The following is a 56746-nucleotide window of genomic DNA, read 5'->3' as shown; positions in this document are numbered from 1 at the left end:
GCTGCCGACCTGCCGGGGGCTTTTGATGCCGTCGATGGTAAACCAGGACTCATCATCCGGCGTGAAGGAGATATCAAGGCTCCCGAGCCGGGCGACGACCTGGCTGTTGGCTGTCAGAACCTCGGGCGTGAGGGGCATCAGCACGGCTCCTTTCAGGTCACTTCGCGCATTTTGTCGCACCCCGGAAAAGATGGGTTCATGTGGGCGAATTTGCAGGGAAATCGCGGCGTTAGCTGCTTCGCACATGCAACTTGCGGCTGATTGTCGAGGCCTGCGTAAGAAAGAATTAAAAGCCGATCACTAGCGTTGCGTACATCATTGGAAACAATCCGGGCCCCGACCCGGCCAAAAACCTATTCTATCCCCTGGGGAAACAGATGTCGCGCGCATTGATTGAAATTAGTAGTTGCAATGTGGATCTCGAGCTGCGGCCGATCGAGCCGTCCTGGATCATCGAGGGCAATCCGGTGTCGCGCTCGCACATCCTGTCCACCAGTGCGGACGGTACCGCCTCGACCATCATCTGGTCCTGCACCGAAGGGCGCTTCAACTGGTACTACGACATCGACGAGACGATCATGATCATGGAAGGATCGATCGTGCTCGAAAGCGACGGCATGCCGCCGAAGCGCTACGGTCCCGGCGACGTCATCTTCTTCCGCGACGGCGCGCATGCCAAATGGCATGTCGAAGGCCACGTCAAGAAGATCGCTTTCTGCCGCAAGACCAATCCGGTGATGATCGGTTTCCTGATCCGCGTCGTCAACAAGCTCAAGCGGATGTTCGTCTCCACCGGCGAGCGCCGTCCCGCCTCGCTGATGGGCGCCGGCTAGCGCACGCCCGGACCAAGACTTTTCGAGGACGCTTCCCAGCGGCTACGACGGAAGAGGGGTCGGGACCAACATCCCGGCCCCTCTCTCGTCATGACGGAAGTGGAGCCGGTAGGTATCGGTCGCGGTCTGCGAGAACAGTGCCGTCTTCTCGGCCTCGCCCAGTGGCGCCGCGATACGCTTGAAGGCGTTGAAGATCACCTGATAGCTGCACTGGCCCTTGTCCGGCGGGAAATTGCTCTCGAACATCGCGCGCCTTGCGCCGAACGCCTCGATGCAGGTCTCGATATAGGGCCGCCAGGCCGCGGCAAGCTCCTCGGAGGACGGTGGGCTCTCGCGCAGATGGAAATCGTAGCCCAGCAGGCACATCGCGAGGCCGCCGAGCTTCACCACCACGTTCTCGCATTTGGCGATCTCGCGGATCGAGGCGCGCCATTGCGGAAACACCTCCTCGCGCCGCCCGGCAAAGCGGCCGACGCCGGCCGGACCGCCGCAATGGTCGAGCACGATCCTGGTGTCGGGGAAGGCGCGCGCGAGCTCGGTCAGCTCGCCGATCTGCGGATGGAACAGCCAGGCATCGAAGCTGAGGTTCAGCGGCGCCAGGCAGGCAAAGCCTTTGCGGAAGGTCGGATCCTGCAACAGTCCCTTCGGCCGGTTGGCGTACATGCCCGCGACGACAGGATCTTGGTCCCAGGCCGAGGAATGCCGGATGCCGCGGAAACGGCCGTTGCCCGCCGCGATCTCGGCTTCCAGCACCGGCTTGGCGGCGTCGCCCAGCAGCAGGTTCACATGGCTGACGATGCCGGCGCAGATCGCGGCCGTGCCGTAAGCACCGCTTGCGCTCATTGCGGCGACGCCGTTGGCGAACTCGACTTCGCCGACCGGCCGGAACGCCTCGGGCCCGTGCGCCCGATACATCGAGCGGCAGTCGACATAGACGGTGGCGACGATGTTGTGGCCGGAGCCGATATCCGCCGCCATCTCCTCGATCAGGTAGCGGTGCCCGCGATTCCACAGGTGATGATGGGGATCGACGATCGGCCGCGAGGGATCGATGATCTCCTCCTGATGCAGCGCGAGCCAGTCCTCGCGCGGCTCGACGAATAGCCCGCTCGTGTTGGCGGGTAGACCGCTTGCAGCCATCGGCGTTCGCTCCCTCTATGTTTTTTGTGGCGGGAGCCTACCACTTTTCTTGGAACGTGAGTCGTGATTCAAGGTCGGGATGATACCCGAAGCAAGAGAAGTCCACCTTTCGAGGAAAGATCGCAAGGTGCTTGAGGCGTGCTGTCGCTCACCGGTGACGTTGCAGCGCGATTTGAAGCGGGCGCGGATAGTTCTGTTGGCGGCGGATGGGCGCAGCACCCGGTCGATCGCCAAGGAAGTTGGGGTCCAGCCGCGGATTGTCAGCCTTTGGCGGCATCGCTATGCCGACCATGGCCTTGAAGGGCTGCAAGACAAGCCGCGGCCTGGCAAGCAGCCGATCTATACGAAGACGACCGACAAGCGGATTCTGAAGCTGCTGGATAAGCCGCCACCGCAAGGGTTTGCGCGCTGGACCGGCCCCCTGCTGGCCGAGGCGCTGGGCGATGTCGATGTCCAATATGTCTGGCGGTTCCTGCGCAGCCACAAGATTGACCTGGTGGCTCGCAAGTCCTGGTGCGAGAGCAACGACCCGAACTTTACGGCCAAAGCCGCCGATGTTGTCGGCCTCTATGTCGCGCCGCCGGCGAAGGCCATTGTGCTGTGCGTGGACGAGAAGCCCTCGATCCAGGCTTTGGAGCGAGCGCAGGGTTATCTGAAGTTGCCCAATGGCCGCGCCTTGACCGGCCAAAGCCACGATTACAAGCGGCATGGCACCACAACATTGTTTGCGGCGCTCGAAGTCGCCACCGGAAAGATCATCGCGACCCATTCAAAACGCCGGCGCCGCGTCGAGTTTCTCGATTTCATGAACAGCGTCACCGCGGCTTTTCCGAACCGCAAGCTTCACGTCATCCTCGACAACCTCAACACCCATAAAAAGAACGAGGACTGGCTCAAGGCCCACCCCAACGTGCAATTTCATTTCACGCCGACAAGTGCGTCATGGCTCAATCAGGTCGAAGTATGGTTTTCCATCTTGCAGGGGCAGTCGCTCAGCGGCACCTCCTTCACGAGCCTCAAGCAGCTTCAGGAACACATCGATGCCTACGTCAACGCATACAACGACAGAGCCGAGCCCTTCGTCTGGACCAAGAAAAAGGTCCGTCAACGCCGTTTCAAAGGCCGCCGTATCACTCAGCTCTGATTCCGGGTACTAGCATCTCGTCCTTGCGCCCGGCAGCGCGCGTTGCTCAGAGCACCATAGCAACGGCGGAGGAGGTGCGCTCCCTCTCCCGCTTGCGGGGGAGGGTTGGGGTGGGGGTGTCTCCACAGAGAGATTCCCAGTGTGGAGAGAGCCCCCACCCGCGCCTTCGGCGCGACCTCCCCCGCAAGCGGGAGAGGTTGCAGCGAACCCGTGGCCCGATCGATTCAGTCAAAATCCATTCGACTTAACCCTTGCGTCGCCTCGCCCTCACATCGACCACAAGTCGCCAATCGGCTGCGGGAGCCGGCTTGACCTCGCCGAGCCAATGGAAGGAGTCGTCCGCGATCTCCGTAAAGCTCCAGCGCGTCAGGTCGCCCGCGTCGGTCTTGCCTTCCTGCACGATGTCATCGCCGCGCGGACGGCCGATCTGCTGACGGAACACGCTGCGGCCGGGATCGAACCAGGAGATCCGCCACGCATCGATGGTCGGATCGTAGACCCGCAGCGTCGTGCCGTACCAGTTGCCGGCGATCGGAAAGGCGGGGCTGCCGCTGGGACGGGGAATGATCCAGACGTCCTGGACGGCGCGTCCCTCCAGCACCCAGCCGAAATGGATTTCGCCGGGCGCGGTGTGTTTCGTTCCATCAGGGCCGCGGGCGGAGATCTCGGCATCCCAGTCGCCGACGAAGCGGCCGTAAAGCCGGAGCGCCGCGGCGTGCTCCAAGTTCGGTCCATCCGCGTGCAACAATCTTGCAAAGTCCGTCATGTCGATCTCCTGTTGCGGGGAGATCAGCACCAATGGGCGGCAGCCGGCTTGGAGAAAATTGCGCCTCAGACGCCGTCGAGGATGATCACCGTCGGCTTCGACGGCAGCGCATCGCGCGACATGCGGAAGGAGCGCTCGAGGCGCCGGTCGATCTCGAACTGCTGGCCGATCCGGCGCATGAAGTCGTCGAGCGGGGTGGCGAAACGGTGCATCGGCAACACCACGGAGGCGCGCAGCCGCCTGGTGATCTCGGAGATGCCGTCCAGCGACATGGTGTAGGTGCCGTCGATCGGCACCATCACGATGTCGAGCCGCCCGATCTGGGCGAAATGGCTGTCGTCGAGCTTGTGGTGAAGGTGGCCGAGATGGCCGATGCAGAGGCCGGCGACCTCGAAGATGAAGATCGAATTGCCGTCGCGGATCATGTCGGTGCCGGCATCGTCGCCGAAATAGCGGCGGATGTCGGTCGTGACGTTGCGGACGAAGGTGTCGCCGATGCGCTCCGACACGATGGCAGGCTTGCCGTCCTCGCCCCAGCCGTGCAGCACATGGGGAATGCGCTTGTCCGGGTATAAGGAGTAATGCGTGCTGTGCGCCCGGTTCATGGTGACGACGTCGGGCAACCGTCCGACCTGATAGGCGCCGCTATAGTCGGTGGCGATGCGCAAGCCGCCGGGCGTGTCGATGAAATAGGTGGAATGGCCGGCATAGGTGATCTCGACCTCGGCCGCGGCTGTCGCCTGCCGGAAGGCGACCGGCATGGCGCGGGGCGCGGTGTTGGCCATCGCCAAGCATTCGCTGCGCTGGGGCTGCTGCTGAGCGAGGGCAGGCGAGAGGAGCGCGCCGAACAGCGCCAGAGCGGCCGAAACAAGTCGCCACATATCCGTCCCCGATGACTTCAGGGGAAAGTCTAGCGTGCAATGCAGCGCGGGGCCAATGGGCTTCGATCAACAGCGCGTCAGTATCGCAGCTGTCATCCGCGCCGCTTATTCGCGTCTTGGGCTGAATTTCCAGGTAATGCCGACGAGGCTCGCGGTGATCAGGCCGCTGACGACGCCGGCGAGGGGGAGGGCGAGCAGCAGCGCGGCGGTGGCGGCCCAGCCGATCGAGGAGAAGGCCTCGGCAAAGGTCGCAAGCCGCGAGGAGGTCTGGCGGCGGCGGAATTGGCTGCGCCGGGCCTGCACCCGGAACCAGAGCTGGATCGCGGTCGCGGAGGCCGCACTGATGATGATCGCACCGGCACTGACCGCGGCCTGGATCGGCGAGGCAAACGCCAGCGCCGCGACCAGCGGGCAGAAGATGACCGCGATCGCGATCAGCACCACCTCGATCTTGGCGCGGATGACGCTGGACGGCGTCAGCGGCGCGGTCGCGACGAGGTCGGGAGCGTCCTCGCCCGAGATCGTCAGCCAGGCCAGTCCGCCGGCAAGCTGTCCCGCCGCCATCACGATCACGGGTGTGATCAGCGTCAGTGCGGCAGAACTGTCGGCAAAGCTGCGCCAGAGCAGCAGCGCCGGCGGCACCAGATAGAGCAGCTGCATCAGGGTCTGCGAGATCAGCCAGGGATCGCGCCAGAGCAGCGAAAATTCCTTGCGGCGCAGCGCCTGCTGCCGCGATCCGCCGCGGAACGGGCGTTGCTTCGCGCCTCGGCGGCCGGATGTGCCGTACGCCGCGGCATCGATCGCGGTGTCGGCAAAGCGGCCCGAGAAGATCGCCATGACGCCGCCGAGCAGCACCAGCCCGAGCGCGAGAAGCAGCAACAGCGCCTCGCTGTCGCCCAGGGCCGCCCGCGCCGGCCACCACCAGATGCTGTCGACGTCGGGGGCGTGTTCGGCAAAGGTGCCGGAGGTCAGGATGGTGATGCGCGACAGCGTGCCGTAGGACATGATCGCGGCGACCTGGAGCGCGATCACGAAGCCGGCACCGATGATGGCGGCGAGGACCTGGGCCACGAAGCGCGTCCGCGCCGGACCGATCAGGCGGAACAGCAGGATGGTGACGGCAATCGCGATCGCCGCGGCCGACAGGCCCATCGCGACCACGACGCCGAACGCCGCAAGCCAGCGCGGTCCGCCGCCGATCACCAGCACGTCGATGAAGGGTGTCGAGAACAACAGCGCCAGCACCGTGACGGCGAGCGCGATCGCGGCAATGCGCACCGAGAACAGATTGGCCAGCGTCGCCGGCGAGGACATGATCAGATCGAGATCGGCGCGGGCATAAAATACCCGCGTCACCGATTCGATCGCCTGCGACAGCATCAAGGTCCAGGCCAGAAAGATCGTCGCGGTGATCACGATCAGCGAGGATTTGTCGAGCGGCAGTTGCAGGTCGGCGACGCGGCCGATCACGGCCCAGGCCGGCACGTGCAGGAGCGCTGCGAACAGAAGCAGGCCGATGACGGCGACGCGCGTCCGCTTGCGCCGGCCGCCGGTCATCATGGCGAGCCATTCGCGCCAGGCGAGCCGGAGCTCGTGGCGGGCAAACCAGGTCAGCGCGGTCGCCGAGCTCATGCGGCTTCCTGGAGCGTCACCAGCGCGATGAAGAGATCTTCCAGGCTGGTGTCGGCATGGCCGTTCTGCTGGCGCAGCTCAGTGAGCGTGCCTTCGGCGACCAGGCGGCCCGAGGCGATCACGCCGATGCGGTCGGCCATGCGCTCGGCGACCTCGAGGATGTGCGTGGTCATGATCACGGTGCAGCCGGCGCGGACGCGCTCGCTCAACAGCCCCTTCACATGGCGGGCGGAGACGGCGTCCAGCCCCGTCAGCGGCTCGTCGAGGATGATGAGGCGGGGATCGTGCACCAGCGCGCCGGCCAGCGCCACCTTCTGGCGCATGCCCTTGGAAAAGCCCTCGCAGCGCTCGTGCCGGTGCGGCTCGAGCCCGAGCGAGCTGAGCAGCCCCTCGGCGACCGGTTCCGAGGCGGAAGGCGCGATGCCCCAGAGCCCGGCGACGAATTCGAGGTACTCCAGCGGCGTCAGCTTGTCGTAGATCATGGGCTCGTCGGAGACCCACGCCATCACCTGCTTGGCGGCGACCGAATTTTGGAGCGCATCGATGCCGAAGATCGAGACCGCGCCGGCGTCGGGCCGCAAGAGGCCCGCAACCATGCGCAAAGTGGTGGTCTTGCCAGCGCCGTTGGGGCCGACCAGGGCGTAGAATTCACCGGCGTGAACTGTGAGGTCGAGGCCGTCGACCGCCGGACGGTCAAAACGCTTCGTTAACCCTCGGACTTCGAGCGCCGAGCTGTCCGGCTTCATGACGGCCTCACCATCCGGTTTTGCATCGCCCGCGACCATGACCCGAAGATGTTTCGGCGCGGTGAATCGCACTGCCGCAAATTCCGTCATCCGTCTTGGACTAAAGGCAAGTCACCGTTTGTTGACAGCGCTTGGCGGTTCAGGCTGAATTGGCACCGGGACAAATGGCGCTGACGCAGCGAAACGACTGCGTAGCGACTGGACACAAGATGCGACGAGGCGATCGAAGAACCGCCGGTTGCGTCAGGAGGAAGCGCGGCGATGCTGGATTTCGTTCAGCAGCTGGTCAGCGGTGTTGCGCTCGGCTGCGTCTACGGCCTGATCGCGCTCGGCTTCGTGCTGGTCTACAAGGCGACCGAGGTCGTCAACTTCGCCCAGGGCGACCTGATGATGCTGGGCGGCTTCTTCGCCTTCACCTTCATCGGCATGATGGGCCTGAACTACTGGATCGGCTTTGCCGGTGCGGTGGCCGCGATGGCGCTGTTCGGCATGCTGGCCGAACGCGTGGTGGTGCGGCCGATCCTCGGCTATCCGCAATTCTCCATCATCATGGCGACCATTGGGCTCGGCTACTTCCTGCGCTCGATCGCCGGCATGATCTGGGGCACCGATGATCTGAAGATCGAGACGCCGTTCAGCCAGGGCGTGCTGCGGATCGGCTCGCTGGTGCTCGCCTACGACAAGCTCTCGGTGATCGCGGCGACGATGATCCTGTGCACGCTGCTCTGGCTCTTCTTCAACAAGACCACGCTCGGCACCGCGATGCGCGCCAGTTCCGAGAACATGCTGGCGGCCTATTACATGGGCATCCCGGTCAAGCGCGTGGTGTCGATCGTCTGGGCGATCAGCGCGGCGGTCGCGACCTGCGCCGGCGTGCTGCTGGCGCCGATCACCTTCATTCACTCCAATGTCGGCCTCGTGCTCGGCCTCAAGGCATTCCCCGCCGCGGTCCTCGGCGGCTTCGGCTCGATCCCCGGCGCGGTGGTCGGCGGCGTCCTGATCGGCGTGATCGAGAGCATGGCCGGCTTCTATCTGGCCGAGGGCTGGAAGGACGTCGCGCCCTACGTCGTGCTGCTCGCCGTGCTGCTGCTCAAGCCCGAAGGCCTGTTCGGCCTTCACGTCCGCAAGAAGGTCTGAACGCCATGCGCTTCCTGTTCAAGACCGACTACGAAGACGACATCAAGCTGTTCCCGCATTCGGGCTATTTCGTCTCCTACGGCATCCTGCTCGCGCTGCTGCTGATCGCGCCTTACGTGCTCTCCAGCTATCTGATGAGCCAGCTCGTCTTCGTCTGCATCTATGCAACCGTCGGCGTGGCGCTGCTGATCCTGACCGGCTTTACGGGGCAGGCCTCGCTCGGGCATGCCGCGTTCCTCGCGATCGGCGCCTACACGGCGGCCTATTTGCAGAAATACAACGTGCCGTTCCCGGTCTACTTCCTCGCCGCGGGCCTTCTGACCGGCATCATCGGCGCGATGGTCGGCTTTCCCGCGCTGCGGCTCCAGGGCATCTATCTCGTCATCGCCACCATCTCCTTTGCCCTGATCGTCGAGGAGATCCTGGCGCGCTGGGAGAGCGTCACCAACGGCAACGAGGGCATGCGGGTCAAGACGCTGTCGCTGCTCGGCGTCGCGGTGCCGCGCGACAGCCCGACCTTCTATTTCCTGTGTCTCGCCGTGCTGGTGCTGACCATCGTCGGCACGCTCAATCTGCTGCGCTCGCCGACGGGCCGCGCCTTCGTCGCGATCCGCGACAGCGAGACCGCGGCGCGCAGCATGGGCGTCAACGTCGCGCTCTACAAGGTGAAGTCCTTTGCGATCTCGGCGGCGATCACCGGCTTTGCCGGCGTGCTGTTCGCGCACAAGCTCTCGTTCATCTCGCCGGAGATGTTCACGCTCCAGCTCTCGATCGAGTTCATCATCGTGATCCTGATCGGCGGCAGCTTCAGCCTGCACGGCGCCGTGCTGGGCGCGATCTTCATCGTGATGATCGACCCGTTCCTGACCTATTTGAAGGACGACATGCCCGGCATCATCGCCGGCATTGCCGCCGCTTTCGGCGCCGGCACCCAGGGAGCGGCCGACGTCCAGTCCAAGGTCGCGGCCTTCGCGTCGCTCAACGGTCTGAAGGGCGCGATCTACGGCATCATCATCGTGCTGTTCGTGCTGTTCGAGCCGCTCGGGCTCTACGGCCGCTGGCTCAAGATCAAGCTCTTCTTCCAGCTCTTCCCGCTCTACAAGCGCGCCACCTTCAAGCGGCAGAAGATCTACGTGAAGTCGGAGCGCAACCGATGAGCTACTTTCGCGCCGAGAACCTCTCGCTGCATTTCGGAGGCCTCAAGGCCGTCGATGCGGTGTCGTTCGCGGTGGAGAAGGGCGAGATCCTCTCGATCATCGGGCCCAACGGCGCCGGCAAGAGCTCGATCTTCAACCTGATCTCGCGCATCTACCGGCCGACCTCGGGCCGCATCTTCTTCGAGGACCAGGACATCACCGAGCAGCCGCCTTACGATATCGCAAGACTAGGCATCGCCCGCACCTTCCAGAACATCGAACTGTTCGAGAACGCGACGGTGCTGTCCAACCTCCTGGTCGGGCGCCACCGCCATTCCACCACGCAGCTCTGGCAGGAGCTGCTGTTCCTGCCGAGCGTGCGCGCCAACGAGAAGCTGCATCGCCGCCGGGTCGAGCAGGTGATCGAGTTCCTCGATCTCGAGCCCTATCGCGACAAGCTGATCTCGGGCCTGCCCTACGGCGTGCGCAAGGTGATCGAGCTGGCGCGGGCGCTGTGCTCGGAGCCGAAGCTGATCCTGCTCGACGAGCCGTCCTCCGGCCTCAATGTCGAGGAGACCGACGACATGTCGTTCTGGATCCGCGACATGAAGAACGAGCTCGGCGTCACCGTGCTGATGGTCGAGCACGACATGTCGCTGGTCAACCGCGTCTCCGACCGCGTCATCGCGCTGAACTATGGCCGGGTGCTGGCGATGGGCTCGCCGGCCGAAGTGCAGCAGCACCCTGATGTCGTCGCCGCGTATCTGGGAGCCTGACGCGATGGATGCCGCGGCGACCCCGGATATCATCTTAAAACTCTCCAACATCGAGAGCTATTACGGGCCGATCATGGCGATCCGCGGCATCTCGCTGGAGGTGCCGCGCGGCCGCATCGTCACGCTGCTCGGCGCCAACGGCGCCGGCAAGACCACCGTGCTGAAGACGATCTCCGGCATTCTCGATCCGCAGAAGGGCGCGATCGAGTTCATGGGCAGGCCGATCCAGCGCATGGAGGCCGACCGGATCGTGCGGCTGGGCCTCAGCCACGTGCCGGAGGGGCGGGAGGTGTTCCCGTTCCTGTCCGTGCGCGAGAACCTGATGATGGGCGCCTATCCGCGCAAGGACCGTGGCGGCGTCGCGGAGGATCTGGAGCGCGTCTACGGCTATTTCCCGCGGCTGAAGGAGCGCATCGACCAGCCGGCCGGCCAGCTCTCCGGCGGCGAGCAGCAGATGCTCGCGATCGGCCGCGCGCTGATGAACCGGCCGACCCTGCTGCTGCTCGACGAGCCCTCGCTCGGCCTGTCGCCGTTGCTGGTGAAGGAGATCTTCACCATCATCCGCCGCGTCAACGAGGAACAGGGCATGTCGATCCTGCTGGTCGAGCAGAACGCCAAGGTGGCGCTGGAGACCGCGCATTACGGCTATGTGCTCGAGATCGGCCGCATCGTGATGAACGACACCTGCGACCGCTTGATGCATTCCCAGGACATCCAGGAATTCTACCTTGGCGCCAAGGAAGCGGGCGCTCGGGGCGAACGGCGCTGGAAAAAGAAGAAGACGTGGCGTTAAGGCAAGACTTGGCGTTAGATGGGTTGCCCGTCCGCAAGACATAGACCGCCGGCAAGGCAGGCAGCGGAGGGGAAGCGACAAGGAGGAGGCGCGCATGGCCCGACCGGCGGTGCTGACGGTCGCTGATACGATCGCGAAAAGCTTCTTGCGCGCCGCGGAAACGCGGGGCGACACGCCGGCGATCCGCGAGAAGAAGTTCGGCATCTGGCAGCCGACGAGCTGGCGCGAGTGGCTGGAGATCTCGAAGGAGATCGCCTACGCGCTTCGCGCGATCGGCTTCATGCCCGGCGACGTCGCCTCCATCATCGCCAATGCCGTGCCGGAATGGGTCCATGCCGACATGGGCATCCTGTGCGCCGGCGGCGTCTCGTCCGGAATCTATCCGACCGATGCCTCGTCCCAGGTCCAGTATCTCGTCAACGATTCCGGCACGAAGGTGATCTTCGCCGAGGACGAGGAGCAGCTCGACAAGATCCTCACCTGCCGCACACGCTGCCCGTCCCTGCAAAGGATCGTCGTGTTCGACATGGAGGGCCTCAGCGGCTTCACCGACGACATGGTGATGTCGCTCGACGAGTTTCGCGCGCTCGGGCGCAACCACATGGTCGGGCGCGAAGCACTGTGGCAAGAGATGATCGACAGCCGCGGCCCTGAAGATCTCGCGGTGCTCGTCTATACCTCCGGCACGACCGGCCCGCCCAAGGGCGCGATGCACGCCAACCGCAGCGTCACGCACCAGATGCGGCATGCCAACGACTTCATCCCGGCGCGGGAGAGCGAAGACCGGCTGATCTTCCTGCCACTCTGCCATGTCGCCGAGCGCATCAGCGGCTACTACATCTCGGTCGCGCTCGGCTCGGTGATGAATTTTGCCGAAAGCACGGAGACGGTGCCGGACAATCTGCGCGAGGTGCAGCCGACCATCTTCCTCGCGGTGCCGCGCATCTGGGAAAAATTTTATTCCGCCATCACCATCGCGCTGAAGGATGCGACGCCGCTCCAGCAATGGGTCTACCGCCGCGCCATCGGGATCGGCTACCGCATGGTCGATTGCCGGATCGAGGGCAGGGCGCCGCCGCTGTCGCTGCGCCTCGCCAACCAGCTCGCTTACCGGCTCGCCTTCCGCAACATCCGCCGCATGATCGGGCTCGATCGCTGCCGCATCGCCTTCACGGGCGCTGCGCCGATCGCGCCGGAGCTGATCCGCTGGTATCTCGCGCTCGGCATCGACATGCACGAGGTCTACGGCCAGACCGAGAATTGCGGTGTCGCCACCATGATGCCGGCGACGCGGATCAAGCTCGGCTCGGTCGGCACCGCCGTGTCCTGGGGCGAGGTCGCGCTGTCGCCCGACGGCGAGATCCTGATCAAGGGCGACTTCCTGTTCATGGGCTATCTGAACCAGCCGGAGAAGACGGCGGAGGCCATCGATCCGCGCGGCTGGCTGCACACCGGCGACGTCGGCACCATCGACAACGAGGGCTTCGTTCGCATCACCGACCGGATGAAGGACATCATCATCACCTCCGGCGGCAAGAACGTCACGCCGTCCGAGATCGAGAACCAGCTCAAATTCTCGCCCTACATCTCGGATGCGGTGGTGATCGGCGACAAGCGGCCGTACCTCACCTGCCTCGTCATGATCGATCAGGAGAACGTCGAGAAGTTCGCCCAGGACCACGACATCCCCTTCACCAATTATGCGAGCCTGTGCCGGGCGACGGAGATCCAGGACCTGATCTGGCGCGAGATCGAGCAGGTCAACGTCAATTTCGCCCGCGTCGAGACCATCAAGAGGTTTTTCCTGATCGAACGCCAGCTCACCCCGGAGGACGAGGAGCTGACGCCGACCATGAAGCTGAAGCGCAGCTTCGTGAACAAGCGCTACGCCGCCGAGATCGACGCCATGTATCGCGAACGCGCGGTGGCGTGAGGCGCACGGCCGGAAGGCCGTGCGCAAGGAGACGTTGAAATCAGCGGAGGAGCGATGGCCAACCCTTCGCGCAACACGGGCCAGGGAGAGGAGACGTCAATGTCGAAATCGTTCAGGGCGTTCGGCCTTGCGGTGAGCGCGGTGGTGCTCACGCATCTGCCGGCCGCAGCACAGACCAAGGTCACCAATGAAGGCATCTCGGCGACCGAGATCGTGATCGGCACCCACCAGGATCTGTCGGGGCCGATCAAGGGCTGGGGCGTGCCGGTCTCCAACGGCATGAAGATGGCGGTCGAGGAGGTCAACGCCGCCGGCGGCGTCAACGGCCGCAAGATCCGGCTGGTGGTCGAGGACAGCGGCTACGATCCGAAGAAGGCCGTGCTGGCGTCGCAAAAATTGATCGAGCGCGACAAGATCTTCGCGATGGTGGGACCAATGGGATCGCCGACCGTGCTCGCGGCGCAGGACATCCTTCTCGACGCCGGGGTGCTTCAGCTCTTCCCGCTGACGGCGGCGGAGTTCACCTTCAAGTTCGATCCGGCCAAGCCGCAGGAGCGGCTGAAGTTCAACAACCTCCTGCCCTATGTAGAGAGCACGCGCGCCGCGCTCAAATACATGATGGAGTGGAAGAGCTTCCAGAAGCCCTGCATCATGCACCAGGACGACGAGTACGGAAAGAACGTGCTTGACGGATTCAACCAGCAACTGGCTGTGATGAAGGTGCAGCCGGCCTCGATCACGAGCTACAAGCGCGGCGCCTCCGACTTCAGCGCCCAGGTCGCGAAGATGAAGTCCGACGGCTGCGACCTCGTCGTGCTCGGCGCGGTGCTGCGCGAGCCCATCGGCGCCATGACCGAGGCCAGGAAGCTCGGCTGGGACGTCACCTTCCTCGGTGCGACGCCCGTCAACGTGATGGAAGTGCCCATGCTCGGCAAGGAAGCAGTGGAAGGCCTCTATGCCGCGTCGGGCTTCGAGATCCCGTATGAGGACACCGCCAAGGGCAAGGTCCACGACTGGCTCGTCAACTACAAGAAGATGTTCAACACCGACGCCAACACGCAGGCGATCATCGGCTACAACGCGGTGATGACCTTCGCCTTCTATGCGCAGAAGGCGGGCAAGGACCTCACGGGACAGAAGATGCTGGACTCGCTCGAGTCGGGCGAGAAGTTCCTCGACATCTTCAACTCGCCCCCGACGAAGTTCTCCAAGACCGACCACCTCGCCAACACCATCACCCAGGTGCAGCAGGTCAAGGGCGGCCGCTGGGTGCTGGTGAAGGACAATCTGATGTTTTGATGCGTCGTCGCCTCTCCCCGCGTGCGGGGAGAGGCCGGAATTTGCGGGAGCAAATTCCGGGTGAGGGGGAGTCTCCGCGAGTCCATCTTTCACCGTCTTTGCGGAAGCTGCTCCTCACCCCAACCCTCTCAGCGCGAGCGGAGCTCGTCGCGGCCCCGCGAAGAGCGGGGAGAGGGAGAAGAAAGACCTAGGATCCGCCGCCCGCGGTCCCCGAATTCACCGGTGCCAGCTCGTCTTCACGGCAGCGCCAGCCGTCGCCGGCTTTGACGAAGGCGAAGGTGCGCTGGATCCTGAGGCGGCGCGTGACGTTGAAGGCGTCCGCGGAGCGCTCCTTGTTGCCGGCGGCTCCCGGCTGCGGACGACCCGTCCTGGCGTCCCAGCAGGTGCCGGTGCAGGTGGAGGCGACCTTGCTGCATGTGGCGAAGGGCGCCAGCACGACCATTTCGATCTCGCCCGTGACCTGCGCCTCCTGGTCGCTCACCTGGCTGTCGACGGCGTAGACGCGGTTGATGCGCAGGAAATTCCCGCAGGAATTGGCCGCGTGAATCCGCGCGGCGCAGAAGTCGACGGCGTCGGTGTCGGGCGACCGGGCCGCGACCTGCCGGCCGAACACCTTTTTGGGATCGCTCTTGGCGGCGCGGATCTCGTCGGTCTTGTGTGCGAGGTAATCGGCGAGGCAGCTCTCCGCCGATTCGAGCTCTTGCAGTGGCGCGTTCTCCTTGCCGACCAGATTGCATCTGCGGTCGCGCTCTCGCGTCCACCGGCCGTATTCAGCGAAGGCAAAGCGGGCCGCAGTCGGGTCCAGCTTGCCGATCAGCCCGAGCACCTGGCCATTGAGCTCCGTTTCGGCGAGCGCCAGCGAGGGGTCCGCGCAGATCAATGCGCCCGCGGCCGTATTGGCGGCGAGACAGTCGAAATCGGGATCACGCAGGATCGCGGCGCGCTCCTCGGTCACCTTGAGGAGACACGCCTTCACCCGGTCGAAATCGTCGGCACGGATCCGGGTCTCGCCGACGATGCCGCAGCCGAGATTGCGCTGGCGGCCCCAGATCGCGTTCTCCTCGATGGCCGGCAGGCGGTCGGGCAGGCGGGCGAGCCGCGCCTCGATCGCCGTGCCCAGCTTCTCGGCGGCGGCGGCAAGCTCGGCGTCACCGCAGATCAATTGATTGCCGGGATCGCGAATCTGCTGGCAGTTGTTCCTGGCGAACAGCGGCAGCTTGTCGGCGATGGAGCGGTCGGATGGGCCGGATTGCGCGAACAGGGGTGCCGCGGGCGCCAGCAGCGCAAGCACAATCAGCCCGATGAACCGCATTCCAGTCGCCCCCGCCTTGCCGGAGGCATGCTAGCGCCCCGGATCGCGCGGTGGAATGAATTTGTGGGGCGGCGCTTTGCGCCGACCCGTTGGCTCTATCCGGCTACAAGCTAGCCCGATCTATTCACGAGAGCACGGTCGTTCTTGACGTCTGACGGGGGCTGGCGGCTGGCGTGGGTGACCGTCCGGCCTTTTCTCACCGGGTTCTACATCAAGCTGTTTTGTAGGCGATGGAGGAGTGGGGCGGGTGAGCGGGCGCAGGCCCGGTCGGTTACGGACCGAGCGGGAGCAGCGCGCCGGGCAAGCAGCGGATCAGGTCGGCTTCGGGACATGCCGCGGCAAACGCAAGGCGAATGCGGCTCGAGGTCTCGACCACACGGGCGGCGAGCTTCAAGAGCCGAAGACGCAGCGTCGCGAACTCGGCAGCGGCCAATTCCCGGACTTTGGGAATGGCCTCGCGCACGGTCAGCATCAGCCAATAAGCGGCCGTATGGAGCACGAGACGGACCTGGTTGGCGAGCGCCGAACGGCAGCTGGTGCGGTCGGAGGCGAGCTGCGTCTTATGCAGCTTGATCAGATTCTCTGCTTGGCCGCGCGCGCAATACAGGCTGTCGTAGATCCACTCGGCCGAGCCGACATCGAGGCTGGTGACGACGAAACGGATGTCGAGGCCGAGCATCGTCGCCTCAATACGGGCGACGGTGCGCCGTTCGCGATCCCAGGACTTTGCCTTGTGGCGCGTCTCGGTATAGCCACGCAGAACCGGCAGGTTCTCGATGGCGCGTCGGGTGCGGATGTCGTCGGCGACCTCGTCGACTTTTCTGGCGAGAGGCTTGGTGCCGGACAGACCGAAGATGTAGTCGATGCCGTTGGTCTCGCACCACGCCATGGCCTCCGGCCGGGCATAGTGCCCGTCGCCACGGAACGTAATTCGCGTGTTGTGCCACCGCGTGCGGATATGCCGTACCAGGCGGCGCAGAAGGGCACGCACCTCGACGCCGCCCGGCGTCTTGCCGGGCCTCAGCACGACCGCCACGGGACGGCTCTTCTCCGTGTCGTAGACGTGGATCGGCAGGAAGCAGCGTTCGTCATAATGAGCGTTGAACAGCGAGAGCTGCTGATGGCCGTGGACGACATCGCAGGTATCATCGATGTCGAGCGTGACGGATGCCGGCTCGCGCGGGTAGCTATCCATCCATGCGTCGACCAAAATGTAGGTCAGCCGGATCACGTCGCGCAGGCGCGGAGCATTCTCCAGCCGCGACAGCGTCGGCTGGGAACACAAATCCCGGCCCGTGTCCGGCAGCCGTCCGCAGGCCAGCTTGAATGCCGGATCGGACCGCAGATGATCGAGGTCGTCGGCGTCCTCGTAGCCGCAGCAGATCGCGAACATGCGCGCGCGGAACATATCGACAAGGCTGTGCACGACCCGCGTCGGATCGCGCCGATCCGGGAACACCCGGGCCAGATTGTCGGCCAAGCCGAGACGCCGCTCGGCCATCGCCAGAAGCATCACGCCCCCGTTCGAGGTTAGGCGCCCACCATCGAAGGCAGCTGTGACTTTCTTGGCGTGAATGGCTGGAAACGAGAAGGGCGGAATCGTATCGTCGGTCATGGCGGGCGTGGCGTTCGCGGTTGGAGGTGATGGGGTTGGCTTCACAACCGAATCCTACGCCGTATCAGCGCTTTACACCACGCTCGCCAGCCTCTCGGGCGCCTCTTACGAATAAGACAGGCTAGCTCAATGCGCCTCGGCCGTGGCCATCGAGAACCGCACCGGCTCGTCGACATATTTCAGCACGGCCGACTGGTACAGCACGAACAGCGGTTGGTAGCCCCGCGAGTCGTCGTCCTCGACCATCGCCATGCGGCGGTTGTCCAGCATCAGCCAGTGTCCATCGAGCTTTGCCGCGGCAACCGCATGCTCCTCGCCGGCGCGGATGTCGCGCACCACGACGACGCGGAGGTCCTCGGTGGCAACGCCGGCGAGCCGCAGCGCGGCCAGCTTGGCGATGGCATAGTCTTCGCAGTCGCCGGCGCCGCGCTGGAAGGTCGCAAGCGGCGAGCTCCAGACGTCGTCGGCGCCGTCATTGGCGGCGCGGATGGCGAGGTTGATGGCGCGATTGGTCTCGCCCAGCCGGGCGCGGCCGTCGCGGGCGCGGGCCTGGTCGACGATGGCGAGCAACTTGAGTGCCGCAGGCGATGCGCAATTGTCGCGGTCGCCGTCGCACAGCGCGAGCTGCACCATGTCGTCGTCGAGCCTGGATTTCAGCGCGGACCATTTCTGCTGGAGGCTGCCGGACGAGATGGCAAAGGCGAACACGCCGAACGGTTCGGCGGATTTGCGCACGAGGACGCCGGCGCCCGGCGACAGCAGCGTGCCGGCGCGGAGCTCTGCGGTCGATCCGAGCAGAACCAATCCGCACAGGACAAGGATTGCGCGCCAGGCGCGCGAGCGAGCAGCGGTCTCCATCTGACATCCCCTTCCGGCTTCGCCAGGTCCCCCTCGACCTGTACGTGCCGGGCTTTGTTGCTTTCGCGGAGATAGTGCGAGACGGGCCGTTTTGTTCTGCTTAATGCGCCCGGCAGGGGCCCCAAAACCGTGGGACAGGCTGAAACGGCTCTGCCCAAATTGCGTAAAATTTTACGAATCGGGGACTAGGAGGTGTCCGGTCGCCGCGAAATGGAAACAATTGCAGGCAGAAGTTGCAGGTGGGCTGATTCTGTCGCCTATGGCTAACGACCCGCTATTTCACGGGTTCTGTTAGTTGGGTCACAGATTTAGTTCCGTATTTCCCGCAGGATGCCCCGGGGTTCCACGAAGAAAAGATGACATGAGTATCTGCCGCTTGATCTATACGGCAGTTTACTTTGGATGACTGAGAATGTGCGAAAACAGGCCAACTTCAACTTCAGAATACTGCAAGGAATACTTTGTCCTCACCATGAGGGCACTGCTCTTCGAGGGCTCCGATCGTCAAGTGACGCGAAATCACACAAGCAATAGATGGTTTCGCTAAGGATTTAGTAATGCTATGCAAGCTTAGGCGGTTGATACTTACTTAAATTTTAACCCTTTTTACGGTGCCCGGTTGAATTACGCTGGCAAATTTGACGCCGCGATCTTCTTGGACGGCCAGGGTTCCCACTCGCCCGCCGATCTCCATGTCGATTCCTTTACCGCCAAGCCCTTCATCGCGAAGGCGCACGGTCACGTGCCTGATGGCGCGTTCGTGGTTCCCGAACCGAACCTGATCTTCAACGGCGAGTTCAAGCGCGCCGGTCTCGACCTCGTGCTGTCCCATGAGGGACACGAGTTCGTCGTTCACGATTATTTCAGGGGCGACAAGCGCGCCGCGATCGCCTCGCCCGATGGCGCCCACCTCACCGGCGACGTCGTCAACGCGCTCACGGGCCATGTGCAATATGCGCAGGCCGCGCCCGGTACTGCCGCAGCCCAGGTCATCGGCCACGTCACCAAACTCTCCGGCAGCGCGACCGCGGTCCGCAACGGCGTTTCGGTCATCCTGAACAACGGCGACAATGTCGAGAAGGGCGACGTGGTCTCGACCGGCGCGGATTCGACGCTCGGTATCACCTTCATCGACGGCACCGTGTTCGGCCTGTCCTCCAATGCGCGGATGGTGCTGAACGAGATGGTCTACGACCCCAACGGGTCGAACAACTCCTCGCTGCTCAGCCTGGTCGCCGGCACCATCACCTTCGTCGCCGGCGAGACCGCCAAGCACGGCGACATGAAGATCGACACGCCGGTCGCCACCATGGGCATCCGCGGCACGGCGGTGCTGACCCAGATCAACTTCGTCGTTCCCACCGGCGGCGGCGATCCGCAGCAGCAGGCGAGCTTCCAGGTGCTGGTCGAGCCGAACGGCACGACGGGCTCCTACATCCTGTTCGACAAGGTCACGCTGCTGCCGATCGCGACGGTCAATCAGGCCGGCCAGATGATCCAGATCAGCGGCGGCAACGTCTCGATCACCAACGCGCTGATGTCGCCGGACATCCAGAAGCTGATCACGGACGTGTTCACGCTGAAGTTCACCGACAACAACACCAACACCAAGCTGACCACGAACTTCACCGACACGATCACGCAGACCGGCAATATTGTCGTGATCAAGACGGACACCGGTGCCACCGCGACCGCGACCTTCACGAATCTCAATCAGCCGGGTTCGGAGGGGGCGGGCCATAATCCGGCGACCAGCACCCGCATCCCCGGGCCGCCCCTGCGTCAAAGCCTCGATCTCGACGGCAACGTGAAGACGGCGTTCGCGCTGACCGAGCACGCGAACGCGACCGGCGATACGACGCCCGATACGATCTCCGGCCGGATCACCTTCGTCGACCAGAACCTGGGCGATCAGCCGACGGTGAGCATTAGCCTCAGCGACGCGCCGAACTACGTCTACAAGAGCGCCGGCCAGCAGGATGTCACCGGCACGCTCTCTGCGCTCCAGAAGCAGGACATCGCGGCGACGCAGATCGATATCCAGGTCGCCGCCGCCGCCGGCAACAACAATAACGGCTCGGCGGTCTGGACCTATACGATCCCCGACCACGTCTTCGACTTCCTGGCGGCGGGAGAAACGCTGACGCTCACCTACGGGGTCCGCGTCGACAACAATTTCTCGGTCAACCCCGAAGCTTCGTTCATCGACATCACCATCACGATCACCGGCACCAACGACAAGCCGGTGATCACCACCAGCGTTCCGACCATCACCTTCGAAGGCGGCACCAGCAAGCCGGGCGGTCCGCTCACCAGCGATGTGCCGACGTCGGGTACGCTGAGCTTCGACGACGTCGATCTCACCGACAAGCATACGGTGTCGGTGGCGCTGACCAGCGCGACCCTGCCTGATGGCAGCACCGTTCCGCCGGGTCCGCTCGCCGCGTTCCAGAGCGCGATGTCGGTCGCGATCGCGGCGGGTGCCGACAGCACCGGGGACGGCACCGGCACCATCAACTGGTCGCTGGCCGACCTTCCCGTCTACCTCGCCGACTTCATTCCGAAGGGCGAGGTGCTGACGCTGACCTACACCGTGACGCTCACGGATTCGCAGGGCGCCACCTCGCAGCAGACCATCACCGTCACGATCAAGGGCACCGATGCGCCCGCGGTGGTGTGGATCGCGACCGACCACGCGGGCGCGCCTTCCGGCGGTTTCTGGAAGGACGCGGCGAACTGGGAAACCGGCACCGTCCCGACCATCAATGACGACGTCATCGTCATCACCGATCAGCTGCACGGCCTGACGCCGTCCTATCCGGTGACGATCGACGTCGCCGCCTATGCCAGGTCGGTGACGATGAACGATTTCGGCGGCCCGCCGCCGAAACTGATCAACCAGAGCTCGCTGACGATATCGGGCGCGCTCAACATGGGCGCGGACTCGATCCTCACCAACACCGTGACCGGCACGATGTCGGTCGGCGGCAAGGCCAAGATCCTCGACACGAGCGTGCTTACCAATGCCGGCTATCTGACGCTCCAGGGCGGCGGTGATTTCGCCAGCGGCACCACGATCAGCAATTCGGGCACGATCGAGCTGTCGGGCGGCACGTTGAACATACTGGCCACGATCCACAATGCCGGCGGCACGCTGAAGGCCGATGCCGGCACGATGCTGATCGTCGATACCGCGACGGTCGACGGCGGCACCGTCGCCATCCTGGGCACGCTGGAGCTCGACGGCACCAGCCTGATCGAGCACGGCGCGTTGAACAATTCCGGCACGGTCAACGTCAAGGGTACGGCCGAGTTCGCCCACGAGAGCGTCTCCAACACCTCCACCGGGACGATCAAGGTGCTGGCGAATGGCTGGCTCACCGTCGACCAGGGCACCAGCGTCGCCAACGCCGGCCACATCACCGTCGATGCCAGCGGCAAGCTGACCGTCAACGGCGCGACGATCAGCGGAGCGGGGCCGGTTATCGGCGGCGGTGACGATGAGGGGGGCCCCGTCCTCAACGCCGGCATCCGCGGCACAGGCGTGATCACCGGCAACGGTGAAATCGACCTGACCGGCAACGCCGTCCTGAGCGACGGCATCCTGAACAACAATGCTGTCCTCAACGTCAGCGGCAGCGGCAATGCGCTGAGCAATGAGGGCGTCAACAATGCCGGCACGATCGAGGTGCTGGCGAACGGCGCCCTGGCCATCGACCAGGGCTCGACCGTCAACAATTCGAGCGGCAACGTTATCGTCGATGCCAATGCCGCGTTGACCCTGGACCACGCCACGCTCAGCGGCGGCGCCATCAAGGGCGGCGGCACCATCGACGTCACCGGTGCCAGCAAGATCGACGGCGGTGCCATGCTCAGCGTCACTGCGGTCACCGCGGGTGCCGCGCTGACGCTGGATGGCGTCACCGTGTCCGGGACTGATATCACCGACAATTCCAGCATCGAGCTCAACAACACCGTCAAGCTCAAGGACGGCGCCAGGATCCAGGGCGGAGCGGTCGCCAACACCGGTACGCTCGAGATCGCCGGCGCCGCGACGCTGCTCAACGATATCCTGACCAACACCAGCCATGTCATCAAGATCGACGATGGCCAGACGCTGACGCTGTCCGGTACCGAGATCACCGGCGGCACCATCGACAATTATAGCGGTGCGCAGGGCGGCGCGATCGACGTCACCGGCAACAGCAAGATCGACGGCAACGCAACCCTGAACAAGGGCACGGTCACGGTCGAAAACGGCGTCACACTGACGCTCGACGATGCCACCATTGCGGGAGCCACGATCGGCAATGGCGGCACCGTCAAGGTCGATCCCGGCAAGAAGCTGACCCTGGCGGGTGCGAGCCTGACCGGCGGCGCACTCTCCGTTTCGGGCACGCTGGATTCGTCCGGGGCGACCACGATCACCGATGCTGCCATCACCAGCAACGGCCTGATCGAGGCGGTTGGCGGCCTGTTGACGCTTGCCACGATGACCTCGGCCACCATCGCCAACGCCGGCACGCTTCAGGCCAATGGCGCCGAGCTCGACATCGACCACGAGGCCGTCACCAACACCGGCACGCTGGCCGCAATCAATGGCGGCACGCTGAAGCTGATCGCGATGACGGTGACCAACGGCACCGGCGCGGTTTCGGTCACATCAGGCTCGACGCTCGATCTCGTCGGGGCAGTGATCGATGGCGGCACGTTGACGATCGCGGGGACGCTGGAATCGACCGGCACGAGCGCGATCCACAACGCCGATATCACCAATACCGGCACGATCGCCGTCACCGGCGGCACGCTGACGGTCGATCCCGGCGTCCTTCACGCGATCACCAATCACGATCTGATCGAGGTGGTGAACGGCGCCACGCTGAAGCTGATAACCGCCACCGTGGCCAACGCCGGCGGAACGATCTCGATCGACGCCGCGTCAAAACTCTATCTGTCCGACGTTTCGATCAATGGCGGCAGCCTGAGCAATTCTGGCAATCTCTACGGGGTCACCGGTCTCAACACGATCTCGGCGGCGGTCACCAACACCGGCACCATCGAGGTCCAGGCCGGAACGTTGAACCTCTCCGGTGGCCTCAGCGGCATCGGCGCGGTGATCATCGACAACGGCGCGATGCTCGAGCTCGGCGGTGCGGACGCGCAGACGGTCCTCTTCGCGGGCGGCTCCAACACGCTCAAGTTCGACGATACAAGCCACGCCTTCAGCGGTACCATCAGCGGTCAGGCGTCAACGGGAGGCACCTTCACCATCACCTGTGATGCCAACATTGAGGCATTAAGTGGTGATGCGGTCGACTTCACCGCCTCGGGTGGGTCGCCCGGTAGCCATGGTGACATCATTCTCACGCCCTCCGGTGCACTGACCGGTGCGGCCAATGGCGTCGTCGTCACGCAGAATGGCACAGGCGACATCTCGCTGACGGCGACCGGCAACATTACCGGCAGTGCCGGCAACGGCATCACGTTGCGCGACAGCCAAGCGGGCTCCGGTGCCATCACGGTCAACGATCTCACCGGCAAGGCGACCGGCTCCGGCGCGAATTCGGTCGGTGTGCTGGTCGAGAACCTGAACACCGCCAACGGCGGCGACATTTCGATTACCCAGCTTGGCGGCGCCGCGGGCGGCGCTTACGGCATCGATGCGCACACCGAGGGTGGCGGCGACATTACCATCGACGCCGGCGGCACCATCACGGGGAGCTCGATCTACGGCGTCCGTTCGCGCAGCTATGGCTCAGGCAGCACGACCGTCAGGACGGAGGCCGGCAGCGTCGTCACGTCGGGAAGCTCCGGCGTCGTCGCAGTCAATCGCGCGAGCACGCTCCTGGCCTCGGATCACAGCTCGATCACCGTCACCAACTACGGCACCGTCAACTCTGGTGCGAGCCTCAATCTGAGCGGCAACGCGCCGGCTGGCCTCGAGGCCGGCTACCTCGGCGCGGCGACTGGCTTTGGCGCCAACGCCAACGTCTATGGCAACGTCGTCGTCAACAACTACGGCAATGTCACCGCCGCGGGCGGCTACGGCATCCACGCCTACAACTACGGCAATGGCGATGTTACGGTGAGCGACGGCGCCGGCACCACCGTCATCGGTGCCGAGATAGGCATCCGCGCCCAGGCGCTGAACGGCGGTAGCGGCAACGTGACCGTCACGCTCGGTGCCAATGCCTCGGTGAAGGGCGCGACCAGCTACGGCATTCTCGCCTATAGCATCGACCAGGGCGACATCAGCGTTACCCTGGCGAGCGGCGATAGCGTCATCTCGGGCAGCTCCGGCATCGTGGCGGTCAACTACGCAGCGGCGATCGCGAGCGGCGTACACAGCACGATCTCAGTCGTGGCGCACGGCACCATCCATTCCGGCTCGGCGCTGAATGGCGATACCACCACGCCGGGCGCGATCATCGCGGGCTACAAGCCGGGTGGCAGCGGCGTCTTCTCGAACGCCGTCAGCGGCGACGTCACCGTCGCCAGCGATGCGACCATCATCGCGGATGCCGGCTACGGCATCGAGGCGTTCACCTGGGGCGTCGGCAAGGTCACGGTCACGACCGGCGCGGGCTCGTCGATCACCGCGGCGGGCACCGCGATCGGTGTCTTCGATCATGGGGGCGGTGACGTCAGCGTCACCAACAACGGCTCCGCCACCGGCGCGGTCGGCCTGTCCGCTTTTGCCGCGGGCGCAGGCGCTGTCACCATTGTCAATAACGGCCATATCACCGGCACCAGCAGCGTCGGCATCAGTGTCAATCAGAACGCCGTCGCTCCGGGCGATCCGGCCGCGACCGGCTCGACGCATATCACCAACACCGGCTCGGTCGTGGGCGCGACCGGCCATGCGGCGATCTTCATCCAGGAGAACGCGAACGGCCTCGCGACGATCGACAATTCCGGTACGATCGGGCCGGCCGTCGCCTCCACCGTGACCTACGCGACTTATGCGATCGTCGAGACCGGCGGCGCCGTCATCATCAACAACACCGGCCACATCAACGGCAACATCTCGGTCGCGAGCGCGACCTTCAACAACAATGCAGGCGGCATCTGGACCGTCGCCGGCAGCAGCGTCTTCGGCAACGTGTCCTCGATCGTCAACGCCGGCGAAATCGATCTGCTCAATGGCGCTTCGATTTCGGTGAACGGAACCGGCATCAGCAATTCCGGCGACATCGACAGCTGGGGCGCGGCGTCGATCACGGGCACCATCGTCAACAGCCATCTCATCGAGGTCCACACCGGAACGCTGACGCTGTTCGGCTCGCTGTCCGGCGCAGGCTCGGTCACGATCGACGCCAATGCGACGCTCGAGATCAAGAACCTGGTGTCGCAGACCGTCACCTTCGCCGGCGCCGGCGGCGAGCTCGAGATCGACACCGCGACCTTCGGCGGTTCGATCGCCGGCTTCGCCGCCAACGAGAAGATCGACCTGTCGACCATCACCTGGGACGGCGGGACCACGGCGACCTATGACGCCGTCACCGGCAATCTCGTCGTGAGCGATACGCATAACCACAGCATCACGCTCAAGCTCATCGGCAGCTACAGCGACACGCATTTCATCACGAGCAGCGACGGCAACGGCGGCACCATCGTCGAGATCGCCCCGGTCGATGAATGGACTAATTTTGCCGGCGGCGACTGGAACACGGCGTCGAACTGGAGCCTGGGCGTGCCGGGGGCCAGCTACGACGTGAAGCTGCTCGCCGGAGGCGAACCCTGCACCGTCGACAGCGCGGCCAACGTCACGATCCACGACCTCACCGTCGCCTCCGGCGTGACGCTGCTGACCGAGCCCGGCACCGTGTTCACGGTGAAGGGCGACGTGGTCGACAATGGCCTGATCGAGGCCGGTCCGTTCTTCGGGAACAACGTTTCGACGATCGACATCAAGGGCAATGTCAGCGGCGCCGGCGCGATCGAGATTTCCAACAAGGCCGTCGTGGAGATCGAGGGCTCGGTTTCGGGGATCGTCGTCTACTACGACAACGGCCTGGGCACCCTGGTCCTGGACCATGCCAAGGATTTCCACGGGCTCATCTCGGGCTCTCCGGCCGGAGCTCCGCTCTCGTCCGGCAATCTGATCGACATGAAGGATCTCGCCTGGACGTCCTCGATGTCGGCGCAGGCCCAGTACAATTCGGACACCAACGTCACGACCGTCGACTTCTACAACGGCGCGACCACCGTCACCCTGTCGTTCCTCGGCAAGGACCTGAATTGGACCCTTCAGAGCGACGGTCATGGCGGCACCACCGTTTATGATCCGCCCGCCGACACGCCCATGACGATCGAGACCGGCGCGGTGCTGAACCTCAGCGAGGCTTCCGCACAGAGCGTGACCTTTGCCAACGGGACCGGAACCACCGGCACCTTCGCGATCGAACACGCCGCCGATTTCACCGGCGTCGTCAACGGCTTCGCGGGCGACGGCACGATCACCAATTCGGATCTCCTCGACCTCAAGGACATCGGCTTCTCGAGCCTGACCGGGGTGACCTACACCGAAAACGCCGACCATCTGGGCGGCGTGCTGACGATGTCCGACGGGACCGACACCGCGACCATCAAGTTTGCCGGGAGCTACAGCATCGACAGCTTCCATTTCGCCAACGACGGCAACGGCGGCACGCTGGTCGTCGATCCGCCCACGGGACCCACCCTGGTCGGAACCGACGGGCAGGACCAGTTCTCCTTTACGAATTCGACGCTTCCGGTTCAGAGCACGATCGTCGATCTCGAGCTGGGCCAGGAAAAGATCGACCTGCAGAAGTTTGCCAACATCCACTCCTTCAGCGATCTCGGCATCACGCAACAGGGAGCCGACACGCTGGTCACGCTCGACGATCACCAGTCGATCCGCCTGAAGAATCTCGTGGCGAGCAGCCTGCATGCCGGCGATTTCATCGTCGCGAACCATGCCTGACGGCATTCCCCCGGTTCGGCTACGGCGCCTCGTCCGCGGCGGATTCCGGTATCAAAGACGTAGCTGATTGCGTATTGTCGCCCGAACATCGGACGAAGAAGAGCTGCGGGAAATTCAGGCAATATGAAACGTCTCAAGATCCTCCGGCGGTGGTTTGCGCGGAAGCTTGGCCTTGCGCGGCTGATGTGCCTGGCGCTGCTGGTCGTCTTCGCCGGTGCCCGGCTCTGGGATCCGCCGCCGATCCAGGAATTGCGGCTGCGCACCTTCGACATGTTCCAGCTGATCGATCCGCGCCACAAGACGGCGCGGCCGGTCACCATCGTCGACATCGACGACAAGAGCCTCGCCAGGCTCGGGCAGTGGCCGTGGCCGCGGACGCGGATCGCCGATTTGATCCAGAACCTCACCAGCATCGGCGCGGTCGTGATCGGTTTCGACGTGGTGTTCTCGGAAGCCGACCGGCTCAACCCGGATCTGGTCGCGAGCCAGATGCGCTATCTGGACGACGCCACCCGCGCCAAGCTGCGCGAGCTGCCGACCAATGACCAGATCCTTGCCGATGCGATCAAGCGCTCGCGCGTGGTGCTGGGCGAGACCGGGCAGCGGGCGATCTCGTCGGAGATCGACAAGGAGCTCCCATTCACCGGCGTCGCGACGGTCGGCGAGGACGGTGCCGAACGCTTTCTGTTCGAATTCCCGGGCCTGCTGCGCAACGTGCCCGTCATCGAGAAGGTTGCGGCGGGCCGTGGCCTGTTTTCGATCAGGACCGAGCGCGACGGATTGATCCGCCGCGTGCCGATGATCATGCGCGCGCAGGGCATGGTCATGCCCTCGCTCAGCCTCGAGATACTGCGCGTCATCACGGGAACGCCGACGCTGCTGGTCCGGACCGACAAGACCGGCGTGCGGGGCGTGCGCCTCAAGGGCGTCGAGATCCCGACCGACAGAAACGGCCAGCTCTGGGTACATTACGCCCGCCAGGATCCCTCGATCTACGTCTCGGCGGCCGACGTGCTCGACAACACCGTGCCGCCCGCCAAGATCGCCGGCAAGCTGGTGCTGGTCGGCACCTCCGCAGTCGGGCTCAACGACATCAAGACCACGCCGGTGTCCTCGACCATGCCGGGCGTCGATATCCATGCCCAGGTGCTGGAGAGCGTGCTGAGCGGCGCGGTGATCTCCCAGCCGAACTACGCGCTCGGCGTCGAATTGATCGCCGCGCTCGTCATCGGCCTGCTCGTCATCATCTTCACGCCGAACCTCGGCCCGGTACGCCTCGTGCTTGCGGGCGCGATGTTCGCCGCCATCCTGGTCGGCGTGTCCTGGTTCTTCTACGCGCAGTACCGCTACCTCATCGACTTCACCTACCCGCTGCTGTCGACCACCGCGATCTACCTGACGCTGATCTTCGCCAGCTTCGTGCGCGAGCAGCGCCAGCGCGTGCAGATCCGAGGCATGTTCGCGCAGTACATGTCGCCCGTTCTGGTCGAACAGCTGGCGCAATCGCCGGAAAAGCTCGTGCTCGGCGGCGAGGAGCGCGAGATGACGATCATGTTCTCCGACGTGCGCGGCTTCACCACGATCTCGGAGAGCTACAAGCACGATCCGCAAGGTCTCATCACGCTGATGAACCGCTTCCTGACGCCGCTGACCGACGTGATCATCGATCAGAAGGGTTATATCGACAAGTACATGGGCGACGCCATCATGGCGTTCTGGAACGCGCCGCTCGACGATGCCGAGCACGAGGTCAATGCCTGCGAGGCCGCGATCCAGATGCTGGAGCGGATCGACGCGGTCAACAAGGAGCGCGAGGAGGAAGCCGCCGACGGCGGCCACGTCTACATCCCGCTCAATGTCGGCATCGGCCTCAACACCGGCATCGGCGTGGTCGGCAACATGGGCTCCGACCTGAAGAAGAACTATTCGGTGCTCGGCGACAGCGTGAACCTGGCCTCGCGCCTGGAGGGACAGTCGAAGGAATACGGTTTCCCGATCATCGTCGGCTCCAGGACCGCGCTCGCCGCCAAGGACAAGTTCGCGATCCTCGAGCTCGACTTCATCATGGTCAAGGGCAAGACCGAGCCGGAGGTGATCTACGCCGTCGCCGGCCGCGAGGACGTGATGCATTCAGGCTCCTTCCAGCGCCTGCGCAACGTCACCATCGAGATGCTCGGCTGCTACCGCAACCGCGACTGGCAGGGCGCGCTGGACGCCATCGAGCGCGGTCGTCGCAGCGAGGACGCCGACACGCTGGAAAAGCTGTTCAAGCTTTATGAAATCCGCATCAAGGAATTCCAGCTCAATCCGCCGGCTGAAGGCTGGAACGGGGCATACGCGCTGCTGACGAAGTAGGGGGCACACATTCGCTGTCGTCCCGGACAAGCGCGCCTCAAGCGCGCGCCGATCCGGGACCCATAATCCCAGGGAGGAGTTGCGGCGCGAGATCGGCAACCGCGAGTCTTCGCCAAACATCTCCCTGTGGCTATGGGGCCCGGGTCTGCGCTGACGCTTGCCCGGGACGACAGGGGTGTTTGACGCGGTAGATTGCCCTCACTCCACCCCGATCGTCGTCAGGTCCTGGAACCAGTGCTGTGCCTGGACGAACTGCTTGATCTTTGGCGACAGCGCATGCGGGTTGGTGTCGTGGACGACCCACACCAGCGCGGCATCGTCGACGATCAGTGCATGTGCCTGGGCCAAGAGCTCGTCCTGCTTGGCGCTGTCGAAGGTCTGCTTGGCCTCGTCGATCAGCGCGTCGACCTTCGGGTTCTTGTAGCCGCCCCAGTTGACGCCGACCGGCGCGATCTGGCCGGAATGGAAGAAGCGGACGATGGCGTAGAGCGGGTCGGAGGTGACATAGGCGATGTTGTTGGCGGTGATGCCGGCGTTCATCTCGTCGGCCGCGCCCTTGCGCCAATGCGTGTAGAGCGTCTCGAGCTCGACGACCTTGAAGTCGATGTCGATGCCGATCTCCTTGAAGCTCTGTTGCAGGAATTCGTTCATCGGCAGCGACAGCATCTGGCCGGTGCCGCCCTGCGCGATGATGAAGGTGGTCTTGAGCGGCTTGGCCTTGGAGTAGCCGGCTTCCTCGACCAGCTTCTTCGCCGCCGCAAGGTCGTATTTCAGCTCGAAGGTCGGCTTGCCGAACCACGGGCTCGACGGATCGACCTGGCCCTTGGCGGGTTTTGCCAGGCCGTTCATCAGGCCGACCACGGCCTCACGATCGATCGCAAGGTTCAGCGCCTTGCGCAAGCGGATGTCGGTCCAGGGCGAGCCCGGCAGCACGCTGAGATGATAATTCCAGACATGCGGCGTGACGTTGTCGACGAGCTTCATGCCGGCCGCTTTCAACTGTGGCACGGCGTCCGGCGCCGGCGTCTCGATCAGGTCGACTTGCCCGGCGAGCAGCGCGTTGGTGCGCGTCAGCGCTTCGGGCATCGGCACCAGCACCAGCTTGTCGACCTTGGGGATGCGCTTCTTGTTCCAGTAGTCCGGGTTCTTGGTGAGCTCCGCAAGCTCGCGCGGCACCAACTTGGTCAATTTGAACGGGCCGGTGCCGGAGGGCTGGCTGGCGAACTTGTCCCAGTCCTTGCCGAGCTTCTCGTACTGCGCCGGGCTCGAGACCAGAAACCACAGCATCTGATAGGGAAAGAAGGAATCGACCGTCTTGGTGGTGATCTCCACCGTGGAATCGTCGATCTTGGCGTAGCTTGCGACGGATGGCAGGCGGGTCTTCACCTGCGCGCTCTGCCGCTTGTCGAATTGCGGCGCCTTGTCGTTGAGCACCTTGTCGAGATTCCAGATCACGGCATCGGCGTTGAACTCGCTGCCGTCGTGAAACTTCACGCCCTTGCGCAGCGTGAAGCGCCATTTGGTCTTGTCGGCATCGTCCACCTTCCATTCGGTCGCGAGGCCCGGCACCAGCTTGCCGGGACGATCGGCGACGTCCATCTCCCAGGCGACGAGCGGATCGTAGATCGTGTAGGCCGTGAACTGATAGGCGCCGGCGCCGCGATCGGGCTGGCCGGTCGTCAGCGGAATGTCCGCCATCGAGATGCCGTAGCGCACCACCGTTTCGGCGCGCGCCGAGATCGCGGAAATCGCCAGCGCAAGCACGGCGAAACAGGTCGTTAGTCGGATACGCATGGCCCAAAGCTCCCAGGAGATTTCGGGGCCAAACTTGCAATCTTGATGCCAGAATAGGCAGCGACGTGCCTCCGCAGACGTGCGATCACAAAGACTTGTCGTCGCAGGGGCAATTTGCAGAAAAAGTTTCCCCATTGGCACAGCCATTGCATACGATTGCATCAAAATTAGTCATTGAAAGCCGGAAGAGGACTGAGACGATGCTGATCAAGAACAACAAGACCCGCGCGGCGCTGATCGCGTTGCTGGCGCTCGGCAGTGCCGCCGCATGGCCGCGTGTGGCCAGCGCGGAAACGGTGCTGCGCATCGGCATGACCGCTGCCGATATTCCGCGCACGCTGGGCCAGCCCGATCAGGGCTTTGAAGGCAACCGCTTCACCGGCCTCACCATGTATGACGCGCTGACCGGCTGGGACCTGTCCTCCGCCGACAAGCCGAGCGTGGTGATCCCCGGGCTTGCCACCGAGTGGAAGGTCGACGATGCCGACAAGACCAAATGGACCTTCAAGCTGCGCCCCGGCGTCACCTTCCATGATGGCTCGCCGTTCAATGCGGACGCCGTGGTGTGGAACGTCGAGAAGGTGCTGAAGCAGGATGCGCCGCAGTTCGACGCCAGCCAGGTCGGCGTCACCGCCTCGCGCATGCCGACGCTGGCTTCCGCGAAGAAGATCGACGACATGACGGTCGAACTCACCACCAAGGAGCCCGACAGCTTCCTGCCGATCAATCTCACCAACCTCTTCATGGCGAGCCCGGCGAAGTGGCAGCATTTCTATGACAAGGCGGAAGGCGCCGACGCCAAGGCCAAGTCGCAGGCCGCCTGGACTGCCTTTGCGAAGGATGCCGCGGGCACCGGCCCGTGGAAGATGGCGAGCTTCACCCCGCGTGAGCGGCTCGAGCTGGTCAAGAATGCGAGCTATTGGGACAAGGCGCGCGTGCCCAAGGTCGACAAGATGGTGCTGTTGCCGATGCCGGAGGCGAACGCCCGCACCGCGGCGCTGCTCTCCGGGCAGGTCGATTGGGTCGAGGCGCCCGCGCCGGACGCGCTGCCCGAGCTCAAGCAGCGCGGCTTCAAGCTCTATGCGAACGAGCAGCCGCATGTCTGGCCGTGGCAGTTCTCGCGCATCGAAGGCTCGCCCTGGAACGATATCCGCGTGCGCAAGGCGGCCAACCTCTGCGTCGATCGCGAAGGCCTCAAGGACGGCCTGCTCGCCGGCCTGATGGTGCCTGCGACCGGCACCTTCGAGCCCGGCCATCCCTGGCGCGGCAAGCCGGCTTTCGAGATCAAGTATGACAAGGCGGCCGCGCAGAAGCTGATGCAGGAGGCCGGCTTCGGCCCGAACAAGAAGCTCGAGGTGAAGATCCAGACCTCGGCCTCCGGCTCGGGCCAGATGCAGCCGCTGCCGATGAACGAATATCTCCAGCAGGCGCTCGCCGAATGCTATTTCGACGTGAAGCTCGACGTCATCGAGTGGAACACGCTGTTCACCAACTGGCGCCGCGGCGCCAAGGATCCCTCGGCCAACGGCTCCAACGCGACCAACGTCACCTATGCGGCGATGGACCCGTTCTTCGCACTGGTGCGCTTCCTGCAATCGGGCATGGCGCCGCCGGTCTCGAACAATTGGGGTTTCATCAACAATCCCAAGTTCGACGAACTGGTGAAGAAGGCGCGCCAGACCTTCGATCCCGCCGCGCGTGATGCCGCGCTCGCCGAGCTGCACGCGGCTTCCGTCGACGACGCCGCCTTCCTCTACGTCGCCCACGACGTCGGCCCCCGCGCCATCAGCCCGAAGGTCACAGGCGTCGTGCAGCCGAAGAGCTGGTTCATCGACTTCTCGCTGGTGTCGATGCAGTAGTTCGCGCCACACGCACGCTGTACCCTCTCCCCTTGTGGGAGAGGGTGGCTTCGCGATAGCGAAGCCGGGTGAGGGGTCTCTCTCCGCGAGTGACCCTCTCTCTCATTCGATAATGCTGTAACCGCGGATAGAACCCCTCATCCGGCGCTTCGCGCCACCTTCTCCCACAAGGGGAAGCCGATTTCCGCGAAAAACGCAACACTCTCAATGGCTAACCCCGCGAGTGTCCGTCAGGTGTCGGGAATAGCAATTCTGCAATGATTCCCTGCATTTCTGCATTGCCTCGTGATCCGCCCACTGTGCCGGGACCGGTGCGCTTTCTCGCCGATCTCGACGTTGTGTCCCGATCCGCCGGACCCTTTGGAAGGCCGCTGATCCGTTCGCGCGGCGGGCCCAGTGTCTCGGCCTTGGAAAGCACAGGCGGGGCGCGCTGCCGATCCTCTGCTACGATCAAGCGATGGGCTGATCTACACGATTCTTCGATCCGATCCTCCTGCCGGATGGTCGCAAGCTGCTCACGCTGCGCGATGCCGCCGAGTACATCACCGAGCTGCCGCAGGCCGAGCACGACGCGGCAGAGTGGCAGGCGGCGATGGAGACGCTGCTGCTCGTCGCTGAGCGCGACGGCCCGGAGATGATGGCGCGGATCGGGATGATGCGGGCGATCAACCGACACGGCGCGAAGACGACGCCCGCGCCGCGACGGAAACGGGCGAAGGCTTATCGGGTTGTTCGGTGATCGAAAATGGCGGGGCGTTCACTCGGGGTCGTCGAGCTTGTCCATCTCAGCCTTCGCCAGCGCTGTTGCTTTCTCGATGGCATCCTGTCGCGTGAGGGTGCTCGGGTTCAACCTGCGTGAGACTAGTACCCACTTTTCTTGGAACGTGAGTCGTGATTCAAGGTCGGGATGATACCCGAAGCAAGAGAAGTCCACCTTTCGAGGAAAGATCGCAAGGTGCTTGAGGCGTGCTGTCGCTCACCGGTGACGTTGCAGCGCGATTTGAAGCGGGCGCGGATAGTTCTGTTGGCGGCGGATGGGCGCAGCACCCGGTCGATCGCCAAGGAAGTTGGGGTCCAGCCGCGGATTGTCAGCCTTTGGCGGCATCGCTATGCCGACCATGGCCTTGAAGGGCTGCAAGACAAGCCGCGGCCTGGCAAGCAGCCGATCTATACGAAGACGACCGACAAGCGGATTCTGAAGCTGCTGGATAAGCCGCCACCGCAAGGGTTTGCGCGCTGGACCGGCCCCCTGCTGGCCGAGGCGCTGGGCGATGTCGATGTCCAATATGTCTGGCGGTTCCTGCGCAGCCACAAGATTGACCTGGTGGCTCGCAAGTCCTGGTGCGAGAGCAACGACCCGAACTTTACGGCCAAAGCCGCCGATGTTGTCGGCCTCTATGTCGCGCCGCCGGCGAAGGCCATTGTGCTGTGCGTGGACGAGAAGCCCTCGATCCAGGCTTTGGAGCGAGCGCAGGGTTATCTGAAGTTGCCCAATGGCCGCGCCTTGACCGGCCAAAGCCACGATTACAAGCGGCATGGCACCACAACATTGTTTGCGGCGCTCGAAGTCGCCACCGGAAAGATCATCGCGACCCATTCAAAACGCCGGCGCCGCGTCGAGTTTCTCGATTTCATGAACAGCGTCACCGCGGCTTTTCCGAACCGCAAGCTTCACGTCATCCTCGACAACCTCAACACCCATAAAAAGAACGAGGACTGGCTCAAGGCCCACCCCAACGTGCAATTTCATTTCACGCCGACAAGTGCGTCATGGCTCAATCAGGTCGAAGTATGGTTTTCCATCTTGCAGGGGCAGTCGCTCAGCGGCACCTCCTTCACGAGCCTCAAGCAGCTTCAGGAACACATCGATGCCTACGTCAACGCATACAACGACAGAGCCGAGCCCTTCGTCTGGACCAAGAAAAAGGTCCGTCAACGCCGTTTCAAAGGCCGCCGTATCACTCAGCTCTGATTCCGGGTACTAGGTTGTCCCAGTAGAATCTGACCGACTTTCGTCCGTCCGCGAACCATACTTCAAGGCTTCCGCAGTCGTCGTCTACACCACGGTGAGGGATGATGCGGATGGGATCGCCTTCGGCCATCGGTGAATTGCTACCTTCCAGTGAGACGGGGACAACGCCGCCATGTTCGGCCGCTGGTGCGTTCGCCGACCGCGCCGCCCAACCCAAGGCCAGCGGCCCTTCTGGGCGGTGTCCCGCAGCAAATCCAAGGGGGCGAGAGAGCCTCCCGGCTCGAGAAATGGTGGGGAAAGCCTGACTTCGCTTCAAGAGCCACAGGGTAACCCATGGTAGAAGGGCTCCGCTTGGAATGACGAAAACGCGCAATTCGGGGGCTGAGCCGTGAAGCTGGTGAGTGTTGAGGTCGATCACTTCAAAAACATTCTCAAATCGGGGACTGTAGCCATTCAGTCCGATGTCACCTGCGTGGTTGGCAAGAATGAGTCGGGCAAGACGGCGTTCCTACAAGCGCTGCATCGATTTAATCCCGCGCAGCCTAATGTGAACTTCAACGCACAACGCCAATACCCCGCTTGGCTGGAGAAGCAGCATCGACGCCAGAAAAATCTAGACGAGCACTGCCCAGTCGCGTGCACTTTCGAGCTTGAAAAGTCGGACCTCGAACCGGTCGAGGAAGCGCTCGGCCGAGGTGTTCTCAAAAACACGACAATCACGATTTCACGAACCTACGGCAATGAGTTTCGATGGGACGCCGAGATTAACGAGCCTTCTGTAGTCGCTCATATCGCGAGTGGGCTTCTGACCGGAGGCCCAACTCCGACTAGCGTTGATGATCTCAATAAGCTCATCGAAACGCTCGGCAGCAGCACACATGCTGATGAGGCTCAGACGGCGGCCGATCGCACATTGGCCAGCAATTTAGCAGACGCCCGAACCAAGGCTCTTGGAGAATGCCCATCGATCGGCGAGAGGTTCTGGGACCTTCTTCTGCCTCGATTGCCTCAATTCTTCTATTTCGATGACTACAGCCAACTCCCCGCGTCCGTAAAAATCCGCCAGTTGTTGGACAAAAAAAAGAGGGACTTGAATCCGGGGGAATTGACGGCGCGCGCTCTGCTCGCACTGGGCGGGGCGGATAATGAATACTTGCTCAACCCGGATTACGAAACCCGAAAGCGAGAGCTTGAGAATATCGCCAACGCGATAACTCACCAAGTTCTCGCGTTTTGGAGCACCAACCCCGAATTGCGCACTGAAGTCGATATGACTTTGAAGCAAGAGCCGACCTCCAACGGTCAGCAGCAGGTGTTGGACGAGCTAAAGATTCGACTATACGATAACCGTCACCTGCTCTCGTTGTCGTTCGACGAGCGCTCGACCGGATTTCGTTGGTTCTTTTCGTTCCTCGCCGCGTTTTCGGAGTACGAGAACAACAGCTCGCCCGTTATCATTCTCCTCGACGAACCCGGTCTCGGTCTGCACGCTCGTGCACAAGCAGATTTTCTTCGGTTCATTGACGAACGCTTGAGCAAGCGATGCCCCGTTATCTACACGACCCATTCACCCTTCATGGTGCAACCGGGCAAGCTGGAACGTGTGAGGCTCGTTCAAGACGGCGGCCGTGAGATCGGGTCACGGATTACCTCCAATGTCCTGTCTACGGACCGCGACACGCTGTTTCCGCTACAGGGCGCGCTGGGCTACGACATGGTCCAGCATCTCTTCATTGCGCCGCACAACCTCATTGTGGAAGGCACATCCGATTTCACTTATCTGAATCTGCTTTCGACGCATCTGGCGAGCATGGGGCGAACCGGTCTGGACCCGAAGTGGTCGATTATCCCGGTCGGAGGTGCTGACCTCATCCCATCCTTCGTGGCTTTGTTGGGAAATCACCTCGAACTAACGGTTCTCATCGACTCCCGAAAAGAGGGAAATCAGCGACTTCAACACCTGACGCAGCAGGGACTGCTGAGGGGCACCCGATTGATTGCGATCGGAGAAATTATCGGGACCAAAGTCGGCGACGTGGAAGACCTATTTGCGCCAGAAGAATACCTCAGGCTTTTCAATGAGGCGTTCGCCAAGTCCTTCAAGGTCGCCGATCTGGTTGGAAAAGACCCGATCGTCAACAGGCTCACTCGGCTTTTGAAGGTTGATCGATACGACCATGGCCTTCCCGCAACAGCGCTGCTTAAGAATTATCCGAGTATCCTGCCGACGCTTGCACCAGAGACGCTGACTAGATTTGAAAGCCTGTTTCAGCGCATCAACTCTACTCTCGGCACCTAAGTTAGCGACACACAATGAACATCGGTCGGGGATTGTTTCGCGCTTGGGTTCTGATCTCAGTTCTTTGGATCATCGGTGCTGGATTCGTCGCTTACATAATCATCGCGCCAGACACAGTGCGAGGCACATTCCAACCGGCCGGGGCAACAAAAGGCGGAGTAGAGCCTTGGAAGATCGACTTTAGTAAGCCGTTCTATGAAACTATGCGTTCGCCGTCAGTCGAGAAGTTAAGCGCCCAATTTTTTGAGGTTGAGTGGAAAGACCGAAGCCAATGGGACAAGGACCGCTCGATGGCCGTAGTTGAAATGCCTGACGGCAGCCGCCTTTACATGCATGATCAGTACAACGAAGCGGACAAGAACTACATCGCGCAACAGTTTTGGGATCAGCGGCGGAGCCGCTGGGGTCATGCTGCGGGCGTGATAGCAGGGTGGGCATTCGTCCCGTGTATCGTGCTATTTATTCTCGGATACAGCCTTCTCTGGGTTGGGAGAGGTTTCAAACAGGCCTGATTTTCTATCCTTCGCGGGATCTATTTGGTATCCTTATAGTATGGGTTTGGACGCCCTATGCGCGTCCTCGACGCGGCTATGGGCCGGATGGCCTGGGTTCTTGACCTTGCACCAATGATCGCAACGGCCCGCGCGATACGCGCGCTCGCGATGCTTCGACACAAGGCCCTCAAGGCCCATCTTGCAGGCCGCGCGGAATAGCTCGGGCCCCATCTCGCCCTGCTCGAACGGCGCGGCGTGGATGCCCTGGGGGTAACGCACCAGAAGCTGCGCGAGGTTCTGCTTGCGGAGAAACAGCGGCAGCTTGCGATAGTCGTCGCCTTCGCCCGCGAGCATGTCGAACGCGTAGAGCTGGACCTCGTCATTATGCTTGCCCGACTGCAGGGCATCGAAATCGGATATCCCGTCGACGCCCAGGACGACTGCTTCGCCGTCGATCACGAACCGCTCCTGGCGCAGCTTCAGCGCGGTCTCGACAATCCAGGGAAAGCGCTTCGACCAATCCAGGCCGGTCTTGCTCCGGAGGCGCACGACCTTGGCCTCCCGGATCAACATCATCCGGTCCGGTAGCCGTCGTGTTTGATTTCATGGAGCGAGTCGGGGCCAGAAGGAACCTCGGCCGCCTTGACCGGCAGGGCAGGCTCGAATGTGCTGGGCATTGGTCTGATATATAGGACGCGGCGGCGGATTGTGGAGTCCTTGACGGCGGCCCGAGCGGCGGGTTGGATTGGTCCCGCAGCCCATCGTGGAGCCTCTCGTTATGCGTATCTCCCCGTCGATTGTGCCTGGGTCCGAGCAGGACACATACCTCGTGCTTGATGACTACTGTGGTGATCGGGCTCGACTGTTGCTATGACCGCGGAGACCAACTGCCGCGCCTTGGCCGCTTCCTTTATTCCTGAGCGCTGGAACGTAGCGGCTTCAATCGGCGAGATCGAGTATCGAGAGCGAGATGCCGCGCCTAGCTGCTAGCCAGTCTTCTCTTTCTCGTTGGAGTCAAAGGCTGGATTGATCACGGATTGGGCGACGATCCATTTTTCCATTATGACCGTGATCCCAAGCTCTTTTTCCGTCTCCGCCCTTGCTGCGTTGAGCGCTGCGACCGCTTGCGTCTGATCGACAAACGAACCCTGCAAGGTGGTGTTCGGAAGAGTAAATAGAGTGTCGTCATCCACAATCCAGGGAGACCAGCCGCACTCGATCGCATTTGTAAGAAAGTGTTCGTGCGGGTCTGGTCTGGTCTCTTTCAGATCGTACGAGGCAATAAATCTGGGCATCATGGTTGCTCCGCTCTGTGGCCCACACGCGGACCTGGCGGCAGCGCGGACGTAACTCTGCGCCGTGGCGAGTGAGAACCCGACGCTGGCCCTACGGCGCCCGCGCTGCCAGGCGAAGTCAGCGGCGATGACTCGGCGCTCACGCCTCGGGAAGCGCTGTCCCTACCACGCGCCGCAAACTGCGGTGGCCAGCCGTCGCCTTTGGATTAGGCGAGACTGACCACCTTGGCGCCCCGAGAAGTGGGCCGACGAGGTCGAGTGATAATGCGCGCGTGAACGTCGGACCCAGCATGAACACCGTCAACGCGGGCCACGTAAGAAATCGTCCATGTTTGGTGTCCAGCCCATAATGTCGGCTAGATTTTTCGAGCGGGTGACGATTGTGAGGAACTCCTCAAGCATCCGCACCGCGGGTTCGGGCTTGTAGAGGGTCACCCACCCAGCTTTCTCAGGATATCTAAACGAAAACTCGACATGGTAGGGGGACATATCTCGAATAAACTCGTCAATTTCGGGGGTGAGGGACAATCCACACTCTGTCACCTTCACGAGCAGATCTTTGAGATTGTGAGAATGTTTTAGTTTTCCGCTGAGCTGCCCGTTCTCTTCGATTACAGATTTCAACGCATTCTCTATGCTGAACCCAATCAGAAGGTAGAGAGAAAGGCCAATTTGCTGAATGGTGGCAGTGGAAGGATCGGCGGCGATGATGCGTTTCGCGCCGTCCATCAAACCGACAGCCCACGCTAGTTTCTCAATGTGCAAGGTCGTCATAGTGGTGATGATGCTCTCGCGACTATTTGCCGGGCTGGAATTCGGCGCTGCGCATCTCCCGCTTCACTTTCTCCCATTCGGCTTTCAGGACCGCGCGGCCAGCCTCCATTAGAGGGCCGTCTCGCGCCTGGCGATCTGCGCTCTTTTCCAGATTGTAGATCTCGTCTGTGATGTCCCAAAGTGTCCGCTGCAGCGCTTCGTCTTTGTTCAGCAGCAGATCGAGTTGTGTCCCGAGCAAGACAATCTTCGCCCCTTCATCACTTGTCTTCCGTCGATCCTTCTGATACGGCCTCTATGCTTTCCCTATCCTCCAAATTCATCAAGATCGCATGATATTCCGCGAGCGTATTCCTTAAAGTGTCCATCCAGGAAATCCGCAACTTTGCGATCTCGCGAAAACCTGCGGTCTTCGCAGTCAACATTGCTGCGTCCGCTGAGGTCTGACTCGCTGCTGCCTGTTTTCTGCCGATCCACAGCGTGACTAGTGGGCCGCCTACATGAGGATTGTTGAGTATGTCGACGAGAAGATGGTCGACTTTGAAGGCATCATCATAGCATTCGAGCCGACGTGTCGCGTCGAGTATGGTTTTGCAGCTTTCTGCCTGCGCTGCTGTCGTCCAGCATACAGCCAAAAACCAAACAGGTATTCTGAGCATCGGGCAAACCGTGCAACCGTCGGCGAGTCCAAAGTCGACGCCGCTAGAGATTCTGTTCTCTTTAGCTTTATCCGGAGATGCCGTTAACCCACCATATCCGGGAGGGGTTGCTTACTTCTTCGCCCTCAGCCCGAGTCTCGATCAATTGCTTGATAGCATCGGAGCGCGTGGTGGCGTTCTTCGCGGCCAAATGATCGATAGCGCTGATGGTTTCGGCCGGGACGCGCGAGGACACCATGTTGGGCCGCTGAACCTCAAGCGGGGTGAAGCTGTGCAGATCATCTGCGCCAACAGTTGTGCGATCGCTGGTACCGCGTCCGTGCACTAGAAGCGAAAGAACACGATGTTTCAGCATCGCCAGGGGGCCGGACTCAGATGCCGAGCGGCTGGTAAGCTCGTATGCAACCGCGATGGTTGCCGGGCTGGACGGCCTCCTCGTCGTTCCGCTCGAGCGGGATGGCGCCGATGAGACGCAAGTCGTCGCTCGTAGCATCGAGTGCAGGCCGCTTAAACTCTAGCCGCTGAGGAGCCCGACCCTAGAGTCGCCTAATCAACCTCAGATCATTTGGTGACGGACAACGGTTGCGCCGCTTGTACGGCGCTAGCAACCGGTCGGCCCTCTGCTGAGATGATTCGTTATCGTGCAACACTTCGAGGCTGCAGACGCGAGCGATCGCCAAGGCGCGGCGCGAGATTCGCCGATGGTTCATGGATCTTGCTCTAGCTCTGATGCCGGTAGCGGACCGAGCTGCCGAGGCTCAGAAACCGCAATCGTGAACGGCCAATGTGCCTTCGGGTGTCCCTTGGACATGGGCGCACCGCCCCCGCCATCGGGTGTTAGCGCGATGGCCCATTGATCGGCGCTGATGCGTTCTTACTTAGGTTTCTGAGGCGCAGACCTATGATTGCATACAACCTAGACGTTTGCAACAGTTGTTTTCCACTCAAGCCGCGCGACGCCATTGCTGCCATCAAGAAAATTGCAATCCCATAATTTTTGCGAGGTCTCCTACACGAAACATCCGCGCGCGCTCGTAAGACGGAAGACACGTTGGTCGATAAGGAACGGCCCCTGATCCCCTGAGTCTTCGTGTCCACGGTTACGCTCCGCCTTATCAAACCCGAATTGCTCAGAACTCCTCCCGAACGCGCGGACTACGAACCTGCAAACCGTGCTGCCGTGGCTTTACTGCACTTACGACCGAAAGCCCAATACGGATATAGGCGCAAAAGACGGCGAATATGGCCAGTCCAAAGACGTGCCAAACTCCTAATTCGCTGCGTCATCTCTGAAAGAACGCAGCCTGTTCGTCTTAGCAATTTTTGGCGGAGATCTATTAACAGCGGACGTGATCAGGCCCGCAGGTTTTCTGCGCTGCTCTTGCCACGCTTGGGGTCGACTTTGACTTCATATGAAATCTTTTGGCCTTCTGCCAAACCCGAGAGACCAGCCCGTTCTACGGCGCTAATGTGAACAAAAATGTCGTTTTCACCGTCATCTGGAGCGATAAATCCGTACCCCTTTTGACCATTAAACCACTTCACAGTACCTGTTGCCATACGATCACTTCCTTTGCCGCCGCGCTCAGTCCATGCGCTGGTGGGTGATGGAGCCGAGAACAGAGCAACCGGCGTGCCGGATCGAAAATGCTCATCCTACAGAGATGGTGGGCTTCGAATCGACGGCAATGGAGGCAAAGCTGACAATTGCGTCCGATTGCCAACATTCTCAGGCTGGCTCGATCGATGGTGTTACTCGGAGGCAGCACACGGCGGAGTCGGTAGGTTCTGGAACGCCTTGATGCGATGCGAGCGCCGTGTGCAGCAATTGAAAGGTGCTCGACCCGATAGTTCGCATGTCGCCGGATTGTCTTTCAGACCTCGCGCAGAACGTGACGTCGCTGTTGTCGTGTTCATCAGTGTCGGCTGGCCTCCAGTGCGTCCTCAGCAGCTGTTATTTCCGCAAACGTGCCTTGCTCCGTCGTAGCTGGAAGGCGGTACCACACAAGTTATTGCTGCCGAGCACCCAAGCTTGCCAGCCGTGCGCCAACGCCTGTTTTAGGAATGCAGGGTGGAGTCGTCCGCTTTAGTACGAAAATGCTCGCAACATGGCAGGCGCAGATCGGTGTGCGCGCCACAAGGTGCAACCAAAGGAAACTCTGGCCGTTTGGCCCCAACTTATGTGGCACGACGCTTGCTGTGCAAGAACTGTGAGTTGTGCATCGAAATCGTGGAGGTCAAAATGGGTATCTACCTAATCGAGTACAAAGCGGATACAAACTACGTACTTGGCGCGTCCGATCAAATGGCCGGCGCTGCGGTAGTGCTCCGCGCAAAGGGTACGCAAAATCGCTTCACACTGTGGGACCTCAGCTATGACACAGGAGCCATAACGTTGAACTCCAGCGCTGGTAAGCTCGCAATCGCACCGCAAGGCGATCGCATCGCTCCGGAAGCCCTACTGTCGCTCGCAGTCTACAACCCTGCCGACCAGAAGCAGCAATGGGAACTGCTCAAGAGCCCCGGCTTCATTCTCAGCGGCGCAGACAATAAGTTGTGCATTGACAACAAAAACCGGGTCGCGAAAGACGGAAATCCCGCTTGGTTATACCAATTCAACGGATCAGTAGCTCAACAGTGGAATTTTGTGCCTCTGATGAGCCTTAGGGTTGTTGCCCCGGATGAAGACCTGAAGGTTGCAAAGTAGTCAGCTCAGTGGGGGCCTGATGCGCGCCCCGTCCAGGACGGTCCGCGCGTTAGCCCCACCGCACCCCAATTTACATTCTGCGCGCACCTTGTCTCGCGACCATCGTTGCATGTAGCGAACGATGGGAGCTGCCTCGACGACCACGTCCTCGAACAGCACGACACCGGCCGTGCGCGCGGATTTGTGCGAGGATTTCGGTGATCATGGCCCCTTGCCCAACCACGACACCGTACCCGTGCCGCTTGGCGACGGCAGTCTGAACGCACCGTAGTTGCCATCGGCGACATGCACGCGCACATCGAAGCCATTCAGATTGTACGGGTTGATGGTGTTCGACGCCTTCTGCAACGTCCTGAACGGCCCATGGATGCCGGTGGTGAACGCCGCCGAGAGACCGTCGTAGGTATCGTTGCCGATGTTGGCGTCAACGTAAAAGTCCACCGGCTTCGTCAGGTAGATGGTGCCGCCGCTCACACTCGCCGCGCCGCCAGACGACCAGACCAGATGGAAGTAGACGCCGTCATAGATGAAGCACGCGATGGCACCCTGCTTCAGCTCGCCCGCCGACAGCTCGCTGTTGTCGGCGGGATGCCGGATCGGCTTCGGTCCCAGCGCATTGACGTTGAGGACTGACGCGCCAGTGTTGGTGTTGCCGATCTTGCAGATGACCGTCATGTACTTGAAGTACGCGGTCGGCGCGGGCGTCATCGTCACCTGATAGGCATTCGAAGTGCCCGCATCGTCGTCCGAGATCAGGAGCTGGCTCTGAACCGCCTTCGCGAGCTGATGAAGGTCGCCGTTGTCGGGCACGGCGAGGTTCGCGTCCGCGATCAGGTTCACGATCTCGCGCTGCGGATATTCAATCGACGCCGCTGGCGGGATCGAGCCTTGTTGACCGGTTGCCGGGTTGCCGTTGATGTATGGCGCCTTCGGATCGCTCACGCCATAAGGCTGGTTGTACTTCATGCACGCGTCCTCTCGCGGCGCGCTCCCAAAGGGCGCACCGTGTTTCAGGTCGGAAGGTGAAGGGATCGGCTAAGGCGTGCCCGCCATCGGATCGCCAGGCGTCAGGCCGGAATAGTCGTAGACAATCTCGGTGTGCGCCGGTTTCCAGCGCGCGACGATGCACTCAAGGTCCGGCGCGTGATCGATGCGCAGATGCGGATCAACACCGCACTGTCCCGAGGCGCAGCGAAACCATTGCAGGTCCGCTTGATGAACGTGCACGGTCCAGTAGTAGCGGTTCTCTGGAGGCCCAAGGCCGTAGTTCGGCCACTCGCCCAGCTCGCCGTCCGCGACGGGCTCGCCGTTCGGGTCCATGATCCGGCGGCCCCAGGCATCCTGCATGAAGGTGCCATCGCCATAGACGCGGCCATCACCGCAGCAGTCGATGCCGACCATGAATGGCCGATATTCGGTGATGGTGATCGTGTAACCGAGGAAGGCAGCGAAGTTGATGTAGAACTCGCGCGATTGCGAGCCGTACAGCGTCATGCGCGACCAGGGCGGCCTGGCGCTGGGCGATTGTCTGTGGCGCGGTATAGCAAGGATCGGGCAGACCCCAGTTGCGCTCCCAGTCGGGCAGCAGCTCGACCGTCTTGCGCGGATCGCTCTCGGTCTCCAGCAGATCGGCAGCGCGTCCATCGACGTAGCCCCAATAGTTGTTCAGGCCATCGCAGGCCTGCCACAGCGTGCTGTCGATGGAATGCTTAGGCCACGCCTGGCCCTGCGGCAGCAGCTCGAGGAAGGCGTCGCGATAGTCGCTGCCCGCCCTGCGGATGTGCCGGTCACTCATTCGTACAGCACCGTGCCCAGGACAGCCGTGCTGCCGATGTTAGGCATGACGAAGTCGTCATTGGTGACGAGATCGAACGAGATCACGCTCGGGGCCTGCATGATCGCAGCGCTAATCCAGGCCGAATAGATCGTCTGTCCAGGGGCGACCATCCGGAACAGTATGTCCTTGAGCTGCGCCTCGATCTCGGCCTGGCACTCGGCGGTGTTCGGGTTGAGGTCGGCTATCGTCAGGTCGAGGAAGTTCTTGATCGGCGCGGCGACGAAGCAGTCCTTCACGGTGACGGGCCGCATCTTGTCGATATAGGCCCCGACTGCGGCAACGTCGGGCGGGAGCGGGAAACCATCATTATCGGCGCGCAGGTCGTCCATCATGAAGCGGACGGTCATGGTGCCGATGCCTTGCTCGACATTGGCCCAGGCCCGCGTAACGCCAGGGACCGCCGAGGCCCACGAAACATAGTCCGCTTGCGCGCCGCCCATTGGCGGGTTGCGGATGCGCTGCAGGATGCGGGCCCGCAGCTCGTCGTCGGTCTCGGTGTCGGTACCGCCCGTGATGCCGTAGCCGAACGCTACCGAGCTGACGCCTGGGATCGTAGGCGTGATCGTCAGCGCCGAGCCGTCCGGCAGATTGCCGAATGATCCTGCATCGACCGCACGGATGTTGCCGGTCACTGGCGCACCGGCCGAGGCCGCGATGTCCTCCAGCGTCTCGAAGGTCACTACAGTGTTCGGCGAGCTGTAATCGAGCGGTAGGCCAACCGCGCTCTGCAGCTGCGTCCCGGTCGGGATCACCGTGCCATCGACGATGCCCTGGAATTGCGCGGTGCCGCTCGAAAGCGTCGCCATCTTGCGGCCGGTCGAGCCGTCCGCGTTGACCAGCCAGATTTGCCCGTGCCGATCCAGCCATTCGGTCTCGGCGGTGTCGGGCAAGAGCTGCAGCGACAGCCAATCGACGTATTGCAGCGTCAGATGGCAGAGCGCGCCCTGGTTATCCGAGAGAACCCGCAGCACGCTGTTCGGAACGTTGGCATCCGCTCCAGGCAAAGAAGCGTTGACCGCATCGCGCACGAGTTCGCGCACCGCGCGCAATGTCGGCGTTGACCATGGCATGTCGCTGTTTCGCTGTTAGGAGGTTTGCATTGCGTCCCAGAGGACGGCGTAGCGAAGCTCGATCTCAGGAAGGGGCCCGCGATAGATGCGCAACAGGGCATCGACCCGCTGCGGGTCAACTCGAGTGACCCACACATCGAAGCCCGAGCAAATCTTGCGGTCGACGAACGGCTGGATCGCAGCCGCGATGTAGTTCTCGACCATCACCAGCGTCGAACCCTGGCGAGCCTGGGCCGGTGTGATCTTGGAGCGGCGCAACAGCCACAGCTTGGAGCCGATGTCCCAGCCGCCCCAGATGGCCTGGGCATCCATATCGCCCCACCAGCCCATCCGATCATTGGAGTCCGGGTCGGGCAGGATATCGTTCGGGCCTGCGAGCGCGTTGGTGCCGAGCGCGACGATGATCGCGGTGGCGAGGGCCTGGGTGTCGTCCAGCGTGCCGTCCGGCAGCAACGACCAGTCGACCGTGACGGAATATTGCGGAAAGACGTTGTTCTGGACCCCCGCGGGTCACTTCAAATTCCTCCGGGTGTGGTCAGTCAAATTCCTCCACCCGCGAGGCAGGACAAGGGACTGTTAGTTTGAGTTTGTTTCCCGGGCAAGAGCTTCAGCGGCTTCTTTGAGCCGATAGCTGCGTCCGTCGAACTCAAGCAGATGGCAATGATGCATAAGGCGATCGAGGATCGTCGTGCTCATAGTGTTGTCCCCAAGGTATGCCCCCCAATCCTGCACGACGCGATTGGAGGTGACGATGACGCTGCGGCGCAGTTTGTAACGCTGATGGATCAGGGTCTGCAGCAAAGTGCCGGCGTCGTCGGGGATGGCGCGTGCGAGGAATAGATCGTCCAGCACGAGGAGATCGCAGTCGATGATGGTTCGCAGCCGGACCTCGCGTTGTGCCGGAGAGTTCAGGGCGTAGCGGTGAAAGAAGTCGTCGGTCTCAAGATACTGGACCTTGTGGCTTTGCAGGATCGCCTGATAGGCAATCGCCTTGGCGATGTGCGACTTCCCGGTGCCAGGTTTGCCAACAAGCAGAGCGTTCTCGCCAGCGGCAATGAACGCCAGGGTGTGGAGCTGGAAGCAGGTCTGACGTGGCAGTTTGGGATTGAAGGACCAGTCGAACTCGGCGAGCGTCAGCTTTTCGTCGAGCCCGGATTGCTGGTATCGCCGCTCGATAAGACGGGACTGACGACGGTCCAGTTCATCCTGCAGGATAAGGGAGAAGGTCTCGAGGAAGGGCTGGTTGGCGCCCTGCGCCTGGAGCACGCGCGTCTGCAGCGTGTCGCGGACACCCGACAGGCGCAGCTGTCGTAGGCAACGCTCAATTTCCGGCATGGTCATCATGTGGCTAGGTCTCCAGTTTAAGGTGAGAAGGTGCAGCGGGAGCGCTCGTGGCGCCGGAGTTGGCCGGGGTTGCGCAGGCGACACGAGCGCGGATTGCCGTGGCGTGATCGTCGTGAGCCTCGGCCTGCCGACCATTGTCGTCGGCGTCGCGCCGCACAGCGCGGCTGAAGAGGTCGCCGTATTCCGCGGGGGTACGGATCAGCGGATGATCCTGGGTGAGCGGCGATGCCGGCTGTGGCGTCACTCCAACCTGCTCGATCGCCTGTTCGAACAACCGCTCGACGGTCGCACGCACGTGCTTGTAGCGGTAGATGCGGTTGTCGATGGCGTGCGCGCAGGCCTGCTCGACCAGCCGCGCCGGATACTTCCGGCCCAGCCCGACAATGCCCCACATCGCGCGCTGTCCGGGGCGCCCTTCGGTGTCGAACACCTGCTGGCACAAGGCCCTGGTCTGCGGTCCGATGCGCTCGGCGCTCGCCAGCAGCACGGCGGTTTGCCGCGACGGGTTGAACGGCCGTTCGCTGGTCGGCAGGACGACAGAACCGGGGTGCGCCATCCGGGAATGAACACGCAGCAGCGCACGGGTGTGGCGATCACGGATCTCGATCGTGGTGGTGTAGATGCGCACGACGACCTGGCTGCCGATCGGCGCGGGCCGCGCGGCGTAATAGCTGTTGTCGACGCGTACGGTGGTGTCGTCGCAGACAGTCCGGACGACTTCGGTGAAGATGCGGAAGGGAGCGACAGGCAGCGGCCGCAGGTGCGGCTTCTCTTCCTGGAACATCGCCTCGACCTGACGGCGCGTGCTGCCGTGGATGCGTTTGGAAGCCCAGTTCTCCTCCCAGTGCCTCAAGAACTCGTTTTGCGCCTCCAGCGTCTCGAAGCGCCGTCCGGCCAGCGCAGTGCCCTGGGTATGTTGAATCGCATTCTCGACGCATCCTTTCCGATTTGGATCGGCCACGCGCGCGGGATCGGCGACCACGGCGTAATGAGCCAGCATCGCGCTGTAAATCGGGTTGAGCTGGGGCTCGTACAAATCCGGCTTGAGGACGCCTTCCTTCAGGTTGTCGAGCACGACATAGCTGGGGACCCCGCCAAAATACCGGAACGCCTCTTCGTGGAGCTGCGCCCAGACTTGTTGGCTGGACTTCCAGACTACCCGCCGGAAGCTGCGCCGCGAGTAGCGTAGCGTCATCACGAACAGGCGGGGACGACGGTACCGCCCGCTCTTCGGATCAACCGTCGGCGCGCCCTCGCCATAGTCGACCTGAGCTTCCTCGCCGGGGAGGAACTCAAGACGATCAAACTGCTCAGGATCAGCGTGCCGCAACCGGCGCACAAACCGCTTGACACTCTGGTAGCTGGACGGAAAGCCAAATTGATCAACCAGGTCCTGGTAAATCGCCTGCGCGTTCCGCTTCAGCCGGACCTGTTCTTCGATCCACGTCCGATGCGCTTCGCAAGCCGAACGGGCCAGGCTGCTGGTGACCGTCGCTTCCGATGTCCCAAAAGCCGGTGGTCGGGGTGGAGGAATTTGGCCGTCCGCGCTCACCGAGCCGGTGGTCACTTCCCCGGGGGAATTTGCCTCCGCACCGGCCCGCAGCGCCTGATAACGCCGGATCGTCTTGCGATCGACACCCGTCAGCCGGTGAATCTCGCGCTGGCTGGTGTTGCGATCAAGTAATGTAAGTACGGTGCTTTGCAGATGTCGCTTCAAGACGTTCAACTCCCCGGCCCCTTGCTGGCTAAAGGGGTCGAACATAAACGTCCTGCCTGACCGGCTACTGCTGTTCAGCGGCGCTGACGGCGATCATCAGGTGGGGGAGTTTCAAGTGACCATACCCGGGGGATTTTGACCGACCCACGGGGTCTGGACCAGCCGGATGTCAGGGACGTTGTATCCCGCTGGCATCGGTCAGCCGATCTTGCCCAGCGAGTTCACGCACGGGCCCGACAGCGTCACCAGGTAATCGAATGATGCTTTACCTGCCTCCGCGCCGACATAAACTTGCTTGTCAGTGTGGCAATGCAGGTACGTGTTGCCATCCGCGAGCGCGAGGTGACACTGGTTGCCGCCCATCCGCGTCTTGTCCTTGGTGACCTCGACGAACAGAGGCGATTTCTGGCCGTCCTTGTACAGCGCCTGCTGGCCGCGCTTCTGCTGCTGGCCGCCTTGCTGCCCGCCGCTCGATCCGCCGCCCGCATCGCGCGCCGCCACTTGGCCGCCTGCCGAACTGCCGCCCGACGAGCCGCTGCCGCCCTGGTCAATCGTTGCGTTGCTTTCGCTGTCCTGCTGCAGCAGGTGCATGCGGACGGTCTTATCCTGCGGAGCGGACCAGAAGCCGCCGTCCTGCGTCAGATGGAATTGCTGCTTGTCGCCGCGCCCGCGAAACATCGCGGTGTCGCCCTTCTCAAGCTTGAAAAGCCGGTGGCGGCGGTCATCCATGGAGCCTGCGACCGGGAACGAGCGGCTGCCGCCGATGAAGGCTGAGAAGTGCTCCGCACTCGCCTTGATCTTGCCCAAGGCGTCCTTCTCGGCGTCGAACACGACGGAGGTGAAGCCATAGTTCTGCGGGGCCTCGACGCCGCTGCGCGTCTCGTTCGCCATGAAGTTTCCGCCCATCTCCTGCATCAGCTTGCTGTCATCGACCTGGTCGACGACACCGCGCGCCCCACCAGCGGAGTAACCGCGCAATGAGCTGTTCAACGGTGTGGCTCGATGCATCTCAGACACTCGCTCCGTTGCCGCCGACGTTGTAGCTCGGCTGTGCGTTCAGCCACTCGGGATCAACACAGTTGAGCACCGTGATGCTGCCTTTCTTGTCGTCCTGGGTGAACACGACCTGCTGGATGGCCAGCTCGGTGTCGAGCATCGCCATCGGCGAATAGACGTGAACGTGCTCGCCTTCGCTCCAGAGTGCGATGCCCTCGCGCAGCCAGCCCTGCACGGTGATGGTCGCCTGGATGTGCGTGCCGTCGTGCCACAGCTTCTCGTAGTTGGCCCGCGCCTGCATCTCGCCCTGCGACTTGACCGACTCCTCTATCGGCGTGATCAGCTTGCTGTAGAGGACGTTGCCGACGCCCGTGTTCGCGGTCGCCTTCTGCTCGCTGGCATCGGTACCGTTGTGATCGTCGCTGCCCTGTGAGCTGCCGTGAACGTCGTAGCTCTCGAACACCATGGTGCTGTCGATGATGCACTGGCACGACAGGATGTTTTTACCCTCGATCAATCCGGCAACGACGGGCGACGTGTGCTGCCCGATCAGCAGGAAGTTGCCGAAGGCGTCGCAGGCGAGCCGCACGCCGCGATCCCGCGCAATGCGCTCCATGAAATCCCAGACCGGCTCGCCCTTATTGTTCTGCAGCTTGTCGAAAGGCGTCAGATCGAGCTGGCCGATAGTCTTGACGCCGACTCCGTAGGGAGCCCAGACCTCCTGCGCGATTTGGGCGACGTTCTTGTTGTCGAAGCTGCCGGTCTTGGTATCGACGCTGCTCTTGCCGCCGTTCGCGGTGTAGCTCTTGCCGACCAGCATCACGCCGTGGCTGAAGGCGTCATAGGCAACCTGGCGGATTTCGATAAAGCCGGTGATCGCCAGGAAGCCCGCAAGATAGACGCTGCAGTGATCGCCCGGCTTGAACTGAAGCTTCTGCCAATCGGGAAACGGGCCGCCCTGCTTGAAGACGGGGTCGCGCTCGGCCGCGCTGAACTGGAAATAGGCGTAGGAGTCGCCCCAGTTGCGCCGGACCATGACGAACTCCCAGTCCTCGAACTTGAGCCCGTTCACTACGAGGACGGCAGTTTCCTGGGGCTTTGGCATCGATCACGCCGACAAGGCTTCGCCCAGCATCGGGCAGAAGGCAGGATGCACGACCTTGTTCTCGACGCGCAGCTCGTCGGCGCGGGAAGCGTCGCTATAGAGCTTGTACGCCATGACCAGGCTCGGGAGCGGCATGAAGAACTGATAGTTCAGCATGCGCGGCAACGGCAGCGCGGTCTGAACCAGATGGTTGGTGATCGCCCCGTGCAGCGTGATGAGCGCCTGGAACGTCATCTGGTCCATATCGTCGGCGGCGATCTCCTCGGCGTCCTGAAACGGCTGAAACAGCGCCTCCTTGATCGTATCGACCTGCTGGCGACTGACGAAGCTCATGCCCGCGAGGATGTAACCCTCGGTCGCCAGGCAAAGGCGGATGCCAGCGTTCTGGAGCAGAACCGCGCCGAGCGAGACCGGCTTTTCCTGCTCCGTCTGCCTGCGCACGGTTTCGAGCTGCTGCCAGGTGATGCCCGCCTGGCGCGCCTGGTCGAAGCAGTTGTCGAGCGGCGGCCCCATCGCGTCCTCGATCAGCAGCTTGTACGCATTGGCCCTGGTGTCACCGATGGCCGTCCTGGCGTTGATGCCCGCGTGGCCCTTCGCCGGGACGAATGACAACAGGAGGGCCAGCATCCGATCAACGAGCGGAGCGGCCTCGTTCGCGTCTGTGCGCTTCATGCTTCAACCGTTGCGGTGCCGATGGAAGGCGACGGCGGCGCAAGCGAGCGCTGCACCTGGTCGCGAACGTTCTGCGATGCGTTCGCCACAGTCGCCTGGGTGTCCGCTTGGCCGGGATCGAACCGCAGGTCGATGCCATACTCGACGAAGGTGATGTCGAAGGTGCAGAAGCCGCCGAAGCGCTCTTCCTCCGTCATCCGATATTTCGTCACGACCACGACCTGCGGCGGCTGCGTCGATAGCTGCAGGACGCCAGGGCCCTCGGTCTCCAGCGCGTCGATCAGCCGGTCGCGCACCTTGCGATAGCCGCAGACGCCAGGCATCGGCAGCAGACGCAGGGTCTGCATCGCCTCGGACAGCCGCTTCCCAACGTGGGGCCCGTCCCAGATCGAGGGAGCCTCGTCGGCCATCACCACGTCTTCCAGCGGATTGAACTTCATCGGCTCGCGCCGGATCAGCATGCAGTTCATTTTCCCAACCTCCGTTTCGGTGCATAGAAATCACGCACGCGCCGCTCGTTATGCTCCTGCTGCCGCCGCTCCTGTCGGCTGGCCTCGGTCAGAGACAATCGGCCGTGCTCCAACCGGTGACACGCGGCGCAGAGCGCTTCGAGATCGTCGTCCAGCTCGCAAAACAGCCGCTCGTAGGTCTTGTGATGCACCTCCTGCGCGGGACGGCCGCAGCGTTCGCAAAAGCCGCGCGACCGACGAATTGCTGCATCCGCTCTAGCCCGCCATTCCGGTGATTGCAGATACTCGGCGTAATCCATCATTCATCCTCGCTGGCCAGCGCCTGTTGCTTCGGCTTCTTCGTTTGCAGATTGCATGTCGCGTACCGACCGCAGTCGTACTGAAATTCCAGACCGAGCTTCGTTGCGTAGCCCAGCTCTTCGAAACGCGCTTTCTTGTGATGAAGCTCGGCGTAGTACTCGCACTTACCCGCATCATTGAAGAGGCGCGGCCGATGCACCACGAAGCCCTGGTCGACCATGTTGTCCCAGTGCTTTGAGCCGTGGATGTGCTCAAGCTCGGGCGGATCGCTGCGGCGGTAGCCATCGCCCGCCTTTGCCGGATGCGCGATGATCTGCACATGGCAGTCGAGATCGACCGCGAAACTGTACAGCTCGCGCAGGCAGCGGCCGATGTAGTCGGTCTCGCTCTCGTCCCGCTCGCGGCTTCCTTCAAGCCTGTTCCAGGGATCGATCTGCAGAATTTTTGCACCGTTGCGGCGCACGGCGACTTCCGCATTCATGAGCAACCACTGCAACGTGGGGCGACGTTCAGGATGCTGCAAAAACAGGTAGTGGTCCTCGATCCACCTGTCGGCTGCGGCGATCTCGGGCGGGTCCAAGGTCCCTTCAAGCCTGCGCGCATGTAGCGTTCGCAATTGCCGCCGCAAATGCGGCTTCGGGCGGGTCTCGAAACTCGCGATGCATGCGACGAGCCCGTACTGTGCGATGATCTGGTACCAGAGCTGGGTCCACAGCGTGGTCTTGCCCATGCCGGGATGCCCGGTCACGACCGACAAAGTACCGGCCGCGATGTTGCAGCGGTCGTTCCAGCAGCCGTCGAAGCCAAGATGCCAGACGGTCATCGGCGGCGGATCCGCAAGGTCGCTCATGCGAAACAGGCCATCGACCGGCCACGGCATCGGCGCGTGGATAACCTTGTCGCGCAGGTCTGTCGCGCCGTCGCTCCGCAGGAAGTCGTTCGCGTCCTTCGTGCCCTCCGGCCACTCGATAAAGAAAAAATTCGAGAAGGCGCTCGCGCGCTTGGTCTTCCGGCAACGTCGTTCACGCTGCTCTGGGTCGAGAGCAAGTCGCCGCATTGCGTGCGCGCCCAGACGCTGAAGGACGAGGACCTGGCGCGCGGCCACGCGCTCAATGAGCTGGCGGCCAAGACGTTCTGGGAATGCTACCGGAGCGGCGTCTGGCCTGGCCCTGGGGATGATCGCCCCGATGCCGAATACGTCGATCTGCCTGACTGGTATCGCAAGTCGGTTGATGACCGCGTCAAATTTGAGCTGCGGGAGGCTGCGTGATGACCGATACGACCGTCACCAACGAAGCCCAGCAGACGCCGCCGCCCCAGCAGCAGGCGCAGCCCGAGCGAGTAACCCGCCGCGATCTCGCGGAGGGGAATGCTGAGAAAGTCGTCAGCGAACGCACGGAAGCTGTGACGCTGTTCAAGGGCGGCGGCGTCGATTACGCGAACCTGCGCGACATGGTCGATGCGGCCAAGCTGCTGTCGGCCGCAGGGCCGATGATCCCGCCGTGGCTGCAGGGCAACGTCGGCGGCATGTTCGGCATCTGCATGAAGGCGCAGGAGCTGGACATCTCGCCGCTGTCGCTCGCGAGCTGGACGTACACCGTCGAGCAGTACGTCAATGGCCAGAAAGTGGAGCGGGTTGCCTACGAGTCCCAGTTCTTCCACGCGATCATCGAACAGCGGGCCCCGATCACGACCCGCTTGCAGGTTGACTATGAAGGCGAAGGCGACAAGCGCCGCTGCCGGGTTTGGGCCACCTTCAAGGGCGAGAAGCAGCCGCGCTATTTTCCGCCTCTCGACGCCGACCCCGATCAGTTCACGCTCGGCAAGCTGCATCCTGGCCACAACGACAAGGGCAAGGTGAAAGGCTCGCCGCTCTGGGACAAGAAGCCCGATCTGCAGCTGTTCTACAACATGAGCCGTGATTGGGCGCGAATGTATTGCCCCGACATCATCGCTGGCATGTACGGCCGTGACGAGATGGAGGATGCGGGCTTCACCGTCGCATCCGACGCCGCCAAGGATGTTTCGCCGCGCCTGGCGCAGCGCCTGAGCGGCAACGCTCCCGCCATTGGCCAGGCGGCCATCGCCGCCATTGACGCGCACGCCGCATCGCACGCGCCGAAGCCCAAGCCCAAGTCAGAAGCCGAAGCACCTTCGACTGCGCCCGCAACCGACGCTGCGGGTGATCGTCCTTCGAGTGATGCGTAAGGGGGAATGACTAGTGACGCATAGTTGTTTTCCGGTGATCGAATATGACGTGGACCTGCAGGTGGCGTGGCCGCCCTGCCACGGGGGCAGCACGCTCGCAGTGTCTGATGGCGCTCGCTATCGCAAGATGCTTGACGACTTCAACGCAATCAGCGCAGCGCGCCCGTATCTGAACCATTGCACCATCGCGTGCGCGGTTGGCGCGCAGGTGTTCGGCACCACCGTCCAGGACCTGCGGACAAGACCTAATCGCGACGTTCTCGCTACGCGCCAGAAGATCATGGCCTTCACCAAGGTTGTGACCGGCGCGAGCTATCATCAAATCGCGCGCTCCTTCGACATCGACCACAGCGCGGTCATCCGCGCCTGCGCGCGGCACGAACTTTCGATCCGCCTCGTCCTGGAAAAGACCGTGTGATGCGGAAGGTGGTGCGCGATGTGATTGCCGCCGTCCACGACGCTGGCGGCTCGAACGTCCGGGTTTCGGAAGGCGGCAGGCACACGCGCATCCACTTCACCGCACCTGATGGGAAACGAACTGTCGTGCTGCTCCATCGCGGCAGCGTCGTCAGCCGTTGGTTTCCGACGCAGGTCCGATCTCAAATCCGAAGGAAACTCTCGAAATGAGCATTGGCCGCCTTCGCCTGCTGATCCTGTTCGCAAACCTCGCCGTCTGGCTGGTGCTGATCTACGTCGCCGCGCTGGCCTGGACGGCGCTGAACCACTGAAAGGAAGAGACCATGAACCTCGCCAACGAAATCTCCTCGCTTGAGACCGAGCTGCAGTCGCTTCGCACCGAAAACGAGGTGCTCAAGAGCAACAAGTCCGTCATCGAGTTCGAGAACGACAGCCTGCGTCGCCAGGTCACCAAGGTCAACGCCGAGCGCGACAACCTGATGCGGCGCGCCGAGGCGATCAAGAGCCTGCTGGACCAGATCGGCGGCAGCCTGATGCTCGGCCTTCGCAAATTCCACGACAACGAGCGCGAAATTGAAGCCGCGAAGCTGACTGCCGAGACCGGCGACATGCCGATGTTCCTGGCCCAGGCGCGCGGCAACGGCCACGCCGAGGCAGACAAGACCGAGCACTGATCATGACCCGACCCAGCGACCTCGAAATTGCGCAGGCGATCTGCTGCGGAGCGCACTGCCGCAGTGAGACCTCGCATTGCCATGCGGGCGATCACTTCGCCGAGGCCTATCGCGTTCGCAAGTTGCTGGATCGCCACGCCCTTGGGACCGGTGGAGCTACGGAGGCGGCGTCTCGCACAACGCCGTCGCGCGGTGAGGATATGAGCCAACGACCCGCGCCCCAGACCAAGCGCAAGCGAAGGGCTCGGGCATGATCGCGCGACGCGCCCTCCTGCAATGCCTCGCGGCCGCACTGGCGTCGCCGATCCTGGCTGACGACGATGACTTCGATGCGCTGTGGACGCGTCGCATCGGTCGCGAGCTGGACGAGCCGCTCGCCGGGGTAGCTCAGTCGGTAGAGCGGCGGATCGAAAATCCGCGCGTCGGTGGTTCGAACCCATCCCCCGGCACCAATCGCCCCCGCGATCCGGTCTGCGGCAAGCGCGGTCGCCGCTATTTCCACATCGGTCGTCGTCTGTCCTGGAGGTGCCGCCGTGCCGGCTGATGAAAACAAGATGGCCGACAACGTCACGAAGCTGATCAACGCATTCCACGAGCTGAGCGAGGACATGGACCTCGACAGCGAGGGCGCGGCGCTGGCCTATCTCGTCGCTGAATATGTCGCCTGCTTCGAGCCGAAGCATCAGGAGGCGATGCACGGGCTTTTCGACCGCTGCGTCGCTGACGAAATCAAGCAGATCAACGCATACCTGCATCGTCGGAAGGGGGCGCACTGATGATGTC

Annotated in this window: 53 protein-coding genes and 1 tRNA gene (2 of these 54 only partly in view); 24 read left to right on the top strand and 30 right to left on the bottom strand. The window is 62.8% G+C overall.

The annotated features are described in order from the left end of the window. On the bottom strand, positions 1–138 hold the beginning of the coding sequence (locus tag ACFLEY_RS37970) for a hypothetical protein (RefSeq protein ID WP_060912708.1). The gene continues 417 nt to the left of window position 1, outside the view; 138 of the gene's 555 nt are visible here — the first part of the coding sequence; the start codon lies at positions 136–138; its stop codon lies beyond the left edge, outside the window. 239 nt (positions 139–377) lie between these two features. Between ACFLEY_RS37970 and ACFLEY_RS37965 the strand changes: the two genes are divergently transcribed. Next, on the top strand, positions 378–833 hold the full coding sequence (locus tag ACFLEY_RS37965) for a cupin domain-containing protein (protein WP_038966115.1): 456 nt from the start codon (positions 378–380) through the stop codon (positions 831–833). 42 nt (positions 834–875) lie between these two features. Here ACFLEY_RS37965 and ACFLEY_RS37960 read toward each other — a convergent pair whose 3' ends face one another. Next, entirely contained in the window at positions 876–1973 is a 1098-nt protein-coding gene (locus ACFLEY_RS37960) for an amidohydrolase family protein (RefSeq protein ID WP_396604367.1), read from the bottom strand. Between the two features lie 79 nt (positions 1974–2052). Here ACFLEY_RS37960 and ACFLEY_RS37955 point away from each other — a divergent pair, with 79 nt between their 5' ends. Then, positions 2053–3117 (top strand): IS630-like element ISRj1 family transposase, encoded by a 1065-nt coding sequence (locus tag ACFLEY_RS37955; protein ID WP_026192128.1) that lies wholly within the window; start codon positions 2053–2055, stop codon positions 3115–3117. Positions 3118–3361: 244 nt separating this feature from the next. Here the strand turns inward: ACFLEY_RS37955 and ACFLEY_RS37950 are convergent, their stop codons facing one another. The 4 genes from ACFLEY_RS37950 to ACFLEY_RS37935 form a co-directional block, all read right to left on the bottom strand. Further along, on the bottom strand, positions 3362–3883 hold the full coding sequence (locus tag ACFLEY_RS37950) for a hypothetical protein (protein ID WP_028173713.1): 522 nt from the start codon (positions 3881–3883) through the stop codon (positions 3362–3364). Positions 3884–3948: 65 nt separating this feature from the next. Next, entirely contained in the window at positions 3949–4764 is an 816-nt protein-coding gene (locus tag ACFLEY_RS37945; RefSeq protein WP_060908935.1) for an MBL fold metallo-hydrolase, read from the bottom strand. 105 nt (positions 4765–4869) lie between these two features. After that, positions 4870–6396, bottom strand: a complete 1527-nt coding sequence (locus tag ACFLEY_RS37940) for a hypothetical protein (RefSeq protein ID WP_060908934.1) — start codon at positions 6394–6396, stop codon at positions 4870–4872. Next, complete coding sequence (locus ACFLEY_RS37935; RefSeq protein ID WP_060912707.1) at positions 6393–7142, bottom strand: ABC transporter ATP-binding protein; 750 nt, start codon at positions 7140–7142, stop codon at positions 6393–6395. The genes ACFLEY_RS37940 and ACFLEY_RS37935 overlap by 4 nt, the downstream gene beginning before the upstream one ends. Positions 7143–7403: 261 nt before the next feature. Between ACFLEY_RS37935 and ACFLEY_RS37930 the strand changes: the two genes are divergently transcribed. The 6 genes from ACFLEY_RS37930 to ACFLEY_RS37905 all read left to right on the top strand — a co-directional run bounded on the left by ACFLEY_RS37930 (position 7404) and on the right by ACFLEY_RS37905 (position 14216). Beyond that, positions 7404–8279 (top strand): branched-chain amino acid ABC transporter permease, encoded by an 876-nt coding sequence (locus tag ACFLEY_RS37930; protein WP_028173717.1) that lies wholly within the window; start codon positions 7404–7406, stop codon positions 8277–8279. Positions 8280–8284: 5 nt separating this feature from the next. Further along, positions 8285–9436: a branched-chain amino acid ABC transporter permease gene (locus ACFLEY_RS37925; RefSeq protein ID WP_060908933.1), complete on the top strand. Its 1152-nt coding sequence runs from the start codon at positions 8285–8287 to the stop codon at positions 9434–9436. Next, positions 9433–10191 carry an ABC transporter ATP-binding protein gene (locus ACFLEY_RS37920; RefSeq protein WP_011090654.1) on the top strand — a complete coding sequence of 253 codons (759 nt, stop codon included), beginning with the start codon at positions 9433–9435 and terminating at the stop codon, positions 10189–10191. Before ACFLEY_RS37925 ends, ACFLEY_RS37920 begins: the two co-directional genes overlap by 4 nt. 4 nt (positions 10192–10195) lie before the next feature. Beyond that, positions 10196–10984 (top strand): ABC transporter ATP-binding protein, encoded by a 789-nt coding sequence (locus ACFLEY_RS37915; protein WP_060912706.1) that lies wholly within the window; start codon positions 10196–10198, stop codon positions 10982–10984. A 94-nt stretch (positions 10985–11078) separates the two neighbouring features. Beyond that, a complete protein-coding gene (locus ACFLEY_RS37910; protein ID WP_211434351.1) occupies positions 11079–12917 on the top strand; it encodes a long-chain fatty acid--CoA ligase in 1839 nt (612 codons plus the stop codon). A gap of 99 nt (positions 12918–13016) precedes the next feature. Continuing rightward, a complete protein-coding gene (locus ACFLEY_RS37905) occupies positions 13017–14216 on the top strand; it encodes an ABC transporter substrate-binding protein (RefSeq protein WP_038966119.1) in 1200 nt (399 codons plus the stop codon). Between the two features lie 187 nt (positions 14217–14403). On the opposite strand, the gene ACFLEY_RS37900 is transcribed toward ACFLEY_RS37905, so the two are convergent. The 3 genes from ACFLEY_RS37900 to ACFLEY_RS37890 all read right to left on the bottom strand — a co-directional run bounded on the left by ACFLEY_RS37900 (position 14404) and on the right by ACFLEY_RS37890 (position 18001). Continuing rightward, positions 14404–15528, bottom strand: a complete 1125-nt coding sequence (locus ACFLEY_RS37900) for a lysozyme inhibitor LprI family protein (protein ID WP_060908932.1) — start codon at positions 15526–15528, stop codon at positions 14404–14406. 271 nt (positions 15529–15799) lie between these two features. Further along, entirely contained in the window at positions 15800–17143 is a 1344-nt protein-coding gene (locus ACFLEY_RS37895; RefSeq protein WP_060910091.1) for an IS1380-like element ISBdi2 family transposase, read from the bottom strand. A gap of 126 nt (positions 17144–17269) precedes the next feature. After that, complete coding sequence (locus ACFLEY_RS37890) at positions 17270–18001, bottom strand: transglutaminase-like cysteine peptidase (RefSeq protein ID WP_060908931.1); 732 nt, start codon at positions 17999–18001, stop codon at positions 17270–17272. Positions 18002–18620: 619 nt separating this feature from the next. On the opposite strand from ACFLEY_RS37890, the gene ACFLEY_RS37885 reads away from it, so the two are divergent. Beyond that, positions 18621–26948: a FecR domain-containing protein gene (locus ACFLEY_RS37885; protein ID WP_396604366.1), complete on the top strand. Its 8328-nt coding sequence runs from the start codon at positions 18621–18623 to the stop codon at positions 26946–26948. Between the two features lie 123 nt (positions 26949–27071). Next, positions 27072–29303: a CHASE2 domain-containing protein gene (locus ACFLEY_RS37880; RefSeq protein ID WP_060908930.1), complete on the top strand. Its 2232-nt coding sequence runs from the start codon at positions 27072–27074 to the stop codon at positions 29301–29303. A 198-nt stretch (positions 29304–29501) separates the two neighbouring features. Here ACFLEY_RS37880 and ACFLEY_RS37875 read toward each other — a convergent pair whose 3' ends face one another. Continuing rightward, positions 29502–31097 carry an ABC transporter substrate-binding protein gene (locus ACFLEY_RS37875; RefSeq protein ID WP_060908929.1) on the bottom strand — a complete coding sequence of 532 codons (1596 nt, stop codon included), beginning with the start codon at positions 31095–31097 and terminating at the stop codon, positions 29502–29504. Between the two features lie 200 nt (positions 31098–31297). Between ACFLEY_RS37875 and ACFLEY_RS37870 the strand changes: the two genes are divergently transcribed. From ACFLEY_RS37870 to ACFLEY_RS37850, 5 genes are all read left to right on the top strand, one after another. Continuing rightward, positions 31298–32956: an ABC transporter substrate-binding protein gene (locus ACFLEY_RS37870; protein WP_028173726.1), complete on the top strand. Its 1659-nt coding sequence runs from the start codon at positions 31298–31300 to the stop codon at positions 32954–32956. A gap of 592 nt (positions 32957–33548) precedes the next feature. After that, positions 33549–33695, top strand: a complete 147-nt coding sequence (locus ACFLEY_RS37865; RefSeq protein ID WP_306421866.1) for a hypothetical protein — start codon at positions 33549–33551, stop codon at positions 33693–33695. Between the two features lie 168 nt (positions 33696–33863). After that, a complete protein-coding gene (locus tag ACFLEY_RS37860) occupies positions 33864–34928 on the top strand; it encodes an IS630-like element ISRj1 family transposase (RefSeq protein WP_026192128.1) in 1065 nt (354 codons plus the stop codon). A gap of 388 nt (positions 34929–35316) precedes the next feature. Next, positions 35317–37227 carry an ATP-dependent endonuclease gene (locus ACFLEY_RS37855; RefSeq protein ID WP_060911640.1) on the top strand — a complete coding sequence of 637 codons (1911 nt, stop codon included), beginning with the start codon at positions 35317–35319 and terminating at the stop codon, positions 37225–37227. A 14-nt stretch (positions 37228–37241) separates the two neighbouring features. Continuing rightward, entirely contained in the window at positions 37242–37739 is a 498-nt protein-coding gene (locus tag ACFLEY_RS37850) for a hypothetical protein (protein WP_129557559.1), read from the top strand. 33 nt (positions 37740–37772) lie between these two features. Here ACFLEY_RS37850 and ACFLEY_RS37845 read toward each other — a convergent pair whose 3' ends face one another. The 7 genes from ACFLEY_RS37845 to ACFLEY_RS37815 form a co-directional block, all read right to left on the bottom strand. Further along, positions 37773–38297 (bottom strand): DNA ligase, encoded by a 525-nt coding sequence (locus ACFLEY_RS37845; protein WP_396604365.1) that lies wholly within the window; start codon positions 38295–38297, stop codon positions 37773–37775. Positions 38298–38707: 410 nt separating this feature from the next. After that, entirely contained in the window at positions 38708–39019 is a 312-nt protein-coding gene (locus ACFLEY_RS37840) for a hypothetical protein (protein ID WP_171901094.1), read from the bottom strand. 297 nt (positions 39020–39316) lie between these two features. After that, positions 39317–39790 (bottom strand): hypothetical protein, encoded by a 474-nt coding sequence (locus ACFLEY_RS37835; RefSeq protein WP_060911644.1) that lies wholly within the window; start codon positions 39788–39790, stop codon positions 39317–39319. Positions 39791–39812: 22 nt separating this feature from the next. Then, complete coding sequence (locus ACFLEY_RS37830) at positions 39813–40028, bottom strand: hypothetical protein (protein WP_060911645.1); 216 nt, start codon at positions 40026–40028, stop codon at positions 39813–39815. 19 nt (positions 40029–40047) lie between these two features. Then, a complete protein-coding gene (locus tag ACFLEY_RS37825) occupies positions 40048–40446 on the bottom strand; it encodes a hypothetical protein (protein WP_211433419.1) in 399 nt (132 codons plus the stop codon). A 67-nt stretch (positions 40447–40513) separates the two neighbouring features. Continuing rightward, a complete protein-coding gene (locus tag ACFLEY_RS37820; protein WP_171901255.1) occupies positions 40514–40801 on the bottom strand; it encodes a ribbon-helix-helix domain-containing protein in 288 nt (95 codons plus the stop codon). 998 nt (positions 40802–41799) lie between these two features. Beyond that, positions 41800–42006 (bottom strand): cold-shock protein, encoded by a 207-nt coding sequence (locus ACFLEY_RS37815; protein ID WP_082756641.1) that lies wholly within the window; start codon positions 42004–42006, stop codon positions 41800–41802. Between the two features lie 682 nt (positions 42007–42688). Between ACFLEY_RS37815 and ACFLEY_RS37810 the strand changes: the two genes are divergently transcribed. Continuing rightward, on the top strand, positions 42689–43153 hold the full coding sequence (locus ACFLEY_RS37810; protein WP_060913053.1) for an RICIN domain-containing protein: 465 nt from the start codon (positions 42689–42691) through the stop codon (positions 43151–43153). Positions 43154–43354: 201 nt separating this feature from the next. Here ACFLEY_RS37810 and ACFLEY_RS37805 read toward each other — a convergent pair whose 3' ends face one another. The 13 genes from ACFLEY_RS37805 to ACFLEY_RS37745 all read right to left on the bottom strand — a co-directional run bounded on the left by ACFLEY_RS37805 (position 43355) and on the right by ACFLEY_RS37745 (position 53721). Then, positions 43355–44119: a hypothetical protein gene (locus tag ACFLEY_RS37805; RefSeq protein WP_060911647.1), complete on the bottom strand. Its 765-nt coding sequence runs from the start codon at positions 44117–44119 to the stop codon at positions 43355–43357. A gap of 69 nt (positions 44120–44188) precedes the next feature. Further along, complete coding sequence (locus ACFLEY_RS37800; RefSeq protein ID WP_211433418.1) at positions 44189–44554, bottom strand: hypothetical protein; 366 nt, start codon at positions 44552–44554, stop codon at positions 44189–44191. Further along, positions 44529–44948, bottom strand: coding sequence for a putative phage tail protein (locus ACFLEY_RS37795; protein ID WP_171901256.1), 420 nt, complete (start codon positions 44946–44948; stop codon positions 44529–44531). Before ACFLEY_RS37795 ends, ACFLEY_RS37800 begins: the two co-directional genes overlap by 26 nt. Beyond that, positions 44945–46060 carry a baseplate J/gp47 family protein gene (locus tag ACFLEY_RS37790; RefSeq protein WP_082756647.1) on the bottom strand — a complete coding sequence of 372 codons (1116 nt, stop codon included), beginning with the start codon at positions 46058–46060 and terminating at the stop codon, positions 44945–44947. The genes ACFLEY_RS37795 and ACFLEY_RS37790 overlap by 4 nt, the downstream gene beginning before the upstream one ends. 15 nt (positions 46061–46075) lie before the next feature. Next, on the bottom strand, positions 46076–46513 hold the full coding sequence (locus ACFLEY_RS37785; protein ID WP_396604364.1) for a phage GP46 family protein: 438 nt from the start codon (positions 46511–46513) through the stop codon (positions 46076–46078). A gap of 123 nt (positions 46514–46636) precedes the next feature. Continuing rightward, positions 46637–47404, bottom strand: coding sequence for an IS21-like element IS1631 family helper ATPase IstB (gene istB / locus ACFLEY_RS37780; protein ID WP_038952109.1), 768 nt, complete (start codon positions 47402–47404; stop codon positions 46637–46639). Between the two features lie 4 nt (positions 47405–47408). Further along, complete coding sequence (gene istA, locus ACFLEY_RS37775) at positions 47409–49166, bottom strand: IS21-like element IS1631 family transposase (protein ID WP_100214066.1); 1758 nt, start codon at positions 49164–49166, stop codon at positions 47409–47411. Positions 49167–49319: 153 nt separating this feature from the next. Further along, a complete protein-coding gene (locus ACFLEY_RS37770) occupies positions 49320–50099 on the bottom strand; it encodes a phage baseplate assembly protein (protein ID WP_060911651.1) in 780 nt (259 codons plus the stop codon). A gap of 31 nt (positions 50100–50130) precedes the next feature. After that, positions 50131–51222, bottom strand: coding sequence for a phage baseplate assembly protein (locus ACFLEY_RS37765; protein ID WP_211433416.1), 1092 nt, complete (start codon positions 51220–51222; stop codon positions 50131–50133). Positions 51223–51225: 3 nt separating this feature from the next. Beyond that, positions 51226–51849, bottom strand: a complete 624-nt coding sequence (locus tag ACFLEY_RS37760; protein WP_129557563.1) for a hypothetical protein — start codon at positions 51847–51849, stop codon at positions 51226–51228. A gap of 41 nt (positions 51850–51890) precedes the next feature. Beyond that, complete coding sequence (locus tag ACFLEY_RS37755; RefSeq protein ID WP_060911654.1) at positions 51891–52364, bottom strand: hypothetical protein; 474 nt, start codon at positions 52362–52364, stop codon at positions 51891–51893. Further along, positions 52361–52666, bottom strand: coding sequence for a hypothetical protein (locus tag ACFLEY_RS37750; RefSeq protein ID WP_129557564.1), 306 nt, complete (start codon positions 52664–52666; stop codon positions 52361–52363). The genes ACFLEY_RS37755 and ACFLEY_RS37750 overlap by 4 nt, the downstream gene beginning before the upstream one ends. Beyond that, positions 52663–53721, bottom strand: coding sequence for an AAA family ATPase (locus tag ACFLEY_RS37745; RefSeq protein ID WP_211433415.1), 1059 nt, complete (start codon positions 53719–53721; stop codon positions 52663–52665). The genes ACFLEY_RS37750 and ACFLEY_RS37745 overlap by 4 nt, the downstream gene beginning before the upstream one ends. 3 nt (positions 53722–53724) lie before the next feature. On the opposite strand from ACFLEY_RS37745, the gene ACFLEY_RS37740 reads away from it, so the two are divergent. The 8 genes from ACFLEY_RS37740 to ACFLEY_RS37705 form a co-directional block, all read left to right on the top strand. Beyond that, on the top strand, positions 53725–53934 hold the full coding sequence (locus tag ACFLEY_RS37740) for a hypothetical protein (protein ID WP_060911657.1): 210 nt from the start codon (positions 53725–53727) through the stop codon (positions 53932–53934). After that, complete coding sequence (locus tag ACFLEY_RS37735; protein WP_060911658.1) at positions 53934–54872, top strand: recombinase RecT; 939 nt, start codon at positions 53934–53936, stop codon at positions 54870–54872. The genes ACFLEY_RS37740 and ACFLEY_RS37735 overlap by 1 nt, the downstream gene beginning before the upstream one ends. Before the next feature lie 13 nt (positions 54873–54885). Next, positions 54886–55290, top strand: coding sequence for a helix-turn-helix domain-containing protein (locus ACFLEY_RS37730; protein ID WP_129557565.1), 405 nt, complete (start codon positions 54886–54888; stop codon positions 55288–55290). Then, positions 55290–55499 (top strand): hypothetical protein, encoded by a 210-nt coding sequence (locus ACFLEY_RS37725; protein ID WP_129557566.1) that lies wholly within the window; start codon positions 55290–55292, stop codon positions 55497–55499. Before ACFLEY_RS37730 ends, ACFLEY_RS37725 begins: the two co-directional genes overlap by 1 nt. A 113-nt stretch (positions 55500–55612) precedes the next feature. Further along, entirely contained in the window at positions 55613–55963 is a 351-nt protein-coding gene (locus tag ACFLEY_RS37720; RefSeq protein WP_060911660.1) for a hypothetical protein, read from the top strand. A gap of 376 nt (positions 55964–56339) precedes the next feature. Further along, a tRNA-Phe gene (locus tag ACFLEY_RS37715) sits at positions 56340–56415 on the top strand. Between the two features lie 81 nt (positions 56416–56496). Further along, positions 56497–56739 (top strand): hypothetical protein, encoded by a 243-nt coding sequence (locus ACFLEY_RS37710; RefSeq protein ID WP_060911661.1) that lies wholly within the window; start codon positions 56497–56499, stop codon positions 56737–56739. Beyond that, positions 56739–56746 carry the start of a helix-turn-helix domain-containing protein gene (locus ACFLEY_RS37705; protein WP_249162753.1) on the top strand. The gene runs 229 nt beyond the window's last position, so 8 of the gene's 237 nt are visible here — the first part of the coding sequence; its start codon is at positions 56739–56741; its stop codon lies off the right edge, out of view. The genes ACFLEY_RS37710 and ACFLEY_RS37705 overlap by 1 nt, the downstream gene beginning before the upstream one ends.

The sequence above is a fragment of the Bradyrhizobium sp. YCK136 genome (genome assembly GCF_044570075.1).
GTDB lineage: Bacteria > Pseudomonadota > Alphaproteobacteria > Rhizobiales > Xanthobacteraceae > Bradyrhizobium > Bradyrhizobium diazoefficiens.
This window is presented reverse-complemented; position numbering and strand designations above follow the sequence as displayed.

Bases quoted from the DNA above. Each gene is read 5' to 3' on its own strand.
- ACFLEY_RS37965 (WP_038966115.1), top strand. From the start codon at position 378: ATGTCGCGCGCATTGATTGAAATTAGTAGTTGCAATGTGGATCTCGAG.
- ACFLEY_RS37960 (WP_396604367.1), bottom strand. From the start codon at position 1,973: ATGGCTGCAAGCGGTCTACCCGCCAACACGAGCGGGCTATTCGTCGAG.
- ACFLEY_RS37955 (WP_026192128.1), top strand. From the start codon at position 2,053: ATGATACCCGAAGCAAGAGAAGTCCACCTTTCGAGGAAAGATCGCAAG.
- ACFLEY_RS37950 (WP_028173713.1), bottom strand. From the start codon at position 3,883: ATGACGGACTTTGCAAGATTGTTGCACGCGGATGGACCGAACTTGGAG.
- ACFLEY_RS37945 (WP_060908935.1), bottom strand. From the start codon at position 4,764: ATGTGGCGACTTGTTTCGGCCGCTCTGGCGCTGTTCGGCGCGCTCCTC.
- ACFLEY_RS37940 (WP_060908934.1), bottom strand. From the start codon at position 6,396: ATGAGCTCGGCGACCGCGCTGACCTGGTTTGCCCGCCACGAGCTCCGG.
- ACFLEY_RS37935 (WP_060912707.1), bottom strand. From the start codon at position 7,142: ATGAAGCCGGACAGCTCGGCGCTCGAAGTCCGAGGGTTAACGAAGCGT.
- ACFLEY_RS37930 (WP_028173717.1), top strand. From the start codon at position 7,404: ATGCTGGATTTCGTTCAGCAGCTGGTCAGCGGTGTTGCGCTCGGCTGC.
- ACFLEY_RS37925 (WP_060908933.1), top strand. From the start codon at position 8,285: ATGCGCTTCCTGTTCAAGACCGACTACGAAGACGACATCAAGCTGTTC.
- ACFLEY_RS37920 (WP_011090654.1), top strand. From the start codon at position 9,433: ATGAGCTACTTTCGCGCCGAGAACCTCTCGCTGCATTTCGGAGGCCTC.
- ACFLEY_RS37915 (WP_060912706.1), top strand. From the start codon at position 10,196: ATGGATGCCGCGGCGACCCCGGATATCATCTTAAAACTCTCCAACATC.
- ACFLEY_RS37910 (WP_211434351.1), top strand. From the start codon at position 11,079: ATGGCCCGACCGGCGGTGCTGACGGTCGCTGATACGATCGCGAAAAGC.
- ACFLEY_RS37905 (WP_038966119.1), top strand. From the start codon at position 13,017: ATGTCGAAATCGTTCAGGGCGTTCGGCCTTGCGGTGAGCGCGGTGGTG.
- ACFLEY_RS37900 (WP_060908932.1), bottom strand. From the start codon at position 15,528: ATGCGGTTCATCGGGCTGATTGTGCTTGCGCTGCTGGCGCCCGCGGCA.
- ACFLEY_RS37895 (WP_060910091.1), bottom strand. From the start codon at position 17,143: ATGACCGACGATACGATTCCGCCCTTCTCGTTTCCAGCCATTCACGCC.
- ACFLEY_RS37890 (WP_060908931.1), bottom strand. From the start codon at position 18,001: ATGGAGACCGCTGCTCGCTCGCGCGCCTGGCGCGCAATCCTTGTCCTG.
- ACFLEY_RS37880 (WP_060908930.1), top strand. From the start codon at position 27,072: ATGAAACGTCTCAAGATCCTCCGGCGGTGGTTTGCGCGGAAGCTTGGC.
- ACFLEY_RS37875 (WP_060908929.1), bottom strand. From the start codon at position 31,097: ATGCGTATCCGACTAACGACCTGTTTCGCCGTGCTTGCGCTGGCGATT.
- ACFLEY_RS37870 (WP_028173726.1), top strand. From the start codon at position 31,298: ATGCTGATCAAGAACAACAAGACCCGCGCGGCGCTGATCGCGTTGCTG.
- ACFLEY_RS37865 (WP_306421866.1), top strand. From the start codon at position 33,549: ATGGAGACGCTGCTGCTCGTCGCTGAGCGCGACGGCCCGGAGATGATG.
- ACFLEY_RS37860 (WP_026192128.1), top strand. From the start codon at position 33,864: ATGATACCCGAAGCAAGAGAAGTCCACCTTTCGAGGAAAGATCGCAAG.
- ACFLEY_RS37850 (WP_129557559.1), top strand. From the start codon at position 37,242: ATGAACATCGGTCGGGGATTGTTTCGCGCTTGGGTTCTGATCTCAGTT.
- ACFLEY_RS37845 (WP_396604365.1), bottom strand. From the start codon at position 38,297: ATGATGTTGATCCGGGAGGCCAAGGTCGTGCGCCTCCGGAGCAAGACC.
- ACFLEY_RS37840 (WP_171901094.1), bottom strand. From the start codon at position 39,019: ATGATGCCCAGATTTATTGCCTCGTACGATCTGAAAGAGACCAGACCA.
- ACFLEY_RS37835 (WP_060911644.1), bottom strand. From the start codon at position 39,790: ATGACGACCTTGCACATTGAGAAACTAGCGTGGGCTGTCGGTTTGATG.
- ACFLEY_RS37825 (WP_211433419.1), bottom strand. From the start codon at position 40,446: ATGCTCAGAATACCTGTTTGGTTTTTGGCTGTATGCTGGACGACAGCA.
- ACFLEY_RS37820 (WP_171901255.1), bottom strand. From the start codon at position 40,801: ATGCTGAAACATCGTGTTCTTTCGCTTCTAGTGCACGGACGCGGTACC.
- ACFLEY_RS37815 (WP_082756641.1), bottom strand. From the start codon at position 42,006: ATGGCAACAGGTACTGTGAAGTGGTTTAATGGTCAAAAGGGGTACGGA.
- ACFLEY_RS37810 (WP_060913053.1), top strand. From the start codon at position 42,689: ATGGGTATCTACCTAATCGAGTACAAAGCGGATACAAACTACGTACTT.
- ACFLEY_RS37805 (WP_060911647.1), bottom strand. From the start codon at position 44,119: ATGAAGTACAACCAGCCTTATGGCGTGAGCGATCCGAAGGCGCCATAC.
- ACFLEY_RS37800 (WP_211433418.1), bottom strand. From the start codon at position 44,554: ATGGTCGGCATCGACTGCTGCGGTGATGGCCGCGTCTATGGCGATGGC.
- ACFLEY_RS37795 (WP_171901256.1), bottom strand. From the start codon at position 44,948: ATGAGTGACCGGCACATCCGCAGGGCGGGCAGCGACTATCGCGACGCC.
- ACFLEY_RS37790 (WP_082756647.1), bottom strand. From the start codon at position 46,060: ATGCCATGGTCAACGCCGACATTGCGCGCGGTGCGCGAACTCGTGCGC.
- istB (WP_038952109.1), bottom strand. From the start codon at position 47,404: ATGATGACCATGCCGGAAATTGAGCGTTGCCTACGACAGCTGCGCCTG.
- istA (WP_100214066.1), bottom strand. From the start codon at position 49,166: ATGTTCGACCCCTTTAGCCAGCAAGGGGCCGGGGAGTTGAACGTCTTG.
- ACFLEY_RS37765 (WP_211433416.1), bottom strand. From the start codon at position 51,222: ATGCCAAAGCCCCAGGAAACTGCCGTCCTCGTAGTGAACGGGCTCAAG.
- ACFLEY_RS37760 (WP_129557563.1), bottom strand. From the start codon at position 51,849: ATGCTGGCCCTCCTGTTGTCATTCGTCCCGGCGAAGGGCCACGCGGGC.
- ACFLEY_RS37755 (WP_060911654.1), bottom strand. From the start codon at position 52,364: ATGAACTGCATGCTGATCCGGCGCGAGCCGATGAAGTTCAATCCGCTG.
- ACFLEY_RS37750 (WP_129557564.1), bottom strand. From the start codon at position 52,666: ATGATGGATTACGCCGAGTATCTGCAATCACCGGAATGGCGGGCTAGA.
- ACFLEY_RS37745 (WP_211433415.1), bottom strand. From the start codon at position 53,721: ATGCGGCGACTTGCTCTCGACCCAGAGCAGCGTGAACGACGTTGCCGG.
- ACFLEY_RS37735 (WP_060911658.1), top strand. From the start codon at position 53,934: ATGACCGATACGACCGTCACCAACGAAGCCCAGCAGACGCCGCCGCCC.
- ACFLEY_RS37725 (WP_129557566.1), top strand. From the start codon at position 55,290: ATGCGGAAGGTGGTGCGCGATGTGATTGCCGCCGTCCACGACGCTGGC.
- ACFLEY_RS37720 (WP_060911660.1), top strand. From the start codon at position 55,613: ATGAACCTCGCCAACGAAATCTCCTCGCTTGAGACCGAGCTGCAGTCG.